Raw genomic sequence first — 55,830 nt, 5'->3', positions numbered from 1 at the left:
GCCTGACCGCGCGGGAGATCCTGCCCGCCGACGGATGCCGGGGCGCCCTCGTGGGCCGGGTGTGGCGGCCGGACGTGGCCGGTCCGAGCGTCGTGGCGATCCGCGCCGACGCGGACGGTGCTGCCCGAATCGTCGACGTCACCGCCGCCTTCCCCACCGTCAGCGACCTGTGCGAGGCCCGAGACCCCGCCGCCGCCCTGCGCGGCGCCCAGGGCGAGGATCTCGGCAGCCTCGACGCGGTGCTGGCCACCACGCCGCCGGACGCGCGCGACGCCACCAAGCCCTGGCTCCTGGCCCCGGTCGATCTCCAGGCCCTGAAGGCGGCGGGCGTGACTTTCGCCACCTCGATGCTGGAGCGGGTGATCGAGGAGCGCGCACGCGGCGATCTCGCCGCCGCGGCGGCGATCCGCGCCGAGGTCGAGCGCCTGGTTGGGCACGACCTGCGCCGGCTGAAGCCCGGCTCGCCCGAGGCCATGGCCCTCAAGGAGGTGCTGGTCGCGCAGGGCGCCTGGAGCCAGTACCTGGAAGTCGGCATCGGCCCGGACGCCGAGATCTTCACCAAGGCGCAGCCGCTCTCGGCCGTCGGCTGCGGCGCGGATGCGGGGCTGCACCCGGACTCGCACTGGAACAACCCCGAGCCCGAGGTGGCGCTCGCGGTCGCCTCCGACCAGCGCATCGTCGGGGCGACGCTCGCCAACGACGTGAATCTGCGCGACTTCGAGGGCCGGTCGGCGCTGCTCCTCGGGAAGGCCAAGGACAACAACGCCTCCTGCGCCGTGGGGCCGTTCCTGCGCCTGTTCGACGACACGTTCGGCCTCGACGACGTCCGCCGCACGACCGTGACCCTCGAGGTGACCGGCACGGACGGCTTCCGGCTGGAGGGCACCTCGCCGCTCTCCGAGATCAGCCGCGACCCGGAGGAGCTGGCGGAGGCGCTGATGGGGCGGACGCACGACTACCCCGACGGCGCCCTCCTCCTCCTCGGCACCATGTTCGCGCCGATCCAGGACCGGCACGGGCCGGGCCTCGGCTTCACCCACGCCGACGGCGACCGCGTCGTCGTGGCGAGCCCGGAGCTCGGCAGCCTCGTCAACCGCATGCGCCCGTGCGACGCCTGCGAGCCCTGGACCTTCGGCGCCCGCGCGCTGATGCGGAATCTCGCCGCGCGCGGGATTCTGTGACAGAGCGGCCACCGGACCGAGCCCCGAGATGATGCCGATGACCGACACCGCCTTCCTCGACCGCCTCGCCGCGATCGTCGGACCGTCCGGTTTCGTCACCGGTGCGGAGCTGCGGGGGCGCTCGGCCAACTGGACGCGCCCGACCGAGCCCTGCGCCGCGCTGGCGCTGGTCCGCCCGCGCAGCACGGAGGAGACCGGCGCCGTCATGGCCGCCTGCCACGCGGCGGGCGTCGCGGTGGTCCCGCGGGGCGGCGCCACCGGCCTCGTCGACGGCACGCTCTGCCAGCCCGACGAGATCACCCTGTCGACCGAGCGCATGACCGGCATCGAGCCGGTGGACCCGCTCGGCATGACGGTGGTGGTCGGCACCGGCGCGACGCTCGAGAGCGTGCAGAACGCCGCGTCCGCGGCGGGCCTGTTCTTCCCCCTCGATCTCGGCGCCCGCGGCTCGGCGACGATCGGCGGCGCGATCTCCACCAACGCGGGCGGCCTGCGGGTGCTGCGCTACGGCATGATGCGCGAGATGGTGCTCGGCCTGGAGGCTGTGCTCGCCGACGGCACGGTCGTGTCGTCGATGCGGCCGCTCATCAAGAACAACACCGGGCTCGACCTCAAGCAGCTCTTCCTCGGCACCGAGGGCACGATGGGCATCGTCACGCGGGCGGTCATCCGCCTGCGGCCGGAGCCCGCCGGCTACGCGACGGCGCTGATCGCGTGCCCCGGGGTCGACGACGGCGCGCGGGTGCTGCGGGCGGCGCAGAGCGCCTTCCAAGGGCGTGTCTCCTCGTTCGAGGGCCTGTGGCCGGACTTCTACAGGCTGATGACGGCACCCGGGCGCGCGACCCCGCCGCTCGGTCCGGACTACCCGTTCTACGCGATCATCGAGGTCGAGTGCGTCCCCGAGGAATCGGACCGGTTCCTGGGCCTGCTGGAAGGGCTGATGGGGGACGGCACGATCCTCGACGCCGTGGTCGCCGCCTCGGAGGAGCAGCGCCGCGGCATGTGGCGGATCCGCGACCGCGTCGAGCACCTGAACGCCGACGGGATCGACCGGGCCTTCGACGTGAGCGTGCCGCTCGCGCGGATGGACGGCTACGTCCGCGGCGCGCTCGACCGGCTCGCGGCGATCCCGGGCTGCCGGGCGGTCGTCTACGGGCATATCGGCGACAACAATCTCCACTGGAACACCACCCGCCTCGACGCCGCCGGCAACGCGGCGATCGACGCGGCGATCTACGAGCCGCTGGCGGAGCTGAACGGCTCCGTCTCGGCGGAGCACGGGATCGGGCTCGAGAAGCGGGCCAAGCTGAAGCTGTCGCGCTCGCCCGAGGAGATCGCCGTCATGCGGCTCGTGAAGCGGGCGCTCGACCCGGACAACCGGCTGAATCCGGGCAAGATCTTCTGAGGGCTCCGCCGTGGCGATCCGCTTGGCGGTGCGCCTCACGCCGCGCGGGGGCCGCGACGCCGCGGAGGGCTGGGCCCGGGACGACAAGGGGCAGCCCTACCTGAAGGTCCGGGTCGCCGCCCCGCCGGTCGAGGGCGCGGCCAACGCGGCGCTCGTCGCGCTGATCGCCAAGGCGCTGAAGGTCAGCCGCGGCTCGGTCCGCATCGTGACCGGCGAGCAGAGCCGGCTGAAGATCCTGGAGATCGACGGCGTCGCGAAGGCGGATCTGGATCGCGTGTTCGGTTCGCCGTGAACGGTCGCCTACGTCTTTGCGAGCGCAGCGAAGCAATCCAGTGTTGCGCGCGATCGGAGGCCTGTGGCGCGCCTGGATTGCTTCGCTGCGCTCGCAAGGACGGAAGAGCCTGAACGTCAGCCGCTATCGGATGACGCGTCGCACCTCCCGCGACGCATCATCAACCGAGTGCGCGTTCAGAACGCGACCTTGTCGCCGCCCTTCAGCGCCAGGATCTCCCGCGCCTCGTCGGGCGAAGCAACGGACAGACCCAGCCCCTCGATGATCGCGCGCACCCGCCGGACCTGCGCGGCGTTGGTCTCGGCGAGCTTGCCCGGACCGTCCCAGAGGCTGTCCTCGAGGCCGACGCGGACGTTGCCGCCCATCGCGGCCGCCATGGCGGCGATGTTCATCTGGTTGCGGCCCGCGCCCAGCACCGACCAGCGGTACTGATCGCCGAACAGACGGTCGGCGGTGCGCTTCATGTGCATCACGTCGTCCGGATGCGCGCCGATGCCGCCCTGCAGGCCGAAGACCGTCTGGATGAACAGCGGCGCCTGCACGAGGCCGCGGTCGAAGAAGTATTTCAGGTTGTAGAGATGCGCGGTGTCGTAGCACTCGAACTCGAACTTGGTCCCGTTCGGGCCGCAGGTCGTCAGGATGTGCTCGATCTGGCCGAACGTGTTGCGGAAGATGATGTCCTTGTTGCCGAGATAGTCCCGCTCCCACTGGTGCTTCAGGTCCTTGAAGCGGTCGAGCATGCCGAACAGGCCGAAGTTCATCGAGCCGAGGTTCAGCGAGGCGACCTCCGGCTGGAAGGTCGCCGCGGGGCGCACCCGCTCCTCGATGGACATGGTCGGCGCGCCGCCCGTGGTGATGTTCACCACGCAGTTCGAGCGCTGCTTGATCACCGGTAGGAACTTGGCGAAGGCCTCGGGTGTCTGGTCGGGCTGGCCGTTCTCCGGATTGCGGGCGTGCAGGTGCACGATGGCGGCGCCGGCCTCGGCGGCGCCGATGGCGGCGTCGGCGATCTCCTCGGGCGTGACGGGTAGGTGCGGCGACATGCTGGGCGTGTGGATCGCGCCCGTCACCGCGCAGGTGATGATGACTTTCCGCTGTGAGGCCATGCTCAGTCCTTCCGTGAAGCCTTGTGGGCGCGGAGCGCCGCCAGCCGCGCGTCGCGGCGGTTCATGCGTGCGGGCAGATCGGTCGGCGGCTGCCAGTTGGCCAGGATCGCCTCGGTGGCTGTCGCCTCGTAGACCGCGGGCGGCGCCGGGTCGGCGGCGAGGCTCTTGTAGAAACCGGTGTAGCGGGCGCAGTAATCGGCGATGCCGCCGGGCGCGTTGAGCTCGATCGTCTCGAACGGACCCATGAAGCTCCAGCGCAGGCCGAGGCCGTCCGCGACGGTCTTGTCGAGGTCCTGCGGGGTGACGTAGCCCTCCGAGGCGAGGCGGAACGCCTCCGCCAACAGGGCGCCCTGGAGCCGGTTGAGGATGAAGCCCTCGATCTCCTTCAGCACGGTGATCGGGACCTGCCCGATCTGCTCGTAAACCTGACGGGCCCGCACCAGTGCCTCGGGCGCCGTCCACGGCGCGCCGGAGATCTCCACCAGCGGAATCAGGTGCGGCGGGTTCACCGGATGGCCGACGAGGCACCGGGCCCGACCGGGCAGATCCTCGGTGAACAGGGAGCAGCGGATCGCCGAGGAGGACGAGGCGATGACGGCCTCCCGCGGCGTCGCGGCGTCGAGGTCCGCGAAGAGGCTCCGCTTCACCTCCAGCCGCTCCGGTCCGTTCTCCTGCACGAAGGCGACGCCGTCGAGGGCGGCCGCGAGGGTGCCGGCCGCGCGGATGCGCGCCGCGGCACCCTCGGGATCCGCGCAGAGGTCGTTCGCCGCCAGCGTCCGCAGCCCCTCGGCGCAGAGCGGGATCGCGGCCTCGGCCACGCCCGCCGCGGGGTCGAACAGGCGCACGTCCCAGCCGGCACGGGCGAAGATCATCGCCCAGGCCCGGCCGATCAGGCCGGCGCCGACGATCGCGACGCTCTCGGTCATAGCCACAGCACCTTCCGCCTCAACTCCTGATCCTCGCGCAAGAGACGCGACTCGCCCGTCCACTGCACGCTGCCGCGCTCCAGGGCGACGGTGCGGTCGGACAGCGCCAGGGCGAGGTCGAGGTGGTGGTCCACCAGGATGATCGCGATCTCCCGGCGGAGCCGGTCGAAGGCCTCGAACAGCTCCTCCGTCACCGCCGGCGACAGGCCCTCGAAGGGCTCGTCGAGGAGGAGGAGCCGCGTGTCCCCCGAGAGGGCGCGGGCCACCGCCACCATCTGCTGCTCGCCGCCGGACAGGCGGGCCGCGTCGACGCTCCAGCGCTCCTTCAGGCGCGGGAAGAACTCGAGGACCTTCTCTTCGTCCCAGTGGATGCCGGCGCCGGTGAGCCGCCGCAGCCGGCCGAGGCCGAGATTCTCCGCGACGGTCATGCCGGCGAACAGCGCCCGCCCCTGCGGCACGTAGCCGATTCCGAGCCGGGCGATCCGGTCGGGCGACAGGCCGGCGATGTCCTTGCCGGCGAGCACGATCCGGCCGGCGGCCGGCGGCGCGGTGCCGATCAGGGTCTTGAGCAGGGTCGACTTGCCGGCCCCGTTGCGTCCGAGGAGCGCCACGACCTCGCCCCGGCGCACCGCCAGGTTCACCCCGTTCAGGATGTGCGACTTGCCGTAGAAGGTGTCGACGCCCTCCATGGCGAGCAGCGTCTCGGCCTCGGCGGCGCTGGCGCGCGGCTTCGCGGCGATCGCCGCCGTGCCCGAGCCGAGATAGACCGCCTGCACCCGCTCGTCGTCCCGGGCGTCCGCGACCGAGCCGTCGACCAGCACCGCGCCGTCGGCCATCACGGTGACGCGGTCGGCGAGGCGGAAGACGCGGTCGATGTCGTGCTCGACGAGGAGCACCGGGATGTCGGCCGACAGCGCCTTGATCAGGTCGCCGACCCGCTCGCGCTCGGCCGCCGCGAGCCCGGCGAGGGGCTCGTCGAGGAGCAGCACGCGCGGCCGCGTGGCCAGGGCCAGCCCCATGTCGAGCAGCCGCTGGCCGCCGTAGGACAGGCTGCCGGCCTCGGCCCGCTCGATGCCGGACAGGCCGGTCCAGCGCAGCAGCTCGGCCGTGTCGTCGGCGATCTCGCGGACGGCCAGCGCGTCCCGCCAGGGGCTGAAATGCGCGGCGTGCCGGGCCTGCACCGCGAGGCGGACGTTCTCCTCCACGGAGAGGCCCGGGAACAGGTTGGTGATCTGGAACGAGCGCCCGATCCCGGCCTGGGTGATGGCGTGCGGCTCCAGGCCGGCGATCTCGCTTCCGTCGAGGCGGATGCTGCCGCCGCTCGGGCTGAACATCCCGGACAGCAGGTTGAAGGCGGTGGTCTTGCCGGCGCCGTTCGGTCCGATCAAGGCGTGGAGCGTCCGGTCAGCCACCGCGAAGGACACGCCGCGCACCGCCTTCACGGGCCCGAAGCTCTTCCGGATCTCGTCGGCGACCAGCACCGGGCCGTCACTGCGCCCCTCCGCGATGAAGCGGGCCGGGACGCGGCCCGAGGCGCCGGCGCGGCGGGCCGACATGGCCGCGCCCTCGGTCGGGACGCGCCGGAACGGCTTGAGCAGCCGCGCCGCGATGCCGACGAGCCCGTCCGGCGAGAACACGATGAAGGCGACGAACAGCAGGCCGAAATACAGCAGCCAATCGGCGGTGTAGATCGACAGGAACTCGCGGAAGAGGATGTAGAACAGCGCGCCGAGCGCCGGCCCGAGGAACGAGCGCATCCCGCCGATCACCACCATGGCGAGCAGCTCGCCCGAGAAGGCGATGGAGATCGGGTCGGCCGAGGTGAAGCGGTGGCTGTAGGCCGCGAGCGCCCCCGCCAGCCCGGTGATCGTCGCCGAGATCACGAAGGCCGCGAGCTTGTAGCGGTTGGTGGCGTAGCCGAGGAAGCCGGCGCGCTGCTCGTTCTCGCGGATCGCCACCAGGACGGTGCCCATCGGCGAGCGCCGGAAGCGCCACAGGGCGATCAGGACCGCGAAGGCGATTCCGGACACCGCGGCGTAGTAGGCGCCGGGCTCCTGCAGCGCCGCCCAGCGGTGCAGGTTTCCGATGCCGTTCTCGCCGCCGGTCAGGTCGGTCCAGCGGAACGCGATGGCGTAGAGCATCGCCGTGAAGGCGAGGGTCAGGAGCGAGAAGTAGACGCCCCGCCGCCGGAGGATCAGGCCGCCGGCGGCGAGGGCCGCGAGCCCGGTGATCGCCAGGGCGCCGAGGAGCGGCAGGGCCATGTCGCCGGGGAAGAGGCGCGTCTGGAGGATCGCCACCGCGTAGGCGCCGATCCCGAACCACGCCCCGTGGCCGAACGAGGTGAGCCCGGTCCAGCCGACCAGGATGTTGAGGCCGAGCACCGCCAGGGCGAAGATCACCACGTCGGTGGCGGTGATCAGCGTCAGGCCGATCGCGTCGAGGGCGAAGGGCAGGACGATCAGGGCGGCGAGCGCCGCCCAGAGCTGGCGGCTCTCGCGCAGGATCAGGCCGCGCTGCGGCAGGGCGAGCGGCAGCGGCTCGGCGGTTCCGGACATGGGACGCTCTCCGCTCACTCGAACCGGGCGATGTGCTCGCCGAACAGGCCGCGCGGGCGCAGCAGCAGGACGAGCACCATGAGGGCGTAGACGGCGGCCTCGGTGGCCGGCGGGTAGGCGTAGGCGGTGAGGCCCCGGACCACGCCGACGATCAGCGCGGCGAGCACCACGCCCCAGAAGGAGCCCAGACCGCCGATCACCACGACCACGAAGGCGAAGGTCAGGATCTCGGCGCCCATGGCGGGCTGCACGCCCGTAACCGGCGCCATCATGGTCCCGGCGAGCGCCGCGAGCCCGACCGCGATCGTCACCACCGCGGTCATGTAGGGCCGGAGCGAGATGCCGAGCGCCGCGACCATGTCGGGATTCTGCACGCCGGCCCGGACCACGCGTCCGAAGCTCGTCCGTGTCAGGAGCAGCCACAGGCCGGCGACGCAGGCGAGGGCCACGACGAGGATCGAGAGCCGGTAGCGCGAGTAGATCAAGTCGCCGATGAAGACCTGCCCGCGCAGCCACAGCGGGATCCCGAACGGCACCGGCGCCGCTCCAAAGGCCATGCGCAGCGCCTGCTCGGCCACCATCGCGAGGCCAAAGGTGAGGAGCAGGCCGAGCGTCGGGTCGCCGCGGTAGAAGCGCCGCAGCAGGAACCGCTCGATCAGGAGGCCGAGCACCGCCACCGCGAGCGGCGAGGCGATGAGCGCGCCGCCGAAGCCGATGGTCGGCGTCAGCAGCACGGCCATGTAGGCGCCGATCGCGTAGAAGGCGCCGTGGGCGAGGTTCACGATCCCGCCGAGGCTGAAGATCAGCGACAAACCCAGCGCGATCAGCAGATACTGCACGCCGATCAGCAGGCCGTTGAGCACCTGCTCCAGGATGAAGACGAGCTGCATGGACGCCTCACGCCGGGAAGGTGCAGGCGTTCTCGTCGCGGGTGGTGGCGAGCACTTCCAGGCTCTCGCCGGGACCGGGCAGCGGTCCGGTCGAGGTGAAGATGTCGTAGGGATTCTTGACCTGATCCGCCGGCAGGGCGGTGATCGCGAACATCTCCTGCATCAGCTCGTGGTCCCAGGGGCGGAAATAGCCCTCGCGGACCTTGGCGATGTCGAACTTCGCCCCCGATTCCAGGTGCTCCACGACCTTGATCGACTCGGTCGATTTGAGCTCGTTCATCGATTGCGCGACGATCTTCATCGCCGTGTAGTCGCCCCAGCCCTGGTTCTCCGGCGGCTTCTTGTACTTGGCCTTGAAGGCGGCGACGAACTTCTTCGCCGAGGGCGAGTCGATCTGGTGATGCCAGATCACCGGCCAGGTGCCGAGGAAGTTCCCCGGCCCGGCGCCCCAGGCGAGCGCCGTGTCGAAGCCGAAGCCGGCGACCGGGAACGGCAGGCCGAACTCGCTGTACTGTTTCAGGAAGTTGGTGATCTGCGCGCCCGCGAGGTTGCAGATCACGAGGTCCGGCTTGGCCTGACGGAGCTTGAGCAGGAACGGTGAGAAGTCGGTGAGCTCGGTCGGGATCAGATCCTCGCCGACGAGGGTGGCGTCGTTGGCGGCGAAGTACTTCTTGGCCTGCTTCAGGAGATCGTGGCCGAAGGCGTAGTCGGCGGTGAGCGCGTAGACCTTGCGGCCCTTGATCAGGCCCCGGTCGAGCAGCGCCCGGCCGCAGGCCCGCACCATCATGGTGTTCTGCGATTCGACGTGGAACATGAACCGCTTGCAGTCGGAGCCGCGCAGCGCGTCCGAGTTGGCGCCGGTGTTGATGAACAGGATCTTCTCGCGCTGGGCGACCTGGCTGATCGCCAGCGCCGAAGCGGAGTTGATCTCGCCGACGAGGCAGGCGACGCGGTCGCGCTGGACCATGCGCTCGGCCTTGGCCGAGGCGGTCTGCGGGTTGACGCTGTCCTCCGACAGGAGCTCGACCTTCCGGCCCGCGATGCCGCCGGCGGCGTTGATCTCCTCCACCGCGAGCTGGGCCGCCTGCACGGCGAACTCGCCGAGCGGCCCGAGGAAGCCGGTCCGCGGCGTGAGGTGACCGATCCGGATCACCTCGGACTGTCCCTGGGAGAGCGCCGGGCTCGCGAGGGCCGGCGCGAGGAGCGCCGCGCCGCCGGCGCGCAGGAGGCTGCGGCGAGAAAGGGAATCCCCGTACCGATCCGTCATCGTTCCGCTCCCGTGCGTGTCCTCCAGCCGGGTTGTTGTGGCGGACTCTGACGGCCCTCACCCGAACTGTGATCACAGATCACTAGCGCGATAGTGCCGGATCCGTCTAGTGTCGGCATATGAATTCCACTTTGGCGCTGGCCGACCTGCCCCAGCTCGCGCGGCGGACCCTGTCCGACACCGTCTACGAGGCCCTGTCGGATCTCCTCGCCTCGGGGCGGCTGGCGCCGGGCGACCGGCTGTCCCTCCGGCAGAGTGCGGCTGCGCTCGGCGTCTCGGTCATGCCGGTGCGCGAGGCGGTGAGCCGGCTCGCGGCGGACGGCGTGCTGGAGGTGGCGCCGAATCGCGTGATCCGGGTGCCGGTCATGGGCGCGGCCGCGTTCCGGGCCCTGGTCGAGACCCGCATCGCGGTCGAGGGGATCGCGGTGGCGCGGGCGGCCGAGCGGCGGACGGGGGCCGAGCTCGCGGCGATCCGGAGCGCCGAGACGGCCTTCCGGGCCGAGGCCGAGGCGGCGGAGCCCGACAGGGCGCGCGCCGTCCAGCTCAACCGCGACCTGCATTTCGCCATCTACGGCGCGTGCGGGCTGGCACCCCTGCAGGAGATCATCGCGCGGCTCTGGCTGAAGGCCGGCCCGGTGATCAACCTGGATCTGCGCGCCCACCCGGAGCGCCTCCTCCAGGGCTTCGCTCTGCGCCGGCACGCCGAGGCCGTGGCAGCCATCGAGATCCGGGACGGCGCGGCGGCCGCGGCCGCGATCGCCGCCGACATCCGGGAAGCCGCGGAGTTCATCTTGACCCGCGGCGGATTGCGGGACGTTCAGGGAGAGGAGTGACCATGGATCTGGGGATTGCCGGCCTGCGCGTCCTGGTGACGGCGGGCGCTGCCGGAATCGGTCGCGAGATCGTCGACGCCTTCCTGGACGAAGGCGCGCGCGTCTTCGCCTGCGATATCGACGCCGAGGCCTTGGCCGCGCTGCCGGACACCGTCGGGCGCAGTCGGACCGACGTCGCCGACCGCGACGCCGTCGCCGCGATGATGGACCAGGCGGTCGAGTTCCTCGGCGGCCTCGACGTGCTCGTCAACAATGCCGGGATCGCCGGCCCGACCGGTCGGGTCGAGGAGATCGCGCCCGAGGAGTGGGATCGCTGCCTCACGGTCTGCCTGACCAGCCAGTTCAACTGCGCGCGCCTGGCGGTGCCGCATCTCCGCCAGAGCGCCAACGCCTCGATCGTCAATCTCTCCTCGGCCGCGGGCAAGTTCGGCTTCGCCCTGCGCAGCCCCTACGCGGCCGCCAAGTGGGGGGTGATCGGCTTCACCAAGTCCCTGGCGATCGAGCTCGGCAATGCCGGGATCCGGGTGAACGCGATCCTGCCGGGCCTCGTCGCCGGGGATCGCCAGCGCCGGGTGCTCGAATCGAAGGCCCAGCAGCAGGGCACCAGCTTCGCCGACATGGAGGCGCGGGCGTTCTCGTTCGTGTCCGTGAAGGAGTACGTCACGGCGCGGCAACTCGCCGACCAGATCCTGCTGCTCTGCTCGCCGCGCGGCCGGACGATCTCGGGGCAGGCCATTTCCATCGATGGTGACACCCGGATGCTGTCCTGAAATTAATCCAGCGCCGGAGATGCTGCGGCGGATCAATCCTCAGAGTATTGCAAGATCGAGCTCAGGGCGCCGCGACCGCGGCCGCGACGCCCGCCGCGGTAGCGGAAGACACGAGCCGGACCGCCAGCGCCGGCCCCAGGATGCGAGGAAGCGACCATGAGCGACAAACGCCGGATCACGCCCGCCGACCTGCGCTCGAAGGCCTGGTTCGACAACCCGCACAACCCGGGCATGACCGCCCTCTACCTGGAGCGCTACCTCAATTACGGGCTGACGCCGGAGGAGCTGCGGTCGGGCAAACCCCTGATCGGCATCGCCCAGACGGGTTCCGACCTGTCGCCCTGCAACCGCCATCACGTCGAGCTCGCCAAGCGGGTGCGGGACGGCATCACGGCGGCCGGCGGCGTCGCCTTCGAGTTTCCCTGCCACCCGATCCAGGAGACCGGGAAGCGGCCGACCGCGTCGCTCGACCGGAACCTCGCCTACCTGTCGCTGGTCGAGGTGCTGTACGGCTACCCGCTCGACGGCGTCGTGCTGCTGACCGGCTGCGACAAGACCATGCCGGCCTGTCTGATGGCGGCGGCCACCGTCAACATCCCGGCGATCTCGCTGAACGTCGGACCGATGCTCAACGGTTACTTCCAGAAGGAGCTGACCGGGTCCGGCACGATCGTCTGGAAGACGCGCGAGCGGCATGCCGCCGGCGATATCGACTTCCAGCAGTTCATGGACATCGTCGGGTCGTCGGCACCGTCCACGGGCCACTGCAACACGATGGGCACGGCCTCGACAATGAACGCCCTCGCCGAGGCGCTCGGCCTCGCGCTGCCCGGCTCGGCGGCGATCCCGGCGCCCTACCGCGAGCGCGGCCAGGCGGCCTACGCCACCGGCCAGCGGATCGTCGAGATGGTCTGGGAAGACCTCAAGCCCTCTGACATCCTGACCCGCGAGGCCTTCGAGAACGCGATCGTGGCCAACGCAGCGATCGGCGGTTCGACCAACGCGCCGATCCACATCAACGCCATCGCCAAGCATATCGGCGTGCCGCTGAGCTGCGACGACTGGGAACGGGTCGGGTTCGAGATCCCGCTGCTCGTGGACATGCAGCCCGCCGGCCGCTGGCTCGGCGAGGAGTATTTCCGCGCGGGCGGCCTGCCGGCGGTCTTCGCCGAGCTGATCGAGGCGGGGAAGGTCCACGAGGGTGCCCTGACCTGCAACGGTCGGACCGTCGGCGAGAACTACCGCGGGCGGCACAGCTGGAACCGCGACGTGATCCGCGCCTACGGCGAGCCGCTGATGGAGCGCGCCGGCTTCCTCAATCTCAAGGGGAGCCTGTTCGATTCCGCGATCATGAAGACCTGCGTGATCTCGGAAGAATTCGCCGCCCGCTACCTGCGCAATCCGAACGATCCGATGGCCTTCGAGGGGCGGGTGATCGTGTTCGACGGTCCCGAGGACTACCACACGCGGATCGACGACCCGGCGCTCGACATCGACGAGAACACCATCCTGATCATGCGCGGGGCCGGTCCGATCGGCTATCCCGGCGCCGCCGAGGTGGTGAATATGCAGCCGCCCGGCGCCCTGATCCGGCGCGGCGTCACCTCGCTGCCCTGCATCGGCGACGGCCGGCAATCCGGCACCTCCGGCACGCCCGCCATCCTGAACGCGTCTCCCGAGGCGGCCGCGGGCGGCGGGCTGGCCCTGTTGCAGAGTGGCGACCGTATCCGGATCGACCTCAACCGCCGGAGCGCCGACATCCTGCTCCCGGCCGAGGAGATCGCGCGCCGGCGCGCGGATCTGGCGGCGCGCGGCGGATATCCCTACCCGGCGACGCAGACGCCCTGGCAGGAGATCTACCGCGATCAGGTCGACCAGCTCGATCAAGGCATGGTGCTGAAGGGCGCGGTGAAGTTCCAGAAGGTCGCGCAGGCCTCCGGGGTGCCGCGGGACAACCACTGAGGCCGTTACCAGGACCCGCCCGACGGGCGGACGCGGGGCTGCGACGGGCCGCGCGCCGGGCGAGGTTCGCGGCAGCCCGCGAGGCCCGGCGCAGTACAGGACTCCGGCCGCCCGCTGCCAGCGTGACACCGCGGCCGATTTGCGCCGCAGTGAATTTTGAATACATTTCCCCGCGGGTGGGCGCGTCCCATCTCGGGAGGGATCGATCGTGACGGAAGCGAGGGCAGATGCCCCGGCGCCGCGTGCAGCGGCGCGCCTCGAGGCCGGTTTGCCGCGCCGGCTGGCGGAGCAGCTTCAGGGTGAGGCGCGCTTCGACGCCTTCACGCGCGGGCGCTACAGCACCGACGCGTCGATCTACCAGATCATGCCCGCCGGCGTGGTGCTGCCGCGCTCCGCCGCCGACATCGCCGCGACCCTGCGCATCGCCGCCGAGCACGGCGCCCCGGTCATCCTGCGTGGCGGCGGCACCTCGCAGAACGGCCAGCCGATCGGGTCCGGCCTCGTCGTCGACTGCTCGCGGTACTTCAACGGCGTCCTGGCCTACGACGCGGAGGCCGGCACGATCACCGTCGAGCCCGGCATGGTGCTGGAGCGCCTGAACACCCGGGTGAAGGCCGACGGCTGGTTCTTCCCGGTCGAGCCCTCGACGGCGACCCGCTGCACCATCGGCGGCATGGCGGGCAACAATTCCTGCGGGGCCCGCTCCCTGCGCTACGGCAAGATGAGCGACAACGTCCTCGCGATCGAGGCGCTGCTCCACGACGGCGAGGCCTTCGGCTTCGGCCTGACCGGAAACGCGCATCCGGGCGTGAACGGGTCGGATCGGGCCGCGGCGCTCGCCGCGCGGATGCGCGGCCTCGCCGAGGACCACCGCGCCGAGATCGAGGCGCACTACCCGAAGGTTCAGCGCCGCGTGGGCGGCTACAACCTCGATTCGCTGATCGAGGCCCAGCCGAACCTCGCGCACCTGCTCGTCGGGTCCGAGGGCACGCTGGCCGCGACCACCGCGGTGACGCTGAAGCTATCGCGCCTGCCGACACACCGCGTGATGGGCGTGTGCCACTTCCCGTCCTTCCGGGCGGCCATGGAGACGACGCGGCACATCGTCGGCCTGGACCCGGTGGCGGTCGAGCTGGTCGACAACAACGTCCTCGTGCTCGGCGCCGATATCCCGCTGTTTCGCACGACGCTCGCCGATATCACCAAGGGCAAGCCGAACTGCCTTCTGCTGACGGAGTTCGCCGGCGACGACCTCGCGTCGCTCCGGCGCGACCTGAAGCGCCTCGACGCCTGCATGGCCGATCACGGCTTCCCGGACGCCGTCGTGGAGGTCGTCGAGCCCGCGCGCCAGAAATCCGTCTGGGAGGTGCGCGAGGCCTGCCTCAACATCATGATGTCGATGAAGGGCGACGCGAAGCCGGTCTCGTTCATCGAGGATTGCGCCGTCCCGCTGGAGCACCTCGCCGACTACACCGACGCGGTGACGGAGGTCTTCACCAAGAACGGCACCCGCGGCACGTGGTATGCCCACGCCTCTGTCGGCTGCCTGCATGTCCGCCCGATCCTCGACATGAAGGAGGCCGGTGACGTCCGGCGGATGCGGGCGATCGCGGAGGAGACCTCCGAGCTGGTGCGCCGCTACAAGGGCTCGTATTCCGGCGAGCACGGCGACGGCCTCTCGCGCTCGGAATTCGTCGAGCCGCTGTTCGGCGCGACGCTCACCCGTGCCTTCGAGACCGTGAAGGACGCGTTCGACCCGGACAACCGGCTCAACCCCGGCAAGATCGTGCGCGCGCCGAAGTTCGACGATCGCAGCCTGTTCCGGTTCAAGCCGGACTACGCCGTGTCCGCGCCGATGAAGACCGCCCTCGACTGGTCGGACTGGGGCGGCTTCGGCTCCGCCGTCGAGATGTGCAACAACAACGGCACCTGCCGGAAGCTCGTCGGCGGCGCCATGTGCCCCTCCTACCGGGCAACCCGGGAGGAGCAGCACCTGACCCGGGGCCGGGCCAATTCCCTGCGGCTCGCGATCTCGGGCCAGCTCGGCAAGGACGCCTTCACCAGCCCGGAGATGAAGCGAACCCTCGATCTCTGCGTCTCCTGCAAGGCCTGCCGCCGCGAGTGCCCGACCGGCGTCGACATGGCCAAGATGAAGATCGAGTTCCTGCACCATTACCACGCCCGCCACGGGCTGCCCCTGCGGGAGCGCCTCATCGCGACGATGCCGCTCTACGCCGGGGCCGCCGCGCGGCTGGCGCCGCTCCTCAACCTGCGGGACCGGTACCCGGCCCTCGCCGCCCTCTCGGAGCGCGTCGCCGGCCTCTCGGCCAAGCGCTCGCTGCCGCGCTGGCGCCGGCCCTGGAGCGAGCAGGGCGAGCCCGCCCACGCGCAGGACGTCGCGGGCGATTTCCGCGACGTGATCCTGTTCGGCGACACCTTCAACCGGGCCTTCGAGCGGGAGAACCTCGAGGCGGCCGAGCGGGTGCTACAGGCGGCCGGCTACCGGCTGCACCGGGTCTACCCGTCGCGCGGGCGGCGCCCCCTCTGCTGCGGCCGGACCTGGCTCTCCGCCGGCCAGACCGACCGGGCGCGCCAGGAGGCGCGCCGCACCCTCGACGCGCTGCTGCCGTTCCTGCGCGCGGGGGCACGGGTCGTCGGCCTCGAGCCGTCCTGCCTGCTCACCTTCCGGGACGAGTTCGCGGCGCTCCTGCCCGGCGAAGAGGCCGCGCTGCTGGCCAAGCAGTCGTTCCTGTTCGAGGAGTTGCTGGCCGCCGACCTGACGGCCGGACGCATCGCGCTGCCGTTCGCCGATCAGGGCGGCCGGGTCGCGCACCTGCACGGCCACTGCCATCAGAAATCCTTCGGCGTCATGGGCTCGGTCGAGACGGTGCTCCGGTCGGTGCCGGGGCTCGACCTGCGGGTCATCGAGTCGAGCTGCTGCGGGATGGCGGGCGCCTTCGGCTACCGGCCGGAATCGATCGAGACGTCCTTCGCCATGGCGGAGCTGTCGCTGTTCCCGGCCCTGCGCGCCGCAGGGCCCGACGACCTCGTGGTGGCCGACGGGACGAGCTGCCGTCACCAGATCCACGACGGGCTGGGTCTCCAGGCGGAACATGTGGCCCGCGTGCTGGATCGGGCCCTCGTGCCTCGACACTCCATTGCCGGGCACCTACACATAGACCACAGGTCGCACTGACCTGACGTGTGTCGGGGGACCATGAACAAAATCGAGCCCGGGATCGGCATCAGCCGCCGCTACCTCCACGACGAGGTCGCCGAGCGCATGCGCGAACTGATCCGGTCCGGCGAGATGGAGCCGAAGGCGCGGATCAACGAGAGCGAGCTGACCGAGCGCTTCGGGATCTCGCGGACGCCGCTCCGCGAGGCGATCAAGATCCTTGCGACGGAGGGGTTGCTCGAACTGCTCCCGAATCGCGGGGCGCGCGTCGCCAGCATCTCGGACGGCGAACTCGAGGAGATGATGGAGGTGATCGCGGGCCTCGAGGCGACGGCCGGCGATCTCGCCTGCCGCACGATCACCGACGCCGACATCGACGCCCTGGTGGTCGACCACGACGCGATGGTCGAGGCCTGGAAGTCGGGCGACGAGGCCGGTTACTTCAGCCACAACCGACGCATCCACGAGGGGATCATGGCGGCGAGCCGCAACACGATCCTCGCCAACATCTACGAGAGCCTGTCCGGCCGGATCCAGCGGTCGCGCTACTCCGCCCACCAGACCCCCGAGCAGTGGGCCCGCGCCGTCTCCGAGCACGAGCGCATGATCGCGCTGCTGCGCGCCCGGGACGGTGCGGCGCTGGCCGTCCTGATGCGCGAGCATATCCGCGGGAAGAAGTCGGTGATCGCCGCCAATTACGGTGCGGCCGAGACCGCCTGAGCGCCTCGACCACGGTAGACCACGCCCGCGATCAGCCGGGCGTCCCGGTCATCTCGAACCAGAACGACGCGCCCGGCGTCCGGGAATCGTTCGCGTAGAGAAACGGGATGTCGGGGCCGGTGCCGCGGGCGGCGAAGACCGTCTTGACTCGGGCGCTCATCGCCGCGTCCTGGCAGATATACATCACCGGCACGGTCACCCGGAACGGCGGCGCGCCGCACAGCAGCATCGCCGCCAGAAGGTACTGCTCGTTGTACAATCGGCAGTTCCAGGCGGACGGGTAGTCGTCCGGGATGAAGATGTCGTGGATCTGCACGATCACGCCCGGTGCGAGGCGCGGCATCACCTCGAAGAAGAACACCGTCACATCCGAATTCGCGAAGGAGCGGTGCGAACCGTCGAAGAAGAGGATGTCGCCCGCCTTCAGTTCCTCGAAGATCTTCAGATCGCAGGATTCCAGCGAGCTGCGCACGGTCCAGTCGCAGAGCGCGTCGATCTCGCGGCGGGGCATCGGATCGATCGAGGTGATCCGCGTCGGAAGGTTCAGGGTGTCGATCGCGTGCCGCGCGAAGCAGGTCGAGCAGCCCGAGCCGATCTCGAAGAACCGAGACGGGCGCTTCCAGGCCAGCATCGTCATCAGCGCGGCGCCGTCGAGGGCGGTGAACCACGTGTTGTTCCAGTGGGGCGTCGCCGCACCGGTCACGGGCGCGTCGTGCGGGACGCTGTGCAGCAGGTCCGCCCGCGCCTCGAGTTCCGTGAGGAAGCTGTCGTAGGCCGCGTGCGACCGGGCGAGCACCGCCTTGAGCTGGCCGTGCGGCGCCCGGCCCGGCGACCAGCGCGCGGACGGCACGACGGGATAGTAGTCGTGGACCGTGTGGCTCCAGCGGAACGCTTCCCGGCTGGCCCGGAAAATATCCACCCCCGCGCGACGGCCCGCGCTCCTGACGACGTCCTTCAGCATGATCGATCCCCGGCTCCGGATCGACAATGCCGGGACTGCAACTTATGGTCGAGTCGGGCGGAACACCTACGCAGTCCGACCTGCCGGCAGGGTTAGGACGCGATGAAGAGACGATCCCGGGCCGGGCCCGGATTCGGACAGACTGCCGACGCAATTATCGCGGGCCACGCGCCCCCGCCGCTCAGGCGGCGCTCGGCGCCCGCAGTCCGGCCACCAGATCGGTGAAGCGGTCGCCCTGGACGATCACGTGGCCCCGGAGGGCCTCCGCGGCGGCGGCCTCGTCGCCCGCGATGATCGCGGCGACGATCGCCTCGTGCTCGGCCAGCGATTGCGGCAGGCGCTGGCGCACGCGCAGCTGCAGCCGGCGATACGGGGCGAGGCGGCGATGGAGCGACAGCGCCTGCTCCGCCAGGAAGGCGTTCCGGCTCGCCCGGTACACCACCGTGTGGAACACGTAGTTTTCGGCGTAGTAGGCCTCGGTGTCCTCGGTGGCCAGGGCGGCGCGGCAGCCCTCCAGCGCGGCGCGCAGCGCGGCGGCGTCCTCGGGGACGAGGCGGCGCGCCGCGAGACGGCCGCAGGCCGCCTCGATCTCCGCCATCGTCTCGAACATGGCGAGCAGCAGGTGCGGCTCGGGCGCGCTGACGATCGCTCCCCGCCGGGGCTTCGTCTGCACCAGCCCGGTGACGGCGAGCTGCAGCAGCGCCTCCCGGATGGGCGTGCGCGAGACCCCGAAGCGGGCCGCGAGCTGGTTCTCGTCGAGTCGCGATCCCAAGGCGAGCTCGCCGGAGACGATCTCATCCTCGATTCGCTGCCGCAGCCGCTGCGCGTGGCTCATGCCGCCGTTCCCTCCCCCGATGAACGGGTCGCGCGCCGCCCCGCCCTTGAGGCCGGCGGATGTTCGGCACGCGCGGACATTATGCTGGAGCATTGACAAAATATACAAGCCGGTTTTCCATGCATACAACGAGGCGCCGCACTATTGCAGCGCACAAAATTACGCCGCGTTGTTTGCGGTGCGGGAGAGCTCCATGACGCCAACTCGTCGATCGCTGATCGCGGCCACGCTCGCGGCACCGGCCATCCTGCGGTTCGGCCTGAACAGCGCGCAGGCGGCAACGACGCTGAAGCTGTCCCACCAGTTCCCCGGCGGCACGATCGACGAGGGCGATTTCCGCGACCGCATGTGCCGGAAGTTCGCCAAGATGGTCGGCGAGCGCTCGAAGGGCGCCCTGGACGTCCAGGTCTACCCGGGCTCCTCGCTGATGAAGACGAACGCCCAGTTCGGCGCCATGCGCAAGGGCGCGCTCGACATGTCGCTCTACCCGAGCCCCTACGCGGGCGGCGAGATTCCAGAACTCAATATCGGCCTGATGCCCGCCCTCGTGACGTCCTACGCGCAGGCCGTGGCGTGGAAGGCGGCCCCGGTCGGCCGCAAGCTCACCGAGATCCTGGACGCGAAGGGCATCATCCTGGTCTCCTGGGTCTGGCAGGCCGGCGGCGTCGCGAGCCGGGAGCGCGCCCTCGTGGCGCCGGCCGACGCCAAGGGGATGAAGGTCCGCGGCGGCTCGCGCGAGATGGACATGATGATGAAGGAGGCCGGCGCGGCCACCCTCTCGATCCCGTCGAACGAGTCCTACGCGGCGATGCAGACCGGCGCCTGCGACGCGGTGATCACCTCCTCCACCAGCCTGATCTCCTTCCGCCTGGAGGAGCTGTCCAAGGCGCTGACCTCGGGGCGCGAGCGCTCCTACTGGTTCATGCTCGAGCCGATCATGATGTCCAAGATCGTGTTCACGGGCCTGCCGAAGGAGCAGCAGGACCTGATCATGGCGGTCGGCACGGAGCTCGAGGCCTTCGGCCAGGCCGGCGCGAAGGAGGACGACACCCGCGTCGAGGAGATCTTCGCGAAGGCCGGCGCCAAGGTCGTCCAGGTCGACGAGAAGTCCCTCGGCCAGTGGCGTGATCTCGCCCGCAGCACGGCCTGGAAGGATTACGCCGCCAAGAACGCGAACTGCGCGGAACTGCTGAAGCTTGCGGAGCAGGTCGCGTGAGCCACGGCTTCGATGCGGCCACCGCCGCCCCGGAGGCGCGCGGCGCCGAGGAGCCCCGCGTTCCGGGCCTCCTCGGCGCCTTCGACCGGGGCATGCGCCTCCTGAACTCGTTGATCCTGGCTATCGGCGGCCTCTGCCTCGTGGCCGCCTGCCTCGTCCTGACCCACAGCGTCGTCGTCCGCTACCTCCTGAAGGAGCCGACGGAGTGGCAGGACGAGATGGCGGTGTTCCTCATCATCGGGGCCACCTTCCTGTCGGCGGCCGGCGTGCAGGCCAAGCGCGGGCACGTCGCGATCGAGGCCCTGACCGGCCTCCTCCCGCCCGCCGCCAACCGAATCCGGCTCCTGCTGGCCGACGTCGTCAGCCTCGCCTTCTGCCTGTTCTTCGCCTGGAAGAGCTGGTCCCTCGATCACGAGGCGTGGGTCGACGGGCAGGTCTCGCAATCGACCTGGGGGCCGCCCCTCTGGATCCCCTACACGCTGATGTCGGTCGGCATGAGCCTGCTGTGCGTCCAGTTCGTCCTCCAGATCGCCGAGGCCCTCGCCTACGGGCCCCGGGCTGCAGGCTGGGCACAGCCCAAGATCGGGCTCGGGGCCGATGTGAATCGCGACATGCACGGGGCGGCCGAGGTCGCGCCCCGGGGACCGGACCCGATGGGTCAGACCGTTTCCGCGAAGGTTGAACGATGAGCACGGCCGCGATCGGTTTCCTGTACGCGGGCGCGACCCTAGGGGCGATGCTCTCGGGCATCCCCATCGCCTTCGCGCTGGGCTTCGTGGCGCTCGCCTTCATGGTGGCGTTCATGCCCGGCGCCTCCCTCGATACGGTGGCGCAGAACGTCTACGAGGAGATGGCCTCCATCACCCTGCTGTCGATCCCGCTCTTCATCCTGAAGGGCGCGGCCATCGGGCGGTCCAAGGCGGGCCAGGATCTCTACACGGCCATGCACGCCTGGATGCACCGCATCCCGGGCGGCCTGGGCATCGCCAACGTCTTCGCCTGCGCGCTGTTCGCCGCCATGGCGGGCTCCAGCCCGGCCACCTGCTCGGCGATCGGCTCGGCCGGCATCCCGGAGATGCGCAAGCGCGGCTACTCGCCGGGCTTCGCGGCCGGGATCATCGCGGCGGGTGGCACGCTCGGCATCCTGCTGCCGCCCTCGATCACCATGATCCTGTACGCGGTGGCGGCCGAGCAGTCGCTCGGGCGGCTGTTCCTCGCGGGCATCGGGCCGGGGCTCCTGCTCGTGGGCCTGTTCGCCGCGTGGTCGATGGTACGCTTCCGCTCGGAATACGCCGCCGCGAAGGTGGCCCTGGAGCGCGGCGGGCCGGCCTCGCCGATCCTGGCGGACGAGCAGTACAGCATGGCGCAGCGCTTCTCGACGCTGCCGCGGGTCCTGCCCTTCGTGGTCCTGCTCACCGGCGTGATGGTGGCGCTGTACGGCGGCTACGCCACACCGTCCGAGACCGCGGGCCTCGGCGGGCTGATGGCCCTGGCGCTGATCGCCGCGATCTACGGCGTCTGGCGCTTCCGCGACGTCACGCCGATCCTGACGGCGACGCTGCGGGAATCGACCATGCTGATGCTGATCATCGGCATGTCGCTGCTCTACGCCTACGTGATGAGCTACCTGCACATCTCGCAGTCGGCCGCCGCCGCGATCGTCGCGATGCAGCTCTCGCCGTGGGTGCTGCTGGTGACCATCCTGGCGCTGGTGATCGCGCTCGGCTTCTTCCTGCCGCCGGTCTCGATCATCCTGATGACGGCGCCGATCATCCTGCCGCCGCTCAAGGCCGCCGGGTTCGACCTCGTCTGGTTCGGCGTGGTGATGACCATCACCATGGAGATGGGCCTGATCCACCCGCCGGTGGGCCTCAACATCTTCGTCATCAAGAACATCGCCCCGGACATCCCGCTCTCGGACATCATCTGGGGCACCCTGCCCTTCGTGATCCTGATGGCGGTGGCGATCCTGATCCTGTGCCTCGTGCCGGGCATCGCGATGTGGCTGCCGGACCTGCTGCTCACGACGACGCGGTAGCTCGATCCACCCGGCCCGTGCGAGGCAGGCCCCTCTCCGCCCGGAGAGGGGCCTGTCGCGTGAGGGGAGGCGGTCGCGCGAGCGCCGCGTCCCGCGCAGCGGCGCCCCGCGCCGGCGCGCTGGCCGGCGCGGCCGGAGCCGCCTATGGCAGCGCGCGCGCCGCCCCGCCCTGATCCCGAGCTTCGGACCGAACCATGAGCCTCGCCTCCGTGCGCGCCTTCTTCGCCGAGAAGGCGCCCGACATCGCCGTCATCGTGCTGGAGACCAGCACCGCGACCGTCGCCGAGGCGGCGGAGGGCCACGGCGTCGTCCCGGCCCAGATCGCCAAGACGCTCTCGATCCGGGTCGGCGATCAGGTCGCCCTGGTGGTGACGCGCGGCGACGCGCGGCTCGACAACCGGAAGGCCAAGGCCGCCTTCGGCGGCAAGGTGCGGATGCTCGACCTCGGCGAGGTCGAGGCGCTCACCGGCCATCCGATGGGCGGCGTCTGCCCCTTCGGCCTGCTGGCGCCGCTGCCGGTCTACTGCGACGTCTCCCTGCGGGCGTTCGACGAGGTGGTGCCGGCCGCCGGCAGCACCCACAGCTCGGTGCGGATCGCGCCGGCGCGGATGGCCGCGCTCACCGGCGCCGCCTGGGTCGATGTCTGCGCGCTGCCGGGCTGAGCGGCGCGGTCAGCGCCGTTCCCGCTCCGCACGAGGCGCGCGCCGTCGACGCAGGATCGCGCGCTTGATCCTGAACGTTCTCGTCCCTCACCCCAACCCTCTCCCGCACGGGAGAGGAGGCATGGCGCCACTGTCTCGACACCGAAGACGCCTTCCCTCCGGACCGTCGCACCACGTGACAGGGTTCGGCCCTAGCGCCCGGTCCAGTTGGGCGGGCGCTTGCCGAGGAAGGCCTCCATGCCCTCGCGGAAATCCTGGCTCATGTAGCACATGAGGATCAGGTCATCGCCGGGATGCGGCGCGCCCTCGGCGCCGGCCTCCTCCTCGGCGAGCCGCCGCAGCCCCTCCTTGGTCGCCTGCATGGTCAGCGGCGCGTGGTTGGCCAAGAGCTGGGCCAGCGTATCGACCCGCTCCGTGAGCGCGATCCGATCGTCGACCACCTCGCCCACGAGGCCGATGGCGAGCGCCTCCTCGGCTCCGACGAGGCGGGCGGTGAAGATGATGTCCTTGACCCGCGCCGGGCCGATCAGGCCGGAGAGCCGCTTGAGGTTGCCCTGGCTCAGGCAATTGCCGAGGGTGCGGGCGATCGGGAAGCCGAAGCGGGCGTCGCGCGTGGCGATGCGCAGGTCGCAGGCCGCCGCGATGGCCGCGCCGCCGCCCGTGCAGGCGCCGGCGATCGCCGCGATGGTCGGCACCCGCAGCCGCTCCAGGGAGCCCAGCACCCTGTCCATGAAGCGCTCGTAGCCCAGCGCGTCCTCGGCGGTGCTGAAGTCGCGGAACTGGGCGATATCGGTCCCGGCCGCGAAGGCCTTGTCGCCCGCACCGGTGATGATCAGCGCCTTGACCGCGGGGTTCCCGGCGATCGCCTCGCAGCAGGTAATCAGGCCCTGGTACATCGCGAAGGTCAGCGCGTTGCGCGCCTGCGGACGGTTCAGGACGATGCGGGCGATGCCGGCCTCGTCGGTGGTGAACAGCAACTCGTCGGTCGCGGGCTTGGCGGTCATGCGCGGCGTCTCCGGGTGGCGGCGTCAGGCCGCGGTCTCGCGGACCACGCCCCGCGCGATCAGCGCGTCGATCTCGGCCGGCGCGTAGCCGGCCTCCGCCAGGATCGCCCGGGAATGCTCGCCGAGCAACGGGGCCGGCCCGTGCACGCGTCCCGGCGTCTCGGAGAACTTCACCGGCAGGCCGAGCGTCTTCATGCGGCCGACCCGCGGGTGATCGACCTCGACCACCATCTCGCGGGCGAGGGTCTGCGGGTCCCGGTGCATCGCGTTCACGTCGAGGACCGGGCCGGCCGGGACGCCGCCGGCTTCCAGCCGGGCGAGCCACTCGGCCGAGCCGTGGGCCCGGAAGATCGGCGCGAGGGTCGCGGCGAGCGCGTGCCGGTTGGCCATCCGGTCGCGGTTGAGCGCGAAGCGCGGGTCCTCGGCGAGGTCGTCGGCACCGATGGCCTTGAGCAGGCGCAGCCAGTTGGTCTGGTTGGCCGCGCCGATCGTGATCCAGCCGTCGGCGGTCTCGAAGGCCTCGTAGGGGGCGTTCAGCGGATGGGCCGAGCCCATCGGCCCGGGCGCGATCCCGGTCGCCATGGCGATGGCCGACTGCCAGTAGGTGTGGGTGATGCCGGCCTCGAACAGCGACGTGTCGACCGCCTGGCCCCGGCCCGTGCGGAGCCGGTTCGCGTAGGCGGCGAGGATGCCCATGGCGGCCAGGATGCCGGCGGTGATGTCGGTGACCGGCGGCCCGCACTTCATCGGCGGACGCCCGGGCCCCTCCCCGGTCACCGACATGAGGCCGCTCATCCCCTGCGCCACGAGGTCGAACCCGGCCCGGTCGGCGTAGGGACCGGTGCGGCCGAAGCCGGAGAGCGAGCAGTAGACCAGCTCCGGGAACTCGACCTTGAGGGTCTCGTACCCGATCCCGAGGCGCTCCATCGTGCCGCCGCGGTAGTTCTCGATCAGGGCGTCCGCGCCCTTGAGCAGGCGCCGCAGGACCGCGACGCCGTCCGGATCCTTCAGGTCGAGGCTGAGTCCGCGCTTGCCGCGGTTCATCATCATGTAGGCCGCGCTCTCGCCCTCGAGGGCGGGCGGGACGGTGCGACGGGTGTCGTCGCCCTCCCTCTTCTCGACCTTGATCACCTCCGCACCCATGTCGGCGAGCATCAGCCCGCAGACCGGCCCGGCCATGATGTGGGCGAGCTCGATCACCCGCATCCCGGCGAGGGGACCCGACCGCTTCATCGTCTCCGCCATCGCGCGCTACTCCCCGGCCGGGACGGTGGCCGCGGGGCCGACCGACGGCGTGACGGGATCCACGAATTCCCGCTCAGGGTGCATCGTGAAGGCCAGCGCGGCGCCGAGCAGGCACAGGCCGATCGAGCCGACGAAGGGCAGCGTCCAGCTCCCGGTCACGTCAACGATGACGCCGAAGACGATCGGCGAGACGATCGCCGCCACGGCGGAGCCGGTGTTCATCAGGCCGCTGGCGGTGCCGGCGTATTTCGGCGCGATGTCCATCGGCACCGACCAGATCGGTCCGATCACCAGTTCCGCGAAGAAGAAGCCGGAGGACAGCAGCAGCGCCACGAGGGTCAGGTCCCGGGTCATGAACACGCCCGCGAGGCTCGCGGCCGCCCCGAGGAAGCCGATCACGATCACCGACAGGCGCGCGAGCTTCACCTTGCCGGTGCGGTGCAGGATCGAGTCGCTGAGCATGCCGCCGACCGTGTCGCCGACGACGCCGGCGAAGAACACGCCCGAGGCGAACAGGGCCGAGTTCTTCAGGTCGAGGCTGTAGTTCTCCTTGAAGAAGCTCGGCAGCCAGCCGAGGAACAGCCACAGGGTCCAGCCGTAGCAGAAATACGTGACGGTGACCGGCAGCATCCGGCGCGTCAGGGCGCCCCACGGCACGCTCTGCTTCGCGCCGACCTGGCGGGGCGGCGGCAGCGTCGCGAGCTCGGCCTCGGTGATCGCCGGATGCTCGGACGGGTCGTCGCGGAAGTACAGCCACCAGATCGCGACCCAGACGAAGCTCACCGCGCCGAGGATGACGAAGCTCGTCCGCCAGCCGAAATGGTAGATCAGGAAGGCCACGATCGGCGGCGCCACCGCGTTCCCGAGCCGCGCGAAGGCGTGGGTGATGCCCTGCGCGAAGCCGCGCCGGCCGGGCGCCGTCCAGTTCTGCATGGCGCGGGTGGCGGTCGGGAAGGTCGCGCCCTCGCCGAAGCCGAGCAGGACGCGCGCCAGGAACAGGCTGACGAGGCCGCCGACCATGCCGGTCAGGATGGTCGCCGAGGCCCAGATCACCCCGCAGGCCAGCAGCGTGCGGCGGGCGCCGAACTTGTCGCCGACCGAGCCGCCGATCACCTGGAAGATCGCGTAGGGGTACGCGAAGGCCGACAGGATCAGACCGAAATCGGTCTTCGACATGCCGAAATCGCGCATGATCTCCGCACCGGCCGTGGCGATGTTCACCCGGTCCAGGTACGTGATGAAGTACATCAGACAGAGCAGGCCGAGCACGCCGTTCGTGGCGCTGAAGCGCTTCGACATCGACCGTTCCTCCCATGGGGGCGCCGCCTCGCGCGGTCGCCGGGCACCTCGGCTCTCGGGCCGGGCGCTCTTTCGTAATGCATTATTCAAACGCGTCGCGCGGCGGAAGGCAACCGCCGACGTGCATCTGGCACGTGAATTCATTCCACGGGGTGCAACTGAAAACGGGGGCCGCCCGGGCCCCCGTCTCGTGTCGGTCGTCGCCGGGAGGCCCCGCGGCGCCGGTCAGGCCGTCGCGGGCCGGAGCTGACCCTGCTCGGCCTCGGTCGGGGTGCCGATCTCCTTGCCGAGCGCCTTTCCGCGCGGTCCGACCCAGCTCCCGACCCACTTGCGCTGCCAGAGGGCGAGGCAACCGAGCACGACCGCGGTGAAGACGGCGTAGCCGACGAAGCCCAGCGAGAACGAGCCGGTATACTGCTTCGACAGGCCCATGACGTTCGGCAGGATCGCGCCGCCGAGCGCGCCGATCTCGCCGATCATCGAGCCGGCCACCGCCGTGTTGGTGGGCCAGCGCAGCGGGACGAGCTGGAACAGCGCGCCGTTGCCGGCGCCGAGCGCCGCGAAGCACAGCATGAACAGGAGCGTCGTGAGCGCCAGCGACGGGGTCGCGGTCAGCGAGAGCAGGGTCGCGATCGCCGCCAGCAGCACCACCGACAGCACCGCGATGCCGCCCATCCGGTCGGCGAAGTAGCCGCCGACGATCCGGATGCCGGAGCCCATGAAGGCCGCCAGCATCGTCAGCCGCCCGGCCTCGACCTTCGTCACCGCGAACTGCTCGTAGAAGAAGGTCGGCAGGAAGTTCGACAGGCCGATGAAGCCGCCGAAGGTGATGACGTAGATCAGCGAGAACGCCCAGCCATCCTTCGTGAACAGGCAGGAGACGTGCTCCTTGAAGGACTGGTGCTCGCAATCCGGCGGCTCCTTGGCGAGCACGATCATGACCGCCAGCGGCAGCAGCATGACGAGGCCCGCGAAGGCGTAGGTGGTCTGCCAGCCGTAGGCCTGGGCCAGCGGCGGGGCGAACAGCACGGCCAGCACGGTGCCGGAATTGCCGGCGCCCGCGATGCCCATCGCCAGCCCCTTGTGTTCCGGCGGGAACCAGCCGGAGCCGAGGGAGAGCGCGACGCCGAAGGACGCGCCGGCGATGCCGAGCAGCACGCCCATGGCGAGCACGTCGTTGTAGGAGGAGACGAAGAGATAGCCGTAGGCCATCGCCAGCATGATCACGACCATCTCGGTGATCGCGGCGTTCTTGCGGCCGATATACTGGGCCAGGACGCCGAGCGGGAAGCGCATCAGCGCACCGGCGAGGATCGGTAGCGAGATCATGAAGCCGGTCTGGGCCGGCGTCAGCTTGTAGGTCTCGGTGATGAACGGGCCCATGGCGCCGTTCAGGACCCAGATGGCGAAGCAGAAATCGAAGTAGAGGAATGCCGCGAACAGCGTCGGGGGGTGACCCGACTTCATCACCGTTTTGAAGCTGGCCATAGCTGGTGCTCGTCGTAAGTGGGCGAACCGCCGTGCGGTCGCTCATGCCGGGGATCCGGACTCACACCGTCCGCTGTTTGGAGCGTCGTTGCTCCGCCGCCGCAGCAGGCGCGGCTGACTGGGCAATGCAGCAAGCGTGCCATCCCGGACGGAGGCCCGCCGACCGGATCGCTCGGCCGTCGCGGCGCCGCGGCCGAACCGCAATCCGCCAAGTCGCTGGCGCCGAGTCGCTGCCGCTCGGCGAGGCAGACGTGCCGAGTAAACGGGCGCTCGCCCGGCGCCCTCACGGATCGGTGAGCGGCGCGGCCGAAATCGTTGCTGCACGAGGGCAACACACGCGGCGAGAAACGATCCGGAAGACCCTGTAAGTTGCCCTTGATGACCGTCAGCAACTTGGCGGTAAAGCGCGACCTTTGCTAAGCCCCGGGATGAGCTGTGCCGCGACTTCGTGCCGGCCCGCTCGCCTGCGCGTCGCGGCAAGCCCCGGCGGCGCCTCCCGAGGAATTCGAACCATGTCCGCCCCGATCCGTCGCCTTCTCCTGGCCGGCTTCACGGTCCTCGCCCTCGCCTCCGCCGCACACGCCCAGGGCCGCGGCCCCGTGGGCGATGCCGGGATCGACGGGTTCGGCGACGACAATCAGCTCTACCAGGATCAGAACGGCGCTCTCTACGTGCGTCGCGGCGGCCGCTACCTGCCCTATACCGGCCGCACCGACTTCGTGCGCCCGGCACCCCCGCCGCCCGCCGCGCAGGCCCCGGTCGCGCCGCCGCCGGCCGCCAACCTGGAGACGGACCCGACGGTCCCGGCACGCCCGGGCAGCGCGCCTGCGGCCGAGGGGCTCTCGCCGCTGGAGGCCGCCAAGGCCAAGGCCGTGCTCCGCGCGCCTGACAACGAGCCGATCGACTACGCCAAGATCTACGGCCCGATCACGGACGACGTGTTCCCGGTCCAGGCATTCAATTACAAGAAGATGAACCCCGCCTTCCTCCGTCAGGAGATCGCCTATCACGGTCCCTACGAGCCGGGGACGATCATCGTCGACCCGCGGGCCCACCAGCTCACCCTGGTCGAGGCCAACGGCCGGGCCCGCCGCTACGGCGTCGGCGTCGGCAAGCAGGGCTTCTCGTGGTCGGGCACCGCGACGGTGAATTCCAAGCAGGCGTGGCCGGACTGGTATCCGCCGAAGGAGATGATCGCCCGCAGCCCGAAGCTCGCCAGCGAGGTCGACAAGCTGCAGAGCGGCCTCGGCGTCGCCGGCGGTCTGCGCAATCCGCTCGGCGCCCGCGCCATGTACCTCTGGCAGGGCAACAAGGACACGCTGTTCCGCATCCACGGAACCCTCGAGCCCTTCTCCATCGGCAAGAGCGTGTCGTCGGGCTGCATCCGGATGATCAATCAGGACGCGATCGACCTGTTCAGCCGGGTCGGCGTCGGCAGCAAGGTGGTGGTGCTGAACTGAGGCCGGGTCTACCGCCCGAGCGCCGCCGGTCCGGGACCGGCGGTCCGCCGGGTCAGGTCAGCCCGCGCCGGTGCTCGCCGAGGATCCGGCGGACCGTCCCGGCCTCGGACCGGTACACCAGGGTCTCGGTCTGGATCTTGTCCGGCCGGAAGCGCACGCCGCGCAGGAGAGCCCCGTCCGTGATGCCCGTGGCGGCCACGATGACGTCGCCGCTCGCGAGATCGGTCAGGTCGTATTTCCGGTCCAGATTCTCGATGCCCATCTCGGCGGCCCGGCGTCGCCGGTCCGGGGTGTCGAGGATCAGGCGTCCCTGCATCTGGCCGCCGATGCAGCGCATCGCGGCGGCCGCCAGCACGCCCTCGGGCGCCGCGCCGGTCCCGAGATAGAGGTCGATGCCCGTCTCCTCGGGGCTCGCCGTGAAGATGATGCCGGCGATGTCGCCGTCCGAGATCAGGCGGACCGCCGCGCCGGCCGCCCGGACCTCGGCCACGAGCGCCGCGTGGCGGGGACGGTCGAGAATCAGCGCGGTGATCTGCTTCGGGTCGACGCCCTTGGCCCGAGCCAGCGCCGCGATGTTGTCGGTCGGGCTGGCGTCGAGATCGACGAGGCCGGGCGGGTAGCCGGGCCCGATGGCGATCTTCTGCATGTAGACGTCCGGCGCGGCGAGGAGCGAGCCGCGCTCGGCCATGGCCATGACGGCGATGGCGCCGGGCATGTCCTTGGCGCAGAGGGTCGTGCCCTCAAGCGGATCGACCGCGATGTCGACCTCGGGCCCTTCCCCGAGACCGAGCTGCTCGCCGATGAACAGCATCGGCGCCTGATCGCGCTCCCCCTCCCCGATCACCACGGTGCCGCGGATCGGCAGGCCGTTGAGTTCGTCGCGCATCGCGTCGACCGCGGCCTGGTCGGCCGCCTTCTCGTCGCCCTGGCCGCGCAATCGGGCGGCGGCGATGGCGGCACGCTCCGTCACGCGGGCCAGTTCGAGGGCGAGCGTGCGCGGGACGCCGCGCGATGCCGGCTTGGGGGCCTCTTCCATGGTTTCCTGCCTCTGGCCGGGTCCGATCTTGGGGTCGGATCCCGGATGGATACCGTCGGATGACGGCCGCGCAGCGTATACGCCGGTTCGCTAATGCCCACTATCCTGCATCAAGCGGTGGGGGGTCACGCGACCGTATGCACTGTTATTCACGCTCGATCCGGATCAGCTGCGGCGGCTCCGCCAGCAGCCCGTCGGCGCCGATGGCGTCGAGGGCGTCGCGGATGTTGCCCTCGGTCGCCGCGTAGGTGATCAGCACCAGCGGCACCGGCCGGCCGGAGCGGCCGCGCGGATCGGCCTCCGGCCCCTCGACGCGGCGCTGCAGGATGCTCTCCAGGGAGATGGATCGCTCGGCCATCCGCTGCGCGACGCCGGCCGCGACGCCCGGCCGGTCATGGACGGTGAGCCGGATGTAGTAGCCGCCCTCGTGACGCTGCATCTCCACGCGCTCGCTGGCGCGCATCGCCGCGGCCGGAACGCCGAAGGTCGGGCGGATCAGGCCGCGCGCCACGTCGGCGATGTCGGCCACCACCGCGGAGGCCGTGGCCTCGCCGCCGGCGCCGGGACCGATGAGCGTGAGCTCGCCCACCGCGTCCGCGTCGATCGTCACGGCGTTCGTCACGCCCATGACCTGCGCGATCGCCGAGGATTTCGGCACCATGGTCGGGTGGACCCGCTGCTCGATGCCGGCCTCGGTCGCCTGCGCGACGCCGAGCAGCTTGATCCGGTATCCGAGCTCGTCCGCCATGCGCAGATCGAGGGGCTGCACCCGGGAGATGCCCTCGACCGACACGCCGTCGGCGTCGACAACGGTCCCGAAGGCGAGGCTCGTCAGGATCGCGAGCTTGTGCGCGGTGTCGAACCCCTCGACGTCGAAGGTCGGGTCCGCCTCGGCGTAGCCCAGGGCCTGCGCGTCCTTCAGGCAGGCCTCGAAGGTCAGCCCCTCGCGCTCCATGCGGCTGAGGATGTAGTTGCAGGTGCCGTTGAGGATCCCGTAGACGCGGGAGACCGCGTTGCCCGGCAGGCCCTCGCGCAAAGTCTTGATCACCGGGATGCCGCCGGCCACCGCCGCCTCGAAGGCGAGGGCCACGCCCTTCGCCTCGGCCTGCGCGGCCAGGGCGGCGCCGTGGCGCGCCAGCAGCGCCTTGTTGGCGGTCACCACCGGCTTGCCGGCCGCGAGCGCCGCCTCGACCACGGCCTTGGCCGGTCCCTCGGCGCCGCCGATCAGCTCGACCACGCAGTCCACGGATTCCGACCGGGCGAGCGCCATCGGATCGTCGAACCACGCGATGCCGGACAGGTCGAGGCCGCGGTCCCGGCCGCGGTCGCGCGAGGAGACCGCGGTGACGCGGATGTCGAGGCCCGCCGCAGCGAAGGCGGCGCGGCGGCGCTCGACCATCCGGACAACGGACGCACCGACGGTCCCGAGTCCGGCGATCCCGAGGCGAAAGCTCACTGTCATGACCCCTTCCGTGCCCGGGCGACCGCGATGGGCCGGGCGCCCGATGCGGCGCACTTCTGCAAGAATTCCGCCCCGCCCGCAAGGAATTGGCCCGGGACCGCGGGGCGTGTCACCCGGCGGTCTTCCGGTGGCGGATCGCCGTCGCCACGAGGGCGTACAGGACGACGGCGTTCAGCACGTGCCAGAGCGGGTGCGTGCCGGTCGGCAGCAGCGCGCAGGCCGCCCGGTCGCCGGTTCGCGCCGCGAGCGAGATCAGGAAGAGCAGGCCGATGCCGGCGAGCCGCCGCCCGGTCCCGACGAAGCGCTCCTCCGGCCGCCGCGCGGCGGCCCAGGCGACGCCGAACAGCGCCAGCAGGGCGGGCAGGTAGTCGACCGAGCCGTTGGTGAGCCGCGCGACGTCGAGGCCGGTCAGCCCGTCGAGCAGGGGCGTGAGCGCGAATCCGAGGAGCGCGAAGCCGCCCGTCGCCGCCGCGACCCGGACCGGCGCCAAGCGCAGGAAGCGCGAGAGGGCCAGCGCCAGATAGGCGTAGATGAACAGCGCGATCGGGACGACGTCCGCGAGCATCGCCCAGTAGACCGCCAGGGTGTGGAACAGGAACGAGCCGACGCCCACCACGGCGATCAGGGCCGCCAGCCCGAGGCAGGTCCGGTCCGGCGGATCGGTGACGGCGGCGCGCCGCGCCGCGGCGGCGGCCAGCAGAAAGGCCGCGTTCGACAGCGCGTTCGCGGGCTCGGCCCAAAAGTCCGGCCCGCCCCGCTCGCAGTAAGCCGACACCGGCTCGAACCAGTTCATCCGTCGACCCTACTTCCCCGTCCTTGCGCCGGGATGGCCTTGTCAGCGCGACGCGAAGCGCGGATGACGGCCGGGCGGCGACCGGAAGCGAGGCGATGCGGATCACCACCTGGAACGTCAACTCGATCAAGCAGCGGCTCCCGCACCTCCTCGGCTTCCTGGAGGAGGCGCGGCCCGACGTGGTCTGCCTGCAGGAGCTGAAATGCCAGGACGAGGCCTTCCCGCGCGCCGACATCGAGGCGGCGGGCTACGCGGTCGAGACGCTGGGCCAGAAGGCCTATAACGGCGTGGCGCTGCTGGTCCGGGCGCCGCTGGCCATGTCGGAGATTCGGCGCGGGCTGCCGGGCGACGCCGCCGACGAGCAGGCCCGCTACATCGAGGCGCTGATCTCGGGCGCGGACACCCGCCCGGTGCGCGTGGCGTCGATCTACCTGCCGAACGGCAACCCGGTGGACAGCCCGAAATACCCGTACAAGCTCGCCTTCATGGAGCGGCTGCGGCTCCACGCCCGGGCGCTGCTGGACGATGAGATCGCGGTGGTGCTGGCGGGCGACTACAACGTCATCCCGGAGGCGGCCGACGCGGCCGATCCGGAGGCGTGGCGCTCCGACGCCCTGTTCCTGGGGACGACCCGGGCGGCGTTCCGGGCGATCCTCGCCGAGGGCTACACCGACGCCCTGCGCGCCTGCGACCCGCGCGACGGGCTCTACACCTTCTGGGACTATCAGGCCGGGTGCTGGCAGCGGAATGCCGGCATCCGCATCGACCATCTGCTGCTCTCGCCGCAAGCCGGCGACCGCCTGGTCTCGGCCTCGGTCCAGAAGCACATGCGCGGGCTCGACAAGCCGTCGGACCACGTGCCGGTGACGGCGGAGCTGGCGGCCGGTTAGAGCCGCGATCGGGGGGAACGACGATGATCATCTACGGCAGCAGCGTGTCGCCCTACGTGCGCAAGGTGCTCGCGGCGCTCTACGAGAAGGGCGTCGCCTTCGAGCATCGCCCGGTCGGCTTCCACGCGGCGGATCCCGGCTTCCGCGCCGCGAGCCCGATGGGGAAGATCCCCGCGATGGAGGATGCCGGGTATCGCCTCGCCGATTCGAGCGCCATCGTGGACTATCTCGAGCGGCTGCACCCGGCGCCCGCGCTAATCCCCGAGGACGCGCGGGACGCCGCCCGCGCCCGCTGGTTCGACAAGTTCGGCGAGTGCGAGCTGACCCGGCAGGTGCTGGTGCCGTTCGTCGAGCGCTTCCTCAAGCCCCGCCTGTTCAAGGTCGAGGGCGACGAGGCCCTGGCGCAGCGGACCGTGGACACGGCGCTGCCGCCGCTGTTCGACTACCTCGAATCGCAGATCGACGGGCCCTACCTCGTCGGCGGCCGGTTCGGCATCGCCGACATCGCCGTGGCGGCGCCGTTCCACAATCTGCGGCTGGCCAAGGTCGCGGTCGACGGCGCCCGGTGGCCGAAGCTCGCCGACTGGGTGGCGGCGACGCTGGAGCGGCCGTCCTTCACCGCGGCGATCGCCGCGGCGAAGAGCTGAGGCCGCTCAGCGCCGCTTGCACAGTCGAGGGCGGCTCAGCGCCGCTTGCGGATCGAGCCCACGGTCTGGAGCTGCGTCTGCGCCTCGGCGCGGTCGTCCTCGCTGGCGGCCGCCCAGTTCTTCTCGTAGAGCGCGACGATCCAGTCGTCCTTGCGGCTCTCGGCGCCTTCCCGGGCGAGCGAGAGCCACATCAGGCCGCGCACCCGCTGGACCGGGATGCCGCCCAGGCCGTTGACCAGCATGTCGCCGAGCAGCGCCTGCGCCGGGTGGTGGCCCTTCTCGGCGGCGAGGTTGAACCAGCGCGCGGCCTGCCGCGGGTCGGCCTCGACGCCGGTGCCGTCGAGGTAGAGCCGGGCGAGATTGTACTGCGCGTTGGGGTCCCCGTAGTAGGACGCCGCGTAGTTGAACATGTCGTAGGCGCGCTCGGGATTGGGGCGCACGTAGGTGCCCTTGATCCCCTCCAGGAAGTAGGTGCCCAGAGCCGTGAAGGCGCTGCCCAGGACCGCCGAGTTCTGCGGATCGGGCCCGTCATCGGTGCTGGCGTCGGCGATCCGCGAGAAGAACTCGAACGCCTTCAGGTCGTCGTGCGGGACGCCGTCGCCGTCGGCGTACATCCGGCCGAGCTTCCACAGCGCAAGGGCGTGGCCCTGGCCGGCCGCGTACTCCAGCGCGCGGGCGGCGCCCTGCTTGTCGCCGGCATTGTACTCGCGCATGCCGGCGCGCAGCGCGTCCTTGGCCGAGCGGTAGCTCTTGTCGGCGACCGGGACCTGCACGGGCGTGCGGACATTGGCGTCGAGGGCGCGCGACGGCGCGACCGGCAGCGCGACCAGGGCGAGCGCCCAGGCCGCCACCGCGAGGCCGCCGACGGACCGGAACCGACCGGGATCGGCCCCGGCCGGCGCCCTGCGCCGGCTGAGGTCAGTCCTAGACGTCCGCATAGCTCTGCGTCTCCTTGGCACCTCCCGGATGGGTGACGGCGCCGTACAAGGCCGGGCCGACGCCCTGCGCGTATTTCCAGAGGTAGCCGGAGGTCGCGGTGTTGGGCCGCGCGGTCCAGGCCTTGCGTCGCTCGGCCAGCTCCGCGTCCGACAGGGCGACGCTGAGCGTGCCCTGGATCGCGTCGAGGGTGATGACGTCGCCGTCGCGCAGCAGCCCGATCGGGCCGCCCACGGCGGCCTCGGGGCCGACATGCCCGACGCAGAAGCCCCGGGTCGCGCCCGAGAAGCGCCCGTCGGTGATCAGCGCGACCTTGTCGCCCATGCCCTGGCCGTAGAGGGCCGCGGTGGTCGACAGCATCTCGCGCATGCCGGGGCCGCCCCGCGGGCCCTCGTAGCGGATCACGAGGACGTCGCCCTCCTCGTAGCTGCGGGCCTGCACGGCCGCGAAGCAGGCCTCCTCGCCGTCGAACACGCGGGCCGGGCCGGTGAAGACCTGCTTCTCGGCGGGGATGCCGGCGACCTTCACGATCGCGCCCTCGGGGGCGAGGTTGCCCTTGAGGCCGACGACGCCGCCGGTCGGGGTGATCGGCCGGTTCGCCGGATAGACCACGTCCTGGTCCGGGTTCCAGGTCACCCGGTCCATGTTCTCCGCGATGGTGCGGCCGGTGACCGTCAGGCAGTCGCCGTGCATGAAGCCGTGGTCGAGGAGCGTCTTCATCAGCAGCGGGATGCCGCCGACCTCGAACATGTCCTTGGCGACGTAGCGCCCGCCGGGCTTCAAGTCGGCGATGTAGGGCGTGCGCCGGAAGATCTCGGCCACGTCGAACAGGGTGAACTCGATGCCGCACTCGTGGGCGATCGCCGGCAGGTGCAGCGCCGCGTTGGTGGAGCCGCCCGAGGCCGCCACCACCGTGGCGGCGTTCTCCAGCGCCTTGCGGGTGACGATGTCGCGCGGGCGGATGCGCTTCTCCAGGAGCTCCATCACCTTCTCGCCGGCCGTGGCGCAGAACTTGTCGCGGATCTCGTAGGGGGCCGGGGCTCCGGCCGAATAGGGCAGCGCCAGGCCGATCGCCTCGGAGACGGTCGCCATGGTGTTGGCGGTGAACTGCGCGCCGCAGGCGCCGGCCGACGGGCAGGCGACCTGCTCCAGCTCGTCGAGGTCCTCGAGGCTCATGTCGCCGACGGCGACCTTGCCGACCGCCTCGAACAGGTCCTGGACGGTCACGGGCTTGCCGCGGAACGAGCCGGGCAGGATCGAGCCGCCGTAGATGAAGATCGAGGGCACGTTCAGCCGGACCATCGCCATCATCATGCCGGGCAGCGACTTGTCGCAGCCCGCGAGGCCCACGAGGGCGTCGTAGGCGTGGCCGCGCATGGTCAGCTCGACCGAGTCGGCGATGACCTCGCGCGACGGCAGCGACGCGCGCATGCCGCCATGGCCCATGGCGATGCCGTCGGTGACGGTGATCGTGCAGAACTCGCGCGGCGTCCCGTTGGCGGCGGCGACCCCCTTCTTCACCGCCTGCGCTTGGCGCATCAGCGAGATGTTGCAGGGCGCGGCCTCGTTCCAGCAGGAGGCGACACCCACCAGCGGCTGGTGGATCTGCTCACGGGTCAGGCCCATGGCGTAGAGGTAGGAGCGGTGCGGGGCGCGGTCGGGCCCCTCTGTGACGTGGCGACTCGGCAGCTTCGACTTGTCGTTCAAACGCGTCACCATGACTTCAGACCAAGCCTTCGCAGCCGATCCCGAGGGTGCGTTGAACCGCGGCGCGTCGCCGTTCGCGAGGCGCCGGGAGATCCGTCCGCGTGCTCGGGAAGTCCTCGTTTCCGAACGGTAAACCGTTGTCGAATTTGCCGTTTACCGCGGATGTTGAGGTGGGCCCGGACTATGGCGGGATCGCGGCGTTTACGGGCAGGTCTCGGGGCGGAGCGGGGATCGTTTTACGGTGTTGCGACCCCGCCACAGCCACGCTTGCGGCCATTTCGGCGGTGACGACAAGATGAAGGACAATGGCCCGGCGCTAACGGGGCGCTTCTCCGAGACGCAACTTGTCTTCGGGCAAGCCGAGGATCTCCGGGCCGCGATCCGGGCGGGACGCGGCAATCCGGCACCCGGAAAGTCGCTGTATCACTATCCCTGCGCGGGACCGGCGCCGGCAATACGCCGACCGACGGGCGGAACGACATGTCGCGCCGCCGCCGCGGCGGGTCCGGCGCGCCAATCTGCTTGCGCGCCGCGCGGTCCTCGCTCGCGCGGAACGGCGGGTCCGGCGCGCGTCCGTGGCGGCGTCGCGGGCCTGATCGAATGGAGCCCGCGTGCCGCTCATCGCGGCCGACGCGCCGCTCTTCGCCGACGCGGGCCGGGATCGGGCGTCCTGCACCGGCATCCGCTTCGCCGCGGCGCGGCCGGGATCACGGGATCACAGGACGACGTGATCCCGGCCGGATCCGCGCTCAGGCCGCTCCGGCGTGCGGCGCCGGGATCTCGGTCGAGATGGCGTCCACCGTGCGCGGCATCGGGCTGCCCTGCCCGTCCGCGCGCTGGATCCGGACCTGCTGATTGACCGGCTGCATGTTGCCGAAGGGCGTCGAGAAGGCGATCTCCGCGGCGTCGCGCCCGACGCCGATCCGCACTAGCCCGTCGAGGTCGGCCTGCCGGGTGGCGTCGAACAGCCACCAGCGCCCGTCGAGATAGGCTTCGAACACCGCGTGGAAGTCGCTCGGGACGAGGCCGTGGGCGTAGCAGCTCACGAACCGGGCCGGGATCCCGAGCGCCCGGCAGAAGGCGGCGCCGATATGCGCGAAGTCGCGGCAGACGCCGGCGCGCTTCAGGAGCGACTCGTGGGCGGTCGTCTCGCCGTCGCTGGAGCCGGGCTGGTAGGCGATGTGGTCGTGGATCCAGTTGCAGATCTGGTTCACGCGCGCGTGGCCCTTGGGGAGCGCCCCGAACTCGGCGAGCGCGAAGGGCGTCAGCCGGTCCGATGAGACGAACCGGCTCGGCAGCAGGAACGGCAGGATGTCGAGGGGCAGCTGCCCGATGGGCGTCTCGTTGACGGTCGCCGGGTCGGCCCGGTGCACGGTCAGGTCGACCTCGGCATTGTACTCCAGCGCGAACTGACCGGTCGGGACGTTGACCGCGAGATAGCGGTTCTGGAGGTCGGGGGTCGTGTAGAGATCGCGCTTGAGGTTCGGCGTCAGGACCAAGCTCTCGCTCAGGATCTCGACGCTCTTCAGCTTCGCTACCTCCAGATTGAAGATGAAGGTGGTGTCCGAGAGGATGTTGTAGGACAGGCTGCAACCGAGGGTGTAGCGCATCGGATCTCCTTGCCGGATGACGGCCCATCCGCCGTCCAAGCAAGGGGCGCGCCCGATTGTCGGTTCCGGCTCGATCGGGGAGTCGCGGGCGAGACGGGGGCGCCGCGTGCGTCGGACGGCGCCACCGTCATCGCGAGCGCAGCGAAGCGAGCCAGGGCGGCGCGACATCGCCGGGCACATAGTGCGTCCCTGGATTGCTTCGCTTCGCTCGCAAGGACGGTTGAAGCGATCGATACGGTGTCAGCCGCGCTCGGCGGCATCCCTCGGGAGCAGCAGCACCGTCAGAGAGCGCACGCCCTGCGCGCCGTGGATGAGGACGCCCTCAATGTCGGCGGTGGCCGACGGGCCGGTATGCAGCACCGCGTAGGCCGAGCGGCCGAATTCCGGCCGGCGGTAGGCCGCCTGCACGTTCGGTACGATGTCGGCCGGGTCGAGCAGCACGACGAGGTGCTGCGCGAGATAGGCGACGGCGTTGACGATCAGCTGGTCCTGCGTGAACAGCACCGAGCCGGTCTCAGCGATGCCGAACACCGCGCGGACCACCGCCACGTCCACGTCCTCGACCTCCTGGGGCGCGCGCACGCTCCGCAGGTCGCGGTTGCCGGTCAGCTCCGGCACCGCGGAGGCGATAACTTTGGCGGCGTCGAGGCGCTCGCGCACGCCCGCGAACACGTCGCCGGCACCGGGCTCGGTCACGCGGCCGCCCATGCGCTTCAGCCGCTCGCCGAACTCGGCGACCAGGTTCTCGCCGACGAGCGGCGCGAACAGCGGCACCTCCGGCAGCGGGAAGTCGCCGGCCGGCCGGTTCCTGCGGATGCCGTCGAGGATCGCGTCGCGGGCGCTCATCGACCCGTGTCCTTCATGCGGTTCTGCTTGTACCAGGCGTGGAAGGTCTGGCGCGGCGCGTCGGGCATCTCGCGCTTCTTCCCCCAGGTGTTGAGCGGGTTGTAGACCGCGAAGCGCGGCAGGGCCTTCAGGGCGGAATCCGCCGCGCCGATCGCCGCCCGGTAGGCGGCCGGGCGCGAGAGCACGGCGCCTGCGGCCTTCATCATGCCCTGCTTGAGAGCCGGAATCTGGTGCTCCTCGACCAGCACCTTCCGCCACGCGAAGATCTGCTCGTGGATGTTGATCTTCACCGGGCAGACGTTGGTGCACGAGCCGTTCATCGTCGAGGAGAACGGCAGCGTCGAGTATTTCCGCTTGTTGAAGGTCGGATCGATGATCAGACCGATCGGCCCCGAATAGGTCGCGCCGTAGGAGAGGCCGCCCGAGCGCCGGTAGACCGGGCAGGTGTTCATGCAGGCGCCGCAGCGGATGCATTTCAGCGAGGTCCAGAACTCCTCCATGCCGAGGCGCTCGGAGCGGCCATTGTCGACCAGAACCATGTGCATCTCGGTGCCCGCGCGGGGGCCGCGGAAATGCGAGGTGTACTGGGTGATCGGTGAGCCCAGCGCCGAGCGCGACAGCAGGCGGATGAACACCCCGAGGTGCTCGACCTTCGGGATGATCTTCTCGATGCCGATGGAGTGAATCTGCAGCGGCGGCACGTTGCCGGACAGGTCGGCGTTGCCCTCATTGGTGCAGGTCACGACCGTGCCGGTCTCGGCGATCGCGAAGTTGCATCCGGTCATGCCGGCATCGGCCTTCAGGATGTAGGGCCGGGTGGTCTCGCGCTGGCTCTCGGCGAGGTAGTGCGCGTCGTCGTTGTCCGGATCGGTGCCGAGCGTCTTGGCGAAGACCTCGGCCACGTCCATCCGGGTCTTGTGGACGGCCGGCGCCACGACGTGGCTCGGCTCCTCGTTGTCGAGCTGCTGGATCCGCTCGCCGAGATCCGTCTCGATGACCTCGATGCCGTTGGCCGCCATGTGGTGGCGGAAGCCGCACTCCTCGGTGAGCATCGACTTCGACTTCACCAGCGTCTTCGCGCCGTGGCTCCGCAGGATGTCCAGCACGATCCGGTTGTGATCGGCGCCGTCCTTCGCCCAGTGCACGTGGACGCCGTTAGCCTTCGCGGCCGCCTCGAACTGCTCGAGGTACCGGTCGAGGTGGCTCAGCGTGTGGGTCTTGATCTGCGAGGCGAGCTCGCGCAGCTCCTCCCACTCCGGGATGCCGTGCGCGGAGGCGTCGCGCTTCTTGCGCAGGTCCCACAGGCGCTCGTCGTGGGCGGCCTGGTGCAGCGGCGCCGCGAGGAAGCGCTCGGCGGCCTCCGACTGGTTGATCGGCCGGTCGCCCCGGATCTTCGCGCCGCGCGGCTGCGGCTCCCGGGTCTGCGGGGCGCGGATCGGCTTCGAAGCGGCTTCCGCGTGCTGGAGACGCCGGCCGTCCGGCGCCCGCTCGCTCTCGTCGTGGCCGGCCCGCACCTCGGGGTGGATGACGCCTTCGCGCTCGCGGGGGTTGAGGTCCTCGGCGCTCATGCGGCGGCTCCGTTCAGCACCTGCGCGATGTGGATGTACTTGAGCGGCAAGCCGAGCCGTTCGGCGCAGCCCTTCTGGTGCATGAGGCAGGAGGAATCCGCCGAGACGACGTAGGCGGCCCCGGCCCGGTTCTGATCGGCGACCTTGTCGTAGCCCATCTTCGCCGAGACGGCGGGCTCGAACACCGAGAAGGTGCCGCCGAAGCCGCAGCACTCGTCCGGCCGGGCGAGGTCGACGAGCTCGACCCCCTTCACGAGGCGCAGCAGGTCGAGGGGCTTGGAGTAGTAGGGCTGCACCAGCTCGGTCGGCCGCGCGTGGTGGATGCCGCGCAGGGCGTTGCAGTTGGTGTGGTAGGCGACCTTGTGGGGGAAGTTCGCCCAGGGCAGGTCCTCGACCTTCAGCACGTCGTGCAGGAACTCCACGAGCTCGTAGGTACTGGCGCGGACGTGCCGGACCTCGTCGGTCTGCGGGATCGCCGTCAGGTGCTCGCGCACCTGGTGAACGCAGGAGCCCGACGGGGCGACGATATAGTCGAAGCCGGAGAAGTTCTTGACGAACAGCGCCTCGGTCGCGGCGGCCTCGGCGTGGCAGCCGGTGTTGGTCATCGGCTGGCCGCAGCAGGTCTGGTCGAACGGGTACTCGACCGTGCAGCCCAGGCGCTCGAGGAGCTCCAGGGTGGCGATCCCGACCTCGGGCTCGAAGGCGTCGACGTAGCACGGCACGAACAGGCCGACCCGCATGGTCCGGCAACTCCCTGGATACCCCGGCCCGGCGGCCTGGAACGGTTCAAGACTGACCGAGGGTCTACCGGAAGGGGCGGCCCTTGGCGAGGTCGCCCGCTGCGGCACCGTGCCCGCTGTAACCGGGGAGTTTTCCTGGGAAGCGATGCCGCGCGCTTGATTTCCGACGCCTCAGAGTCGAAGGACGTCTGGAAGCGTTCCGAAGAGATCATCACCATGGAAGAACTGCTCGCCCGCGTCACCACCCGCACCGGGCTCGACGCCGCGACCGCTCAGACCGCCATCGGGCACATCCTGGCCTTCCTGCAGAAGGAAGGGCCCGCGGCCGAGGTCGGCCAGCTGCTGGCGGCCCTGCCGGGCTCCGAGGCGCTGATCGCCGAGTCGAATGCCGGCGAGAGCGGCGGCGGCGGGCTAATGGGCATGCTCGGCGGGATGATGGGCGGCGGCGGCGTCATGGCGCTCGGCCAGAAGCTGATGGCCGCCGGTGTGCCGATGGGTCAGATGCAGCCCCTCGGACAAGAGCTGTTCGCCTTCGGCCGCGAGAAGGTCGGCGAGGACGCGATGGGCCCGATCATCGGCTCGATCCCGGGGCTGAACCAGTTCGTCTGACCGCGGGCCGGTGTGCGCGGCCGCACTGCATTCGGGTGACGCCTGGACGAAAGTAAAAAAGAGGTTGCGGAGCGAAAGCTTGACGGAACCTGTCCACGCGATCCCCGTTATTGGGGATGTGGCCCGGATCGACGCCTTCGGCAGTGTCCGGTACCGCACTCAAGCAGGCCGGCCATGCCCGTCTTCGAAGCCAAGAACCTGGACAGCGAGTTCGAAGGGCAGTCCCTGCTCGCTGCCATCCTGCACCCGACCCGCGCGGCGCAGACCCGGGCCCTGAGGCACGGTCGCCGGCGCGCTGAGCGCGCGGCGGCCCTGGCCGATCCGATGACGATCGAGCCGCGCTTCCCGATCGCGCCCGGCGAGCTGGCGCCGACCGGGTTCACGGGCCGCTGAGGGCTACCAAGCCTGCGCGGTGACGAGGCCCTGGCGGGTCACCACCACCCATTCCCGACCGTGGCGCTCGACGCCCTCGACGCGGCCGACGCCCGGGATGACGTCGCCGGGCGCGACCTCGACGAGGCGGCGCCGGCGGTTCTCCAGGATCGCGGTGCCCTCGTAGACGTCCCGCAGGGCCCAGCCCTCGATCACCGGAGGCTTGTCGGACGCGGCCGGCTTCTGCTTGGGCTCGCTCACCTTGGCGTCCGCGACCTTGACCTCGGGCTTCGCCTCGGCGGCGCGGGCGGGCTCGCCGATGCTGCCGGTCTGGGTCGGCTCCGCCTTCGCGGCGGCCGGAGTCGCGGCCGCGCGGCGGTCGAGCTGCGCGGCGAGGCCGCTGAGGCGGGTGTTGTGGTCGCGCTCGACCTGCTCGAGCCGCTCGCCGAGGGTTGTGACCTTGCCGTTCAGGCTCTTGTCGACCAGCGCCAGGCGCTCGCCGAGGGCGGTGCTGCGGCTGGCCGCCTCCTTCCGCGCCACGTCGGTCGAGGCGCGCAGGTCGGCGAGCACGGTGTGGAGCTGCGCGATGTCGGCGGCGAGGCGCACGGTCTCGGTGCGGCCGGCATCGAGCGTCGTCTCGAGGGCCGCGAGCGCGTCGGGCCGGACCGAGGCCGGGCGGGAGAGCGCCATCACGCCCCCGCCCAGGAGGACGCCCAGCGCGAGGGCAGCCCCCGGGATCGCGAACCGCTTCGGATCCAGGCGCGCCAGCGACGCCAGCGCGAACTTCCCGCCAGCCGGCGAGGCCGCGGTCTCGGTCCCGGCGGCCGCGGCGTCGGTCTTGCCGGTCACCGCGGCCTTGAGCAGGTCGGCCGGCGAGATGCCCTGGGAAACGCCCTGCTTGGCTTCGATCTTCGTCATCGCCCCGAACTCCGCACGCGGCCTCGCGCTGCAAGCGTTCGTTAAGGACGTTTGTTTACGAAACCCTTACCGCACGCCCGTGGCTCAGGCCGCCAGCCCGCGCTTCTTCAGGATCGGCTCGATGCTCGGCATCCGCCCGCGGAAGGCCGTGTAGGCCTCGCGCGGGTCGCGCAAATTGCCGGCCCCGTACACGAAGGTCCGCAACCGCTTCGCCGTCTCCGGATCGAAGATGTCGCCGGCCTCGCGGAACGCGTCGAACGCGTCCGCGTCCAGCACCTCAGACCAGAGGTAGCTGTAGTATCCGGCGGCGTAGCCGTCCCCAGAGAAGATGTGGGCGAAGTGCGGCGTCCGGTGCCGCATGCTGATCTCGGCCGGCATGCTGATCCGCCGCAGCGCCTCGGCCTCGAAGGCGGGCACGTCGAGACCGCCCTCGCCTTCCGCCGAGAGGTGCAGGGTCATGTCGACGATCGCCGAGGACGTGTACTCCACGGTGGCGAAACCCTGGTTGAAGGTCCGCGCGGCGAGCAGCTTCCGCAGCAGGGCGTCGGGCATGGGCTCGCCCGTGCGATGGTGGCGCGCGTGGGTCCGCAGGACTTCCGGCTGCTCCAGCCAGTGCTCGTAGAGCTGCGAGGGCAGCTCCACGAAGTCGCGCGACACCGCCGTCCCCGACAGGAGCGGGTAGGTCACGTCCGAGAGCAGCCCGTGCAGGGCGTGGCCGAACTCGTGGAACAGGGTGCGCGCGTCGTCGAAGGACAGCAGCGTCGCCTCGCCGTCCGGCGCCTTGGCGAAGTTCATGACGTTGACGATGATCGGCGTGACCGTCCCGTTCAGGCGCTCCTGCGAGCGGAAGGCGCTCATCCAGGCGCCAGACCGCTTCGAGGCGCGGGCGAAGTAGTCGCCCAGGAACAGGCCGACCTCGGACCCATCGGGATTGCCGACCCGCCAGACCCGGACATCGGGATGGTAGCGCGGCACGTCGGCGAGTTCCGTGAAGGTCAGACCGAACAGCCGCGAGGCCGTGTCGAACGCCGCCTGGATCATCCGCTCCAGCGGCAGGTACGCCTTGATCTCGCTCTCGTCGAGGTCGTGCTCGGCGCGCCGCACCTTCTCGGCGTAGTGCCGCCAATCGTGCGCCTGGAGGGCGAAGTTGTGGCCCTCCGCCTGGATGGTGGCCTGGAGACGGTCGCGCTCCTCCGCCGCCCGCGCGCGGGCCGGCGTCCACACGTCCCGCAGCAGCCCGGTCGCCGCGTCCGGGCTCGCCGCCATCGTGTCGTCGAGGGCGAAATGGGCGAAGCTCTCGAAGCCGAGGAGCCGCGCCCGCTCGGCGCGCAGCCGGATGATCTCCGCGATGATCGCCCGGTTGTCGGTCGCGCCGCCGTTCTCGCCGCGCCGCGTCCAGGCCGCGTAGGCGCGCTCGCGCAGGTCGCGCCGGGTCGAGCAGACCAGGAACGGCTCGATCAGCGAGCGGGACAGGGTGATGACGTGCCCGTCGAGGCCGCGCTCCTTCGCGGCGCTCTCGGCCGCGGCCCGCAGGAACGGCGGCAGGCCGGCCAGATCCTCCTCGCCCTGCAGCGGCAGGGTGAAGCTGCTCTCGTCGGCCAGGAGGTTCTGGCTGAACGTGGTCCCGAGCTCCGACATGCGCGCCGCGATCTCGGCGATGCGGGCCTTGTCCTCGGGCCCGAGATCCGCACCCGAGCGGCGGAAGCGGATCCGGTACCGGTCGAGGACCCGGCGCTGCTCCGCGCTCAGGCCCTCGGCGTCGATCGCCGAGATCCGGGCCCAGAGCTCGGGGTTGAGGTAGATGGCGCTGCCGTGCCGGGCGAGCTTCGGCCCGATCTCCCGCTCGATGGCCTGCAGCTCGGGGTTCGTGTGGCTGCCTGTCAGGTTGTAGAACACGCCGGCGACGCGCTCGAGGGCGAGGCCGGCCCGCTCCATCGCCTCGACGGTGTTGCCGAAGGTGGCGGGAGCGGACTCACTCGCGATGGCGCGGATCTCGGAATCGTGCGCCGCCAGGGCGGCGTCGAACGCGGGCCGGTAGTGCTCCGGCCGGATCCGCTCGAACGGCGGGAGGCCGTGCGGGGTGCTCCACTGCGCCTCGCGGAAGGGATTGTCCGGCGGCAGGCTCGGGAGCCCGGCATCAGCTGCGTCCGACATGCAGTCCTCGATCTCGACGTCCACGCGACGGCGCGATCGTCCGCGCCGCAGGTGCGCCGACATGGGGTGTGCCGGCGCGATCCGGAAGACAGTGGTCCGATCGGCGCGGCCGTCAACCGGGTCCGGGCGATCCGAATGGCGTCTCGCCCGTTGTAGAGGCCAACGCCCACGCTTCGAGGCCCCATGCCGGGACGCAGCCTGTCGATCCTCCGATCCGCGACGCTCCTGGCGGGCGGCGCCCTCGCCGCGGGGCTCGCCCTCCCGGCCACGCCGGTCGGCGCCGTCGAGACGCCGGCGGCCACGGTGCCGACGCCCCCGCCGCTGCCGCCGGAGCGCCCCGAGGCGCTGAAGCCGCCCGTCGCCGAGCCGGCGCCACCGACGCCGCCGGCGCGGCCGCCCGAGCTGAAACCTGCCGCGGCTGAGCCGAGCAAGGAGCCGAGCAAGGAGCCGGGCAAGCACTTGGCCCGAGAGCCTTCGAGGGAGAATGGCCGGGACAAGCCGCCGGAGTCCGGGCAGGAAGCCGGGAAGGAAGCCCCGAAGGAAAGCGCGAAGGAGACAGCGAAGCCCGAGATCCCCTCACCGCCGCCAGCGCCGCCCGCGCGGCCGCCCGAGCTGTCGGGCGCGGCCGCCCTGGCGCTCAAGGTGACACCGCCGGACGATTCCGCCTGCCGGACGCGCCTCAAGCGTCTCGGGGTCGAGTTCGAGCCGCTGCCGGCGATCTCCGAAGGCCAGTGCACCGCGCCGCTGCCGCTCAAGGTGACGAAGTTCGCCGACGGGGTGGTGCTGCCGCAGGGCGCCACGCTGACCTGCCGGACCGCCGAGGCGCTGGCGCGCTGGGTCACGGAGGTGCAGATCGAGGCCGATCGAACGCTGAAGCACCCGCTGATCGCGCTCGAACTCGGCGGCTCCTATGTCTGCCGGGGACAGAACCACGACGTCGACGCCAAGCTCAGCGAGCACGCCTTCGCCAACGCCGCCGACATCATGGGCTTCGCCTTCGCGGGACGCGCGAGCATCCCCGTCAAGGCGATGCCGGACGGTTCCGAGGAGGCACAGTTCCTCGGCGCGGTGCGCGCCAAGGCCTGCGGCTTCTTCCGCACCGTCCTCGGCCCGGGCTCGAACGCCGCCCACGCCAACCATTTCCACCTCGACGAGCGCGAGCGTAACGGCGGTCACCGCCTGTGCCAGTAGAACCGGGTGGAACGTTCCCGCAGGTCCGGCATTTCTCGGCTCGAGAGCGCGTCCGCTCCCCGGAATGACGACGGCGATGATCCCGAAACCTTGGCGGCCGGTCTGCGTGGCTCTCCTGGCGAGTTGTCTGGCCGCGCATGGTGCGGCTGCCCGGACCGGGAAGGGCCGGAAGGCTGAGACCGCCCAGCCGCCGGCGCTGACCGCCGAGGCGGTGAACGCCGCGACCCTGGCGCAGGCAGGCGTCGGGAAGAGCGAGGGGACGAAGTCCGACGCGAAGGCCCGTCGGGCCAAGTCGTCGGACGACAAGCCCGATCCGCTGATCGTCAAAGCCCAGGTGCTGCTCGATCGCGCGCGCTTCTATCCCGGAGCGATCGACGGCCGGAAGGGCGACAATTACCGGCACGCCCTCTCGGCCTTCGCGGTGGCCCAGGGGCTTCCCGCCGGCGAGGACCTGACGCCCGAGATCTGGGACAAGCTCCAGGCGACCAGCGACAAGCCCGCCGTCACTGACTACACGCTCTCCGAGGCCGACGCCGCGGGCCCCTATGTCGAGCGGATCCCGCCCAAGATGGAGGAGCAGGCCGAGCTCAAGTCGATGGGCTACACCAATCCCCGCGAGATGCTGGCCGAGCGCTTCCACATGAGCCGCGACCTCGTGAGCGCGCTCAATCCCGGCAAGCCCCTCGACAAGGCCGGCACGACCATCGCGGTCGCGGCGGTGGACCCGATGGGCACGGACAAGCCGAAGGCCAAGGATCTACCCCAGGAGCCGAAGGTCGAACGCATCGAGGTCGACAAGTCGAGCCGCGACGTCCGCGCCTACGGCGCCGACGGGAAGCTCGTGGCCTATTACCCCGCGTCGATCGGCAGTGCCGAGAAGCCGGCCCCGAGCGGCGAGACCAAGGTGAAGGGCGTCGCGTTCGACCCGGACTACACCTACAACCCGAAATACGCGTTCAAGGGCGTGAAGGCGCAGCACAAATTCACCATCCAGTCGGGGCCCAACAACCCGGTCGGCCTGGTCTGGATCGACTTGGCGATCCCGAGCTACGGGATCCACGGGACGCCGGAGCCCGAGAAGGTCGGGAAGACGGAGTCCCACGGCTGCATCCGCCTGACCAACTGGAACGCCCGCGACCTCGCCGCGCATGTGACACGGGGCGCCAAGGTCACGTTCAAGGACGACTGAACGGCCGCGCGGCGACACTCGCATACGCCCGCGCGAAGCCGCCCGCACAAAAATGTATCATCGGTTAACATAGCGCCCGGTCTGGGTGTCGGAACGGGCCGGGAACGCTTGACACATTGCGCATTACGGGCGACGCCTCAGGTTGTCTCGCGGGCTGACCCTCGGGCCGCGTTCACCCGTCCGGACGCTGCTCACGCGGTGCGCAAGGCGTCACCAGCCGCATGGCAAGATCCCCGGCGACGGGGGCATTCGAAGGGAAGACGGCCCGGCGTGATTGCTGACCCCAACGACGACGTCCTCAACGGCGTCCGTGTTCTCGTCGTCGAGGACGAGGCCGCGATTTCGATGCTGCTGGAGGACATGCTCCTCGATTTCGGCTGCGCCGTGGTCGGGCCGGCCGCGCGGCTGTCCTCGGCGCTGGAGATGGCGTCGCAGGAAGCGTTCGAGGTCGCCATTCTCGACGTGAACGTGGCGGGTGAGCCGATCTACCCGGTGGCCGAGGCCATCGCCAAGCGCGACCTGCCGCTGGTCTTCTCGACCGGCTACGGCGGTGCCGGCATCCGCGAGCCGTTCCGCGACAGGCCCGTCGTCCAGAAGCCGTTCAGCCAGGCCGACCTGAAGCGGACCCTGATCGGGGCGATCCGCGCCGCCCGGGACTGAGACCCGGCGCGTCGGCTCCGGCGGTCACGGGCCGCCCGTCACAGACCCTCGATGGTGAAGACCCCCTCGACATGGGCGGGCCAGGTGCGGGATCCGACGAACACGGCGTCGGCCCGGAACGTCGACCCGGCACACCACGCATTGCGTCCGATCCAGGCGCGGACCGCGCGGGAGAACCGCCGCCGCTTGGCGGCGTCGATCGCCTCCCGGGCATCGTCGCGGCGCGCCCGCGCCTTCACCTCCACGAACACGACGGTCTTCCAGCGCCGGACGACGAGATCGATCTCGCCGCCCGCGACGCTCACGCGCCGGCCGATCGGCCAGTACCCCTTGAGCATCAGCGCGGCGAGCGCCAGCCACTCGGCGCGGTGGCCGAGCCGGTAGGCGGCGCGGCGTCGGCCGGCCCTGTCCGGCACGGCCCCGGTCATCCCTGCTCCCGCGCCAGCGCCAGCGCGCGGGTGTAGACGAGGCGCCGCGGCTGACCGGTCTCGTCGGACACGAGGCTGGCGGCATCCTTGATCGAGTGCCGCTCCAGCGCCGCCAGGATCAGGGCGTCGAGGGCGGCATCCGAATCCGCGCTGCGCTCCGGCGCCGTCGCCGCACCGATGATCACCACGATCTCCCCCTTCGGCGGTCCCTCCTGGGCGAAGCGCGCGCTCAGGCTGCCCAACGTATCGCGCCGGATGGTTTCGTAGAGCTTGGTCAGCTCGCGGGTCACGGCCGCCGGCCGCTCCGGACCCAGCACCGCGGCGGCGTCGGCCAGCATGTCGGGCAGGCGATGCGGCGACTCGAACAGGACCAGCGTGCCGGGAACTTGGATCAGCGCCTCCAGGCGGTTGCGCCGCGCACCGGCCTTCTGCGGCAGGAAGCCCTCGAAGAAGAACCGGTCGGTCGGCAGGCCCGCCGCGACCAGCGCGGTCATCACCGCGGACGGCCCCGGGACGGGCGTGATGGCGATCCCGGCCTCGATGGCGGCCTGGACCAGCTTGTAGCCGGGATCCGAGACGAGCGGCGTCCCGGCATCCGAGACCAGCGCCAGGGCCTCGCCGGCGGTGAGCCGCGCCACCATCCGCTCGCGCACCGCGTCGTTGGAATGCTCGTGATAGGCGAGCAGCGGCGTCGTGATCCCGTAATGCGCCAGCAGGTTCCGGGTGACGCGGGTGTCCTCGGCCAGGACCGCGTCGGCGGCCGCCAGGGTCGCCAGCGCCCGGATCGTGATGTCGCGCAGGTTCCCGATGGGCGTCGCCACGATGTGCAGGCCCGGCGACAGGGGTTCGGTCTCGCTCGCGAGGCCGAAGGCCGTGAAGGTCGTGCTGCGCGGGCGGTCGGGGGCGAGCTTCGGGGACGGAGCTCGGGTCGGGGCGGCGGCCCCCGGGTCGTCGAATCTGCGGGTCATCACCGGCGATCTTGCCACACTGGTCGCCTCTCGTCGCGGCGAGGCTGCGTGGCCGGGGGGCAAGTCCCCGCCGCCGCGTTTACATTTCAGAATCCGCCGGTCAGGCTGCGGAGCCTGCCCGAAGGAGTACGCGCCATGGCGCGCCCGACAAGCGCGCGGGACCGTCTCGTGCGTGTCACCGCCCAGACCGCCGCGCTCTGCGCGATCCTGCTCTCGCTCGGCGGTTGCGTCGGCAGCGACCTCGCGCGACGCGCGACCGGGCCGCAGGCCGAGCTGTCACCGCCGGCCGCCGTGCCGGATGCGCCGGGCACCGCGCCCGCGGCGCCGCCGATGCCGGCCGCGGGCGGCGGCGGGCGCATCGGGGCGGGCTCGGTGAAGGTCGCCCTGGTGCTGCCGCTGACCGGCCAGGGATCGACCGTGGGGGCCGCGATGCGCAACGCGGCGCAGCTCGCCTACGACGAGGCCCAGCAGCCCGACCTGACGCTCATCGTCGAGGACGACCGGGGCAGTCCGGACGGCGCCCGGGAGGCGACCCAGGAGGCGCTGCGGCAGGGCGCCGAGATCGTGCTCGGCCCGCTCTTCGCCGGCAGCGTGCAGGCCGCCGCGGCCGTCGCCAGGACCGCCGGCAAGCCGGTGATCGGCTTCTCCACGGACGCGACCGTGGCGAACCAGGGCGTCTACCTGCTGAGCTTCCTGCCGCAGCCGGAGGTGGACCGCGTGGTCGAGGACGCGGTCGCGGGCGGGAAGAGGTCCTTCGCGGCGCTGATCCCCGAGACCGCCTACGGCAACGCCGTCGAGGCGGCGTTCCGGGAGGTCGTCGCCCGCAAGGGCGCGCGCGTCGCCGCCGTGGAGCGCTACCCGGCCGGCGCGCCCGGCCCGGCGGTCGAGCGGCTCGCGCGGGTGATCACCGGGCCCGGCGCCACCGCCGACGCGCTGTTCATCCCCGAGACCGCGGACGCGATGCCCGCCGTGGCGGCCGCGCTGACGAAGGCGGGCTTCTCGCCGGCCCGGGTGCGCCCCCTCGGCACCGCCCTCTGGAACGAGCCGTCACTGTTCGCGCTGCCGGCCCTCCAGGGTGGCCGCTTCGCCGCGCCGGACCGCGTCGGCTTCTCGAATTTCAGCGCGCGCTACCAGGCCCGGTTCGGCGCCGTCCCGCCGCGGGTGGCCTCGCTCGCCTACGACGCGGTGCTGCTCGCCGCGGCCCTGTCGCGGCGCTACGGCTCGCAGCGCTTCGCCGAGACCACCCTGACCAACGGCCTGGGCTTCGCCGGCGTCGACGGGACGTTCCGGTTCCGGCCGGACGGTCAGAGCGAGCGGTCCCTCGCGGTCTACGACATCCGCAACAACGCCGCGACGCCCGTCAGCCCGGCGCCCCGGGTTCTCGCGAAGCCGGCGATCTGATCAGGCGGCGAGCTCGGCGACCAGGGCGTTGAGCACCGGCGCCCCCCGCGCCGTGGCGGCGATGCGGCCGCCCGGCAGCCGCTCGAGCAGGCCGTCCCCGATCAGCATGCCGATGCGGTTGCCGTTCAGGGGCCGGCCCTTGAGCGCCGCGTAGCGGTCGGGATCGATCCCCTCGCGCAGGCGCAGGCCCATCACCAGGAACTCGTCGGCCTGGTCGGCGGCCGAGAGGCTCTCGGTCTCGACGATCCCGTGGCCCTCGGCCTCGACGCGGGCGAGCCACGCCTCGGGCGACCGTTCCGTCACGGTTCCGACCCGGCCCCGGCCCGTCACGAGCCGACCGTGGGCGCCCGGACCGATGCCGGCATACTCGCCGTAGCGCCAGTAGAGCAGGTTGTGCCGCGATTCCGCACCGGGCCGCGCGTGGTTCGAGATCTCGTAGGCCGGGAGGCCGGCCTTCGCGCAGAGCTCCTGGGTGACGTCGTAGAGGGCGCGACCGACCTCGTCGTCCGGCGTCACCAGCTTGCCGGCGGCGGCGAGCCCGTGGAACGGCGTCCCGGGCTCGATGGTGAGCTGGTAGAGCGAGAGGTGCTCGGCGGCCCGCGCGAGCGCGTCGCTAAGCTCCGCCCGCCACAGGTCCGGCGTCTGTCCGGGCCGCGCGTAGATCAGGTCGAAGGAGGTCCGCGCGAAGGCCGACTGCGCCAGGGCGATCGCGCCGAGCGCCTGCGCGGTGTCGTGCAGGCGCCCGAGGGTCCGCAGCGAGGCGTCGTCGAGGGCCTGGATCCCGAGCGACACCCGGTTGACCCCGGCGGCGCGGAAGCCCTGGAAGCGGCCCGCCTCGACGCTCGACGGGTTGGCCTCGAGGGTCACCTCCGCGTCCGGCGCGACCGCCCAATGCTCCCCCACCGCGTCGAGCAGCCCGGCCACGGTCGCGGGCTGCATCAGCGAGGGCGTGCCGCCGCCGAGGAAGATGCTGGTCACGGTCCGGCCCGGCGTGCGGGCGGCGGTTTGGGAGATCTCGGCGCGGAAGGCCGCCAGGAAGCGCGGCTCGTCCACGCCCGCGCGGCGGACGTGGCTGTTGAAGTCGCAGTACGGGCACTTCGCGGCGCAGAAGGGCCAGTGAAGGTAGATCCCGAAGCCCGCGTCGCGGGTCGGATGGTCCGGGCCGGTCGATGACATGATGGCGGGCATGTGAGCGCCCGCGCGCCGTTTGGCAATCAGGCGCCGGGCGCGAGGCAGGCGCGGCTCAGCTCGACGAAGGCCCGCGCCCGGTGCGACAGGCCCCGCCCCTGCTGCCAGTCGACCCCGTGCTTCTCCTCGGCGCTCATCTCGCCGAAGGTGCGGTCGTGGCCGTCCGGCCGGAAGATCGGGTCGTAGCCGAAGCCTGCGGAGCCCTTCGCGGCGACGAGGTCGCCGAAGACCCGTCCCTCGAACAGCTCGGTGTGCCCGTCCGGCCAAGCCAGCACGAGGGCGGACACGAAGTGCGCCCGGCGCTCGGCGGCCCCGCGCCGGTCGAGTTCGGCGAAGATCCGCGCCATCGCGCCGGTGAAGTCCTTGGTCGGCCCGGCCCAGCGGGCCGAGAAGATGCCCGGCGCGCCGTCGAGGGCGTCGACGCAGAGCCCGGAATCGTCCGCGAAGGCCGGCAGCCCGGTGGCGTCGGCCGCCGCCCGCGCCTTGATCGCCGCGTTCTCGGCGAACATCGTGCCGGTCTCGTCGGGCTCGGGCAGGCCGAGCTCGCCCGCCGACACCGCCTCGATCCCGAACGGCGCGAGCAGGTCGCGCATCTCGGCGAGCTTGCCGGCATTGTGCGTGGCGATGACCACCTTCCCGGTCAGACGGCGGCTCACGCGATCGCCTCCTTCTGCAGGGCGACCAGCCGCTCGGTGCCGGCGCGGGCGAGGCCGAGGAGCTCGAGGAGCTGCTCCTGCGTGAAGGGCTCCATCTCTGCGGTGCCCTGCACCTCTACGATGCCGCCGCGGCCGGTGAGCACGAAGTTGGCGTCGGTCTCGGCCGCCGAATCCTCGGCGTAGTCGAGGTCGAGGACCGGTGCGCCCTTGTACAGGCCGCACGACACGGCGGCGACGTGGTCGCGCAGCGGGTCGACGGAGATGATCGAGCGGGTCCGCATCCAGGCGAAGCAATCGTGCAGCGCCACCCAGGCGCCCGTGATCGCGGCGGTGCGGGTGCCGCCGTCGGCCTGGATCACGTCGCAATCGATCGTGATCTGGCGCTCGCCCATGGCCGGGAGGTTGGTGACGGCGCGCAGCGAACGGCCGATCAGTCGCTGGATCTCCTGGGTCCGGCCCGACGGCTTCCCGGAACCGACCTCGCGGCGGGTGCGTTCGTGCGTCGCACGCGGCAGCATGGCGTACTCGGCCGTGACCCAGCCCTTGCCGGAACCGCGCAGCCACGGCGGCGCGCGCTCTTCCAGCGACGCGGTGCAGAGCACCCGGGTGTTGCCGAAGCTGACGAGGCAAGAGCCCTCGGCGTAGCGCGAGACCGCGCGCTCCAGGCTCACGGGCCGCAACTCGTCGGCGGCACGCTTGGAAGGCCGCATCGCGGGCCCCTTCTGTCGAGAGTGTCGAGGGCCGGGCTCTTAGGCCGCCGCGCCACCGCGGGCAAGCATCGCCGTACGGATTGATCCGCGCGGGACGGTTGGACATGATCGGACCACAGGATGACCCCGTGACACACCCCAGTCCCAACTTCTCGAACGGCCAAGCGATGCAGGCGCTCGCCGCCCTCAACGAGCGTGCCCGGGAGATCTTCCGGCAGATCGTGGAGAGCTACCTCACGACCGGCGAGCCGGTCGGTTCCCGGAATCTCGCGCGCATCCTCCCGATGGCGCTGTCGCCGGCCTCGATCCGCAACGTCATGGCGGATCTGGAGCATTCCGGCCTCATCTTCGCGCCGCACACCTCCGCCGGCCGCCTGCCGACGGAGCTCGGCCTGCGCTTCTTCGTGGACGCGATGCTCGAGCTCGGCGACGTCAGCCAGGACGAGCAGGCGCGCATCGAGGCGCAGATGCGCGCTGCCGCCTCGGGTCACACCTTCGACTCGGCCCTGGCCGAAGCCTCGACCATGCTGTCCGGCGTCTCCCGGGGCGCCGGGGTCGTCCTGACCACCAAGGCGAACGTCAACCTGAAGCACATCGAGTTCGTGCGCCTCGATCCGGCCCGCGCCCTCGTCATCCTCGTCTCGGACGACGGCTCGGTGGAGAACCGCCTCGTGGACCTGCCGGCGGGCCTGCCGGCCGGTGCCCTCCAGGAGGCGACGAACTTCCTCAACGCGCGCCTGCAGGGCCGCACCCTCGGCACGCTGCGCGCCGAGATCGAGGCCGGCCGCAAGGCGATGAAGCGGGAGCTCGACGCGATCACCGAGCGCCTCGTCGATGCCGGGCTCGCCACGCCGGTCGGCCCCACGGAGGCCCGCCAGCTGATCGTGCGCGGGCAGGCGAACCTGCTCGACGACCTGCGCGCGGTCGAGGATCTCGAGCGGATCCGCCTTCTGTTCAACGATCTGGAGACCCAGAAGGACGTGATCGATCTCCTGTCCCGAGCCGAGGGCGGCGAGGGCGTGCGGATCTTCATCGGCTCGGAGAACAAGCTGTTCTCGCTGTCCGGATCCTCGCTGATCGCGGCGCCGTTCCGCGACGGCTCGCAGAAGATCGTGGGCGTCGTCGGCGTGATCGGTCCGACCCGGCTGAACTACGCGCGGATCGTGCCGATGGTCGACTACACGGCGCGCGTGGTGTCGAAGCTCCTGGACGGCGGGCGGTAGAGGGCGCCGGGCAGAGGATCCGCCCGGCCCACCGATCTTCTTGTGACCGCCCGCTCAGGCCGGGATCACGTCCACGATCTCGTAGGTGTCGGGATCGATGATCACGATGTCGTCGCGGACCAGGACGAAATCGTAGCCCTCGTATTCCGGCACTAGCTCGATGATCGCCGGCGGCAGCCTGTGGAGCCTGACCGAGCGCGGGATCGCGGTGCCGATCGCCAAGCCGAAAGCCACGTCCCGGAGCGGCGAGACGCCCAGACGCGTGATCGAGCTGCGGAACTCGGTCCGCTGACGGGTGTCGAGGCGGCCGACCGCGCCGCGGACGGCGCCCCGGTCGCGGGCACCGGCACGGCCGTCCCGTTCGCCGGCCGGACCGCGACCGCCGCGCTCGGGACCGGCCGCGTCGCGGTTGCCCCGCTCGGGTCCGGCACCCGGCTCGCGGCCACCCCGATCGCCGGCACCGCGTTCGCCCGCACCGCGGTCGCTCGCACCGGGATTCGCGGCCGGGCCGCCCCGGTCCGCCGGTCCGTTGCGCTCGGCCGCGCCGCCCGGGCGACCCGGTCCCTCGCCGCCGCGACCCGCCGGCCCACCGGGCTCGGCGCCGCGCGGCCCACCCTCGGCACCGCCGGGACCGC

50 protein-coding genes (1 of these 50 only partly in view) are annotated in these 55,830 nt (G+C 71.3%); 22 read left to right on the top strand and 28 right to left on the bottom strand.

What is annotated here, in order from left to right:
• The 3 genes in view from ACLBX8_RS06400 to ACLBX8_RS06390 are tightly spaced (at most 37 nt apart) and all read left to right on the top strand, a layout consistent with a single transcriptional unit that may run on beyond the window.
• Positions 1–1,181: the 3' portion of a fumarylacetoacetate hydrolase family protein gene (locus ACLBX8_RS06400; RefSeq protein WP_447698744.1), read on the top strand. The gene continues 13 nt to the left of window position 1, outside the view; only the last 1,181 of its 1,194 coding nucleotides appear in the window; its start codon lies off the left edge, out of view; the stop codon is at positions 1,179–1,181.
• Between the two features lie 37 nt (positions 1,182–1,218).
• Complete coding sequence (locus ACLBX8_RS06395; protein WP_447698745.1) at positions 1,219–2,586, top strand: FAD-binding oxidoreductase; 1,368 nt, start codon at positions 1,219–1,221, stop codon at positions 2,584–2,586.
• A 10-nt stretch (positions 2,587–2,596) separates the two neighbouring features.
• Positions 2,597–2,878, top strand: coding sequence for a DUF167 domain-containing protein (locus ACLBX8_RS06390; protein WP_447698746.1), 282 nt, complete (start codon positions 2,597–2,599; stop codon positions 2,876–2,878).
• Between the two features lie 176 nt (positions 2,879–3,054).
• Here ACLBX8_RS06390 and ACLBX8_RS06385 read toward each other — a convergent pair whose 3' ends face one another.
• From ACLBX8_RS06385 to ACLBX8_RS06365, 5 genes are read right to left on the bottom strand one after another with little or no spacing between them, the layout of a single operon-like run.
• Entirely contained in the window at positions 3,055–3,984 is a 930-nt protein-coding gene (locus tag ACLBX8_RS06385; RefSeq protein WP_447698747.1) for a 3-keto-5-aminohexanoate cleavage protein, read from the bottom strand.
• 2 nt (positions 3,985–3,986) lie between these two features.
• Complete coding sequence (locus ACLBX8_RS06380) at positions 3,987–4,910, bottom strand: 3-hydroxyacyl-CoA dehydrogenase (protein ID WP_447698748.1); 924 nt, start codon at positions 4,908–4,910, stop codon at positions 3,987–3,989.
• Positions 4,907–7,465: a branched-chain amino acid ABC transporter ATP-binding protein/permease gene (locus ACLBX8_RS06375; RefSeq protein ID WP_447698749.1), complete on the bottom strand. Its 2,559-nt coding sequence runs from the start codon at positions 7,463–7,465 to the stop codon at positions 4,907–4,909. The genes ACLBX8_RS06380 and ACLBX8_RS06375 overlap by 4 nt, the downstream gene beginning before the upstream one ends.
• A gap of 14 nt (positions 7,466–7,479) precedes the next feature.
• Positions 7,480–8,355, bottom strand: coding sequence for a branched-chain amino acid ABC transporter permease (locus ACLBX8_RS06370; RefSeq protein WP_447714772.1), 876 nt, complete (start codon positions 8,353–8,355; stop codon positions 7,480–7,482).
• Between the two features lie 7 nt (positions 8,356–8,362).
• On the bottom strand, positions 8,363–9,622 hold the full coding sequence (locus tag ACLBX8_RS06365; protein WP_020091906.1) for an ABC transporter substrate-binding protein: 1,260 nt from the start codon (positions 9,620–9,622) through the stop codon (positions 8,363–8,365).
• 119 nt (positions 9,623–9,741) lie between these two features.
• Here ACLBX8_RS06365 and ACLBX8_RS06360 point away from each other — a divergent pair, with 119 nt between their 5' ends.
• From ACLBX8_RS06360 to ACLBX8_RS06340, 5 genes are all read left to right on the top strand, one after another.
• Entirely contained in the window at positions 9,742–10,455 is a 714-nt protein-coding gene (locus ACLBX8_RS06360; protein ID WP_447714771.1) for a GntR family transcriptional regulator, read from the top strand.
• 2 nt (positions 10,456–10,457) lie between these two features.
• Positions 10,458–11,225: an SDR family oxidoreductase gene (locus ACLBX8_RS06355; RefSeq protein ID WP_427510140.1), complete on the top strand. Its 768-nt coding sequence runs from the start codon at positions 10,458–10,460 to the stop codon at positions 11,223–11,225.
• A 156-nt stretch (positions 11,226–11,381) separates the two neighbouring features.
• Complete coding sequence (locus ACLBX8_RS06350; RefSeq protein WP_427510141.1) at positions 11,382–13,187, top strand: IlvD/Edd family dehydratase; 1,806 nt, start codon at positions 11,382–11,384, stop codon at positions 13,185–13,187.
• 208 nt (positions 13,188–13,395) lie between these two features.
• The gene (locus tag ACLBX8_RS06345) at positions 13,396–16,383 is read left to right on the top strand and encodes an FAD-binding and (Fe-S)-binding domain-containing protein (protein ID WP_447714770.1); all 2,988 of its coding nucleotides are present in this window, start codon (positions 13,396–13,398) and stop codon (positions 16,381–16,383) included.
• A gap of 21 nt (positions 16,384–16,404) precedes the next feature.
• Positions 16,405–17,085: a GntR family transcriptional regulator gene (locus ACLBX8_RS06340; protein ID WP_020091901.1), complete on the top strand. Its 681-nt coding sequence runs from the start codon at positions 16,405–16,407 to the stop codon at positions 17,083–17,085.
• A gap of 31 nt (positions 17,086–17,116) precedes the next feature.
• Here the strand turns inward: ACLBX8_RS06340 and ACLBX8_RS06335 are convergent, their stop codons facing one another.
• Both ACLBX8_RS06335 and ACLBX8_RS06330 read right to left on the bottom strand, forming a co-directional pair.
• The gene (locus ACLBX8_RS06335; RefSeq protein ID WP_447714769.1) at positions 17,117–18,046 is read right to left on the bottom strand and encodes a class I SAM-dependent methyltransferase; all 930 of its coding nucleotides are present in this window, start codon (positions 18,044–18,046) and stop codon (positions 17,117–17,119) included.
• Between the two features lie 181 nt (positions 18,047–18,227).
• Positions 18,228–18,881, bottom strand: coding sequence for a GntR family transcriptional regulator (locus tag ACLBX8_RS06330; protein WP_447714768.1), 654 nt, complete (start codon positions 18,879–18,881; stop codon positions 18,228–18,230).
• 193 nt (positions 18,882–19,074) lie between these two features.
• Here ACLBX8_RS06330 and dctP point away from each other — a divergent pair, with 193 nt between their 5' ends.
• The 4 genes from dctP (at position 19,075) to ACLBX8_RS06310 (ending at position 22,797) form a co-directional block, all read left to right on the top strand.
• Positions 19,075–20,097, top strand: a complete 1,023-nt coding sequence (dctP, locus tag ACLBX8_RS06325) for a TRAP transporter substrate-binding protein DctP (protein WP_447714767.1) — start codon at positions 19,075–19,077, stop codon at positions 20,095–20,097.
• Positions 20,094–20,786: a TRAP transporter small permease gene (locus tag ACLBX8_RS06320; protein ID WP_447698754.1), complete on the top strand. Its 693-nt coding sequence runs from the start codon at positions 20,094–20,096 to the stop codon at positions 20,784–20,786. The genes dctP and ACLBX8_RS06320 overlap by 4 nt, the downstream gene beginning before the upstream one ends.
• On the top strand, positions 20,783–22,135 hold the full coding sequence (locus ACLBX8_RS06315) for a TRAP transporter large permease (RefSeq protein ID WP_020091896.1): 1,353 nt from the start codon (positions 20,783–20,785) through the stop codon (positions 22,133–22,135). Before ACLBX8_RS06320 ends, ACLBX8_RS06315 begins: the two co-directional genes overlap by 4 nt.
• 194 nt (positions 22,136–22,329) lie before the next feature.
• Positions 22,330–22,797, top strand: a complete 468-nt coding sequence (locus tag ACLBX8_RS06310) for a YbaK/EbsC family protein (RefSeq protein ID WP_447714766.1) — start codon at positions 22,330–22,332, stop codon at positions 22,795–22,797.
• Between the two features lie 191 nt (positions 22,798–22,988).
• Here the strand turns inward: ACLBX8_RS06310 and ACLBX8_RS06305 are convergent, their stop codons facing one another.
• The 4 genes from ACLBX8_RS06305 to ACLBX8_RS06290 all read right to left on the bottom strand — a co-directional run bounded on the left by ACLBX8_RS06305 (position 22,989) and on the right by ACLBX8_RS06290 (position 27,833).
• Positions 22,989–23,801 (bottom strand): enoyl-CoA hydratase/isomerase family protein, encoded by an 813-nt coding sequence (locus ACLBX8_RS06305; protein WP_091677110.1) that lies wholly within the window; start codon positions 23,799–23,801, stop codon positions 22,989–22,991.
• Positions 23,802–23,825: 24 nt separating this feature from the next.
• On the bottom strand, positions 23,826–25,046 hold the full coding sequence (locus tag ACLBX8_RS06300) for a CaiB/BaiF CoA transferase family protein (protein WP_181049145.1): 1,221 nt from the start codon (positions 25,044–25,046) through the stop codon (positions 23,826–23,828).
• Between the two features lie 6 nt (positions 25,047–25,052).
• The gene (locus ACLBX8_RS06295; protein WP_447681285.1) at positions 25,053–26,345 is read right to left on the bottom strand and encodes an MFS transporter; all 1,293 of its coding nucleotides are present in this window, start codon (positions 26,343–26,345) and stop codon (positions 25,053–25,055) included.
• Between the two features lie 225 nt (positions 26,346–26,570).
• The gene (locus ACLBX8_RS06290; protein ID WP_447714765.1) at positions 26,571–27,833 is read right to left on the bottom strand and encodes an MFS transporter; all 1,263 of its coding nucleotides are present in this window, start codon (positions 27,831–27,833) and stop codon (positions 26,571–26,573) included.
• 512 nt (positions 27,834–28,345) lie between these two features.
• On the opposite strand from ACLBX8_RS06290, the gene ACLBX8_RS06285 reads away from it, so the two are divergent.
• Positions 28,346–29,293, top strand: coding sequence for a L,D-transpeptidase (locus tag ACLBX8_RS06285; protein ID WP_447714764.1), 948 nt, complete (start codon positions 28,346–28,348; stop codon positions 29,291–29,293).
• A 52-nt stretch (positions 29,294–29,345) separates the two neighbouring features.
• On the opposite strand, the gene glpX is transcribed toward ACLBX8_RS06285, so the two are convergent.
• From glpX to ACLBX8_RS06270, 3 genes are all read right to left on the bottom strand, one after another.
• Entirely contained in the window at positions 29,346–30,329 is a 984-nt protein-coding gene (glpX, locus tag ACLBX8_RS06280; protein ID WP_020091889.1) for a class II fructose-bisphosphatase, read from the bottom strand.
• A gap of 145 nt (positions 30,330–30,474) precedes the next feature.
• Positions 30,475–31,791, bottom strand: a complete 1,317-nt coding sequence (locus tag ACLBX8_RS06275) for a homoserine dehydrogenase (protein ID WP_447714763.1) — start codon at positions 31,789–31,791, stop codon at positions 30,475–30,477.
• A 109-nt stretch (positions 31,792–31,900) separates the two neighbouring features.
• Positions 31,901–32,584 carry a ceramidase domain-containing protein gene (locus ACLBX8_RS06270; RefSeq protein WP_447714762.1) on the bottom strand — a complete coding sequence of 228 codons (684 nt, stop codon included), beginning with the start codon at positions 32,582–32,584 and terminating at the stop codon, positions 31,901–31,903.
• A 95-nt stretch (positions 32,585–32,679) separates the two neighbouring features.
• Between ACLBX8_RS06270 and xth the strand changes: the two genes are divergently transcribed.
• Both xth and ACLBX8_RS06260 read left to right on the top strand, forming a co-directional pair.
• A complete protein-coding gene (xth, locus tag ACLBX8_RS06265) occupies positions 32,680–33,474 on the top strand; it encodes an exodeoxyribonuclease III (RefSeq protein WP_020091886.1) in 795 nt (264 codons plus the stop codon).
• 23 nt (positions 33,475–33,497) lie between these two features.
• Positions 33,498–34,121, top strand: coding sequence for a glutathione S-transferase family protein (locus tag ACLBX8_RS06260; RefSeq protein WP_447693586.1), 624 nt, complete (start codon positions 33,498–33,500; stop codon positions 34,119–34,121).
• A gap of 35 nt (positions 34,122–34,156) precedes the next feature.
• Here ACLBX8_RS06260 and ACLBX8_RS06255 read toward each other — a convergent pair whose 3' ends face one another.
• The 6 genes from ACLBX8_RS06255 to ACLBX8_RS06230 form a co-directional block, all read right to left on the bottom strand.
• Positions 34,157–35,059, bottom strand: a complete 903-nt coding sequence (locus tag ACLBX8_RS06255; protein WP_020091884.1) for a tetratricopeptide repeat protein — start codon at positions 35,057–35,059, stop codon at positions 34,157–34,159.
• Positions 35,046–36,776: a dihydroxy-acid dehydratase gene (gene ilvD, locus ACLBX8_RS06250; RefSeq protein ID WP_020091883.1), complete on the bottom strand. Its 1,731-nt coding sequence runs from the start codon at positions 36,774–36,776 to the stop codon at positions 35,046–35,048. The genes ACLBX8_RS06255 and ilvD overlap by 14 nt, the downstream gene beginning before the upstream one ends.
• 737 nt (positions 36,777–37,513) lie before the next feature.
• The gene (locus ACLBX8_RS06245) at positions 37,514–38,374 is read right to left on the bottom strand and encodes a transglutaminase-like domain-containing protein (RefSeq protein WP_020091882.1); all 861 of its coding nucleotides are present in this window, start codon (positions 38,372–38,374) and stop codon (positions 37,514–37,516) included.
• A gap of 240 nt (positions 38,375–38,614) precedes the next feature.
• A complete protein-coding gene (locus ACLBX8_RS06240; RefSeq protein ID WP_447714761.1) occupies positions 38,615–39,220 on the bottom strand; it encodes a LutC/YkgG family protein in 606 nt (201 codons plus the stop codon).
• The gene (locus tag ACLBX8_RS06235) at positions 39,217–40,788 is read right to left on the bottom strand and encodes a lactate utilization protein B (protein ID WP_447714760.1); all 1,572 of its coding nucleotides are present in this window, start codon (positions 40,786–40,788) and stop codon (positions 39,217–39,219) included. Before ACLBX8_RS06235 ends, ACLBX8_RS06240 begins: the two co-directional genes overlap by 4 nt.
• The gene (locus tag ACLBX8_RS06230) at positions 40,785–41,528 is read right to left on the bottom strand and encodes a (Fe-S)-binding protein (RefSeq protein ID WP_447714759.1); all 744 of its coding nucleotides are present in this window, start codon (positions 41,526–41,528) and stop codon (positions 40,785–40,787) included. The genes ACLBX8_RS06235 and ACLBX8_RS06230 overlap by 4 nt, the downstream gene beginning before the upstream one ends.
• A gap of 216 nt (positions 41,529–41,744) precedes the next feature.
• Between ACLBX8_RS06230 and ACLBX8_RS06225 the strand changes: the two genes are divergently transcribed.
• Both ACLBX8_RS06225 and ACLBX8_RS06220 read left to right on the top strand, forming a co-directional pair.
• Positions 41,745–42,137 carry a DUF2267 domain-containing protein gene (locus ACLBX8_RS06225; RefSeq protein ID WP_012319882.1) on the top strand — a complete coding sequence of 131 codons (393 nt, stop codon included), beginning with the start codon at positions 41,745–41,747 and terminating at the stop codon, positions 42,135–42,137.
• A gap of 174 nt (positions 42,138–42,311) precedes the next feature.
• Positions 42,312–42,530, top strand: coding sequence for a hypothetical protein (locus ACLBX8_RS06220; RefSeq protein WP_012319883.1), 219 nt, complete (start codon positions 42,312–42,314; stop codon positions 42,528–42,530).
• 3 nt (positions 42,531–42,533) lie between these two features.
• Here ACLBX8_RS06220 and ACLBX8_RS06215 read toward each other — a convergent pair whose 3' ends face one another.
• Positions 42,534–43,427, bottom strand: coding sequence for a hypothetical protein (locus tag ACLBX8_RS06215; protein ID WP_447698763.1), 894 nt, complete (start codon positions 43,425–43,427; stop codon positions 42,534–42,536).
• 84 nt (positions 43,428–43,511) lie between these two features.
• Positions 43,512–45,581 carry a M3 family metallopeptidase gene (locus ACLBX8_RS06210; RefSeq protein ID WP_447698764.1) on the bottom strand — a complete coding sequence of 690 codons (2,070 nt, stop codon included), beginning with the start codon at positions 45,579–45,581 and terminating at the stop codon, positions 43,512–43,514.
• A gap of 183 nt (positions 45,582–45,764) precedes the next feature.
• Between ACLBX8_RS06210 and ACLBX8_RS06205 the strand changes: the two genes are divergently transcribed.
• The 3 genes from ACLBX8_RS06205 to ACLBX8_RS06195 all read left to right on the top strand — a co-directional run bounded on the left by ACLBX8_RS06205 (position 45,765) and on the right by ACLBX8_RS06195 (position 48,621).
• Entirely contained in the window at positions 45,765–46,772 is a 1,008-nt protein-coding gene (locus ACLBX8_RS06205; RefSeq protein ID WP_447698765.1) for an extensin family protein, read from the top strand.
• Between the two features lie 76 nt (positions 46,773–46,848).
• On the top strand, positions 46,849–47,961 hold the full coding sequence (locus ACLBX8_RS06200) for a L,D-transpeptidase family protein (protein ID WP_447698766.1): 1,113 nt from the start codon (positions 46,849–46,851) through the stop codon (positions 47,959–47,961).
• 270 nt (positions 47,962–48,231) lie between these two features.
• Entirely contained in the window at positions 48,232–48,621 is a 390-nt protein-coding gene (locus tag ACLBX8_RS06195; RefSeq protein ID WP_012319888.1) for a response regulator, read from the top strand.
• A 38-nt stretch (positions 48,622–48,659) separates the two neighbouring features.
• Here ACLBX8_RS06195 and ACLBX8_RS06190 read toward each other — a convergent pair whose 3' ends face one another.
• Both ACLBX8_RS06190 and rsmI read right to left on the bottom strand, forming a co-directional pair.
• Complete coding sequence (locus ACLBX8_RS06190) at positions 48,660–49,049, bottom strand: YraN family protein (protein ID WP_447698767.1); 390 nt, start codon at positions 49,047–49,049, stop codon at positions 48,660–48,662.
• The gene (rsmI, locus tag ACLBX8_RS06185) at positions 49,046–50,017 is read right to left on the bottom strand and encodes a 16S rRNA (cytidine(1402)-2'-O)-methyltransferase (protein WP_447714758.1); all 972 of its coding nucleotides are present in this window, start codon (positions 50,015–50,017) and stop codon (positions 49,046–49,048) included. Before rsmI ends, ACLBX8_RS06190 begins: the two co-directional genes overlap by 4 nt.
• A 135-nt stretch (positions 50,018–50,152) precedes the next feature.
• Between rsmI and ACLBX8_RS06180 the strand changes: the two genes are divergently transcribed.
• Positions 50,153–51,418 carry a penicillin-binding protein activator gene (locus ACLBX8_RS06180; RefSeq protein WP_447698769.1) on the top strand — a complete coding sequence of 422 codons (1,266 nt, stop codon included), beginning with the start codon at positions 50,153–50,155 and terminating at the stop codon, positions 51,416–51,418.
• On the opposite strand, the gene hemW is transcribed toward ACLBX8_RS06180, so the two are convergent.
• From hemW to rph, 3 genes are read right to left on the bottom strand one after another with little or no spacing between them, the layout of a single operon-like run.
• On the bottom strand, positions 51,419–52,606 hold the full coding sequence (gene hemW / locus ACLBX8_RS06175) for a radical SAM family heme chaperone HemW (RefSeq protein ID WP_447714757.1): 1,188 nt from the start codon (positions 52,604–52,606) through the stop codon (positions 51,419–51,421).
• A gap of 26 nt (positions 52,607–52,632) precedes the next feature.
• Positions 52,633–53,262 carry an RdgB/HAM1 family non-canonical purine NTP pyrophosphatase gene (gene rdgB / locus ACLBX8_RS06170; RefSeq protein ID WP_132366550.1) on the bottom strand — a complete coding sequence of 210 codons (630 nt, stop codon included), beginning with the start codon at positions 53,260–53,262 and terminating at the stop codon, positions 52,633–52,635.
• Positions 53,259–53,972, bottom strand: a complete 714-nt coding sequence (gene rph / locus ACLBX8_RS06165; protein WP_447714756.1) for a ribonuclease PH — start codon at positions 53,970–53,972, stop codon at positions 53,259–53,261. Before rph ends, rdgB begins: the two co-directional genes overlap by 4 nt.
• Before the next feature lie 167 nt (positions 53,973–54,139).
• On the opposite strand from rph, the gene hrcA reads away from it, so the two are divergent.
• The gene (gene hrcA, locus ACLBX8_RS06160) at positions 54,140–55,195 is read left to right on the top strand and encodes a heat-inducible transcriptional repressor HrcA (protein WP_020091867.1); all 1,056 of its coding nucleotides are present in this window, start codon (positions 54,140–54,142) and stop codon (positions 55,193–55,195) included.
• Positions 55,196–55,249: 54 nt separating this feature from the next.
• On the opposite strand, the gene ACLBX8_RS06155 is transcribed toward hrcA, so the two are convergent.
• A partial coding sequence (locus tag ACLBX8_RS06155; RefSeq protein WP_447714755.1) for a DUF1236 domain-containing protein occupies positions 55,250–55,830 on the bottom strand: 581 nt, incomplete at its 5' end.

This window comes from Methylobacterium sp. D48H (genome assembly GCF_053345715.1).
Note: the sequence above shows the minus strand (reverse complement) of the source record. Positions and strands in the feature narration are given on the sequence as shown.

Excerpts from the sequence above, each read along its gene's own strand:
- ACLBX8_RS06245 (WP_020091882.1), bottom strand. The coding sequence starts at position 38,374 with ATGCGCTACACCCTCGGTTGCAGCCTGTCCTACAACATCCTCTCGGAC.
- ACLBX8_RS06300 (WP_181049145.1), bottom strand. The coding sequence starts at position 25,046 with ATGGCGGAGACGATGAAGCGGTCGGGTCCCCTCGCCGGGATGCGGGTG.
- ACLBX8_RS06395 (WP_447698745.1), top strand. The coding sequence starts at position 1,219 with ATGACCGACACCGCCTTCCTCGACCGCCTCGCCGCGATCGTCGGACCG.
- ACLBX8_RS06380 (WP_447698748.1), bottom strand. The coding sequence starts at position 4,910 with ATGACCGAGAGCGTCGCGATCGTCGGCGCCGGCCTGATCGGCCGGGCC.
- ACLBX8_RS06290 (WP_447714765.1), bottom strand. The coding sequence starts at position 27,833 with ATGGCCAGCTTCAAAACGGTGATGAAGTCGGGTCACCCCCCGACGCTG.
- ACLBX8_RS06210 (WP_447698764.1), bottom strand. The coding sequence starts at position 45,581 with ATGTCGGACGCAGCTGATGCCGGGCTCCCGAGCCTGCCGCCGGACAAT.
- ACLBX8_RS06225 (WP_012319882.1), top strand. The coding sequence starts at position 41,745 with ATGGAAGAACTGCTCGCCCGCGTCACCACCCGCACCGGGCTCGACGCC.
- ACLBX8_RS06260 (WP_447693586.1), top strand. The coding sequence starts at position 33,498 with ATGATCATCTACGGCAGCAGCGTGTCGCCCTACGTGCGCAAGGTGCTC.
- ACLBX8_RS06375 (WP_447698749.1), bottom strand. The coding sequence starts at position 7,465 with ATGTCCGGAACCGCCGAGCCGCTGCCGCTCGCCCTGCCGCAGCGCGGC.
- ACLBX8_RS06360 (WP_447714771.1), top strand. The coding sequence starts at position 9,742 with ATGAATTCCACTTTGGCGCTGGCCGACCTGCCCCAGCTCGCGCGGCGG.
- hemW (WP_447714757.1), bottom strand. The coding sequence starts at position 52,606 with ATGCCCGCCATCATGTCATCGACCGGCCCGGACCATCCGACCCGCGAC.
- rsmI (WP_447714758.1), bottom strand. The coding sequence starts at position 50,017 with ATGACCCGCAGATTCGACGACCCGGGGGCCGCCGCCCCGACCCGAGCT.
- ACLBX8_RS06335 (WP_447714769.1), bottom strand. The coding sequence starts at position 18,046 with ATGCTGAAGGACGTCGTCAGGAGCGCGGGCCGTCGCGCGGGGGTGGAT.
- ACLBX8_RS06285 (WP_447714764.1), top strand. The coding sequence starts at position 28,346 with ATGTCCGCCCCGATCCGTCGCCTTCTCCTGGCCGGCTTCACGGTCCTC.
- ACLBX8_RS06340 (WP_020091901.1), top strand. The coding sequence starts at position 16,405 with ATGAACAAAATCGAGCCCGGGATCGGCATCAGCCGCCGCTACCTCCAC.
- ACLBX8_RS06270 (WP_447714762.1), bottom strand. The coding sequence starts at position 32,584 with ATGAACTGGTTCGAGCCGGTGTCGGCTTACTGCGAGCGGGGCGGGCCG.
- ACLBX8_RS06230 (WP_447714759.1), bottom strand. The coding sequence starts at position 41,528 with ATGCGGGTCGGCCTGTTCGTGCCGTGCTACGTCGACGCCTTCGAGCCC.
- ACLBX8_RS06330 (WP_447714768.1), bottom strand. The coding sequence starts at position 18,881 with ATGAGCCACGCGCAGCGGCTGCGGCAGCGAATCGAGGATGAGATCGTC.
- ACLBX8_RS06295 (WP_447681285.1), bottom strand. The coding sequence starts at position 26,345 with ATGTCGAAGCGCTTCAGCGCCACGAACGGCGTGCTCGGCCTGCTCTGT.
- ilvD (WP_020091883.1), bottom strand. The coding sequence starts at position 36,776 with ATGGTGACGCGTTTGAACGACAAGTCGAAGCTGCCGAGTCGCCACGTC.
- ACLBX8_RS06200 (WP_447698766.1), top strand. The coding sequence starts at position 46,849 with ATGATCCCGAAACCTTGGCGGCCGGTCTGCGTGGCTCTCCTGGCGAGT.
- ACLBX8_RS06255 (WP_020091884.1), bottom strand. The coding sequence starts at position 35,059 with ATGCGGACGTCTAGGACTGACCTCAGCCGGCGCAGGGCGCCGGCCGGG.
- ACLBX8_RS06370 (WP_447714772.1), bottom strand. The coding sequence starts at position 8,355 with ATGCAGCTCGTCTTCATCCTGGAGCAGGTGCTCAACGGCCTGCTGATC.
- ACLBX8_RS06385 (WP_447698747.1), bottom strand. The coding sequence starts at position 3,984 with ATGGCCTCACAGCGGAAAGTCATCATCACCTGCGCGGTGACGGGCGCG.
- ACLBX8_RS06355 (WP_427510140.1), top strand. The coding sequence starts at position 10,458 with ATGGATCTGGGGATTGCCGGCCTGCGCGTCCTGGTGACGGCGGGCGCT.
- xth (WP_020091886.1), top strand. The coding sequence starts at position 32,680 with ATGCGGATCACCACCTGGAACGTCAACTCGATCAAGCAGCGGCTCCCG.
- ACLBX8_RS06190 (WP_447698767.1), bottom strand. The coding sequence starts at position 49,049 with ATGACCGGGGCCGTGCCGGACAGGGCCGGCCGACGCCGCGCCGCCTAC.
- ACLBX8_RS06305 (WP_091677110.1), bottom strand. The coding sequence starts at position 23,801 with ATGACCGCCAAGCCCGCGACCGACGAGTTGCTGTTCACCACCGACGAG.
- rph (WP_447714756.1), bottom strand. The coding sequence starts at position 53,972 with ATGCGGCCTTCCAAGCGTGCCGCCGACGAGTTGCGGCCCGTGAGCCTG.
- dctP (WP_447714767.1), top strand. The coding sequence starts at position 19,075 with ATGACGCCAACTCGTCGATCGCTGATCGCGGCCACGCTCGCGGCACCG.
- ACLBX8_RS06205 (WP_447698765.1), top strand. The coding sequence starts at position 45,765 with ATGCCGGGACGCAGCCTGTCGATCCTCCGATCCGCGACGCTCCTGGCG.
- ACLBX8_RS06215 (WP_447698763.1), bottom strand. The coding sequence starts at position 43,427 with ATGACGAAGATCGAAGCCAAGCAGGGCGTTTCCCAGGGCATCTCGCCG.
- hrcA (WP_020091867.1), top strand. The coding sequence starts at position 54,140 with ATGCAGGCGCTCGCCGCCCTCAACGAGCGTGCCCGGGAGATCTTCCGG.
- ACLBX8_RS06350 (WP_427510141.1), top strand. The coding sequence starts at position 11,382 with ATGAGCGACAAACGCCGGATCACGCCCGCCGACCTGCGCTCGAAGGCC.
- ACLBX8_RS06180 (WP_447698769.1), top strand. The coding sequence starts at position 50,153 with ATGGCGCGCCCGACAAGCGCGCGGGACCGTCTCGTGCGTGTCACCGCC.
- ACLBX8_RS06365 (WP_020091906.1), bottom strand. The coding sequence starts at position 9,622 with ATGACGGATCGGTACGGGGATTCCCTTTCTCGCCGCAGCCTCCTGCGC.
- ACLBX8_RS06235 (WP_447714760.1), bottom strand. The coding sequence starts at position 40,788 with ATGAGCGCCGAGGACCTCAACCCCCGCGAGCGCGAAGGCGTCATCCAC.
- glpX (WP_020091889.1), bottom strand. The coding sequence starts at position 30,329 with ATGGAAGAGGCCCCCAAGCCGGCATCGCGCGGCGTCCCGCGCACGCTC.
- ACLBX8_RS06220 (WP_012319883.1), top strand. The coding sequence starts at position 42,312 with ATGCCCGTCTTCGAAGCCAAGAACCTGGACAGCGAGTTCGAAGGGCAG.
- ACLBX8_RS06275 (WP_447714763.1), bottom strand. The coding sequence starts at position 31,791 with ATGACAGTGAGCTTTCGCCTCGGGATCGCCGGACTCGGGACCGTCGGT.
- ACLBX8_RS06310 (WP_447714766.1), top strand. The coding sequence starts at position 22,330 with ATGAGCCTCGCCTCCGTGCGCGCCTTCTTCGCCGAGAAGGCGCCCGAC.
- ACLBX8_RS06240 (WP_447714761.1), bottom strand. The coding sequence starts at position 39,220 with ATGAGCGCCCGCGACGCGATCCTCGACGGCATCCGCAGGAACCGGCCG.
- ACLBX8_RS06315 (WP_020091896.1), top strand. The coding sequence starts at position 20,783 with ATGAGCACGGCCGCGATCGGTTTCCTGTACGCGGGCGCGACCCTAGGG.